51 protein-coding genes (2 of these 51 cut by a window edge) are annotated in these 57671 nt (G+C 61.0%); 24 read left to right on the top strand and 27 right to left on the bottom strand.

Features of this window, described 5'->3' with window-relative positions:
- The 5 genes in view from tsaE to trxA are tightly spaced (at most 37 nt apart) and all read left to right on the top strand, a layout consistent with a single transcriptional unit that may run on beyond the window.
- Positions 1-1154: the 3' portion of a tRNA (adenosine(37)-N6)-threonylcarbamoyltransferase complex ATPase subunit type 1 TsaE gene (tsaE, locus tag ACODR6_RS10600; RefSeq protein WP_489022501.1), read on the top strand. It extends 364 nt beyond the left edge of the window; only the last 1154 of its 1518 coding nucleotides appear in the window; its start codon lies off the left edge, out of view; its stop codon occupies positions 1152-1154.
- Positions 1155-1167: 13 nt separating this feature from the next.
- Positions 1168-1899, top strand: coding sequence for a nucleotidyltransferase family protein (locus ACODR6_RS10595; RefSeq protein WP_489022500.1), 732 nt, complete (start codon positions 1168-1170; stop codon positions 1897-1899).
- Positions 1900-1902: 3 nt separating this feature from the next.
- The gene (gene addB, locus ACODR6_RS10590) at positions 1903-5097 is read left to right on the top strand and encodes a double-strand break repair protein AddB (protein ID WP_489022499.1); all 3195 of its coding nucleotides are present in this window, start codon (positions 1903-1905) and stop codon (positions 5095-5097) included.
- Positions 5090-8638, top strand: coding sequence for a double-strand break repair helicase AddA (gene addA, locus ACODR6_RS10585; protein ID WP_489022498.1), 3549 nt, complete (start codon positions 5090-5092; stop codon positions 8636-8638). The genes addB and addA overlap by 8 nt, the downstream gene beginning before the upstream one ends.
- Before the next feature lie 37 nt (positions 8639-8675).
- Entirely contained in the window at positions 8676-9035 is a 360-nt protein-coding gene (gene trxA / locus ACODR6_RS10580) for a thioredoxin (RefSeq protein ID WP_162708728.1), read from the top strand.
- 47 nt (positions 9036-9082) lie between these two features.
- Here trxA and ACODR6_RS10575 read toward each other — a convergent pair whose 3' ends face one another.
- The 10 genes from ACODR6_RS10575 to ACODR6_RS10530 form a co-directional block, all read right to left on the bottom strand.
- Entirely contained in the window at positions 9083-10435 is a 1353-nt protein-coding gene (locus ACODR6_RS10575) for a bifunctional folylpolyglutamate synthase/dihydrofolate synthase (protein ID WP_489022497.1), read from the bottom strand.
- 32 nt (positions 10436-10467) lie between these two features.
- Complete coding sequence (gene accD, locus ACODR6_RS10570; RefSeq protein WP_489022496.1) at positions 10468-11370, bottom strand: acetyl-CoA carboxylase, carboxyltransferase subunit beta; 903 nt, start codon at positions 11368-11370, stop codon at positions 10468-10470.
- Between the two features lie 39 nt (positions 11371-11409).
- Positions 11410-12249, bottom strand: coding sequence for a tryptophan synthase subunit alpha (trpA, locus tag ACODR6_RS10565; protein ID WP_130282937.1), 840 nt, complete (start codon positions 12247-12249; stop codon positions 11410-11412).
- 3 nt (positions 12250-12252) lie between these two features.
- Positions 12253-13473: a tryptophan synthase subunit beta gene (gene trpB, locus ACODR6_RS10560; RefSeq protein ID WP_489022495.1), complete on the bottom strand. Its 1221-nt coding sequence runs from the start codon at positions 13471-13473 to the stop codon at positions 12253-12255.
- Between the two features lie 2 nt (positions 13474-13475).
- The gene (locus tag ACODR6_RS10555; protein WP_130282941.1) at positions 13476-14144 is read right to left on the bottom strand and encodes a phosphoribosylanthranilate isomerase; all 669 of its coding nucleotides are present in this window, start codon (positions 14142-14144) and stop codon (positions 13476-13478) included.
- Positions 14145-14219: 75 nt separating this feature from the next.
- Complete coding sequence (locus ACODR6_RS10550) at positions 14220-14984, bottom strand: YgjP family zinc-dependent metalloprotease (protein ID WP_112718018.1); 765 nt, start codon at positions 14982-14984, stop codon at positions 14220-14222.
- 88 nt (positions 14985-15072) lie between these two features.
- Positions 15073-15507, bottom strand: coding sequence for a DUF2852 domain-containing protein (locus ACODR6_RS10545; protein ID WP_130282945.1), 435 nt, complete (start codon positions 15505-15507; stop codon positions 15073-15075).
- Positions 15508-15651: 144 nt separating this feature from the next.
- On the bottom strand, positions 15652-16923 hold the full coding sequence (locus ACODR6_RS10540; protein WP_489022494.1) for a polyhydroxyalkanoate depolymerase: 1272 nt from the start codon (positions 16921-16923) through the stop codon (positions 15652-15654).
- A 203-nt stretch (positions 16924-17126) separates the two neighbouring features.
- Positions 17127-17969 (bottom strand): fumarylacetoacetate hydrolase family protein, encoded by an 843-nt coding sequence (locus tag ACODR6_RS10535; protein ID WP_489022493.1) that lies wholly within the window; start codon positions 17967-17969, stop codon positions 17127-17129.
- A gap of 97 nt (positions 17970-18066) precedes the next feature.
- A complete protein-coding gene (locus ACODR6_RS10530; RefSeq protein ID WP_489022492.1) occupies positions 18067-19020 on the bottom strand; it encodes a glutathione S-transferase family protein in 954 nt (317 codons plus the stop codon).
- Positions 19021-19188: 168 nt separating this feature from the next.
- Here ACODR6_RS10530 and ACODR6_RS10525 point away from each other — a divergent pair, with 168 nt between their 5' ends.
- Positions 19189-19782 carry a nitroreductase family protein gene (locus ACODR6_RS10525; RefSeq protein ID WP_489022491.1) on the top strand — a complete coding sequence of 198 codons (594 nt, stop codon included), beginning with the start codon at positions 19189-19191 and terminating at the stop codon, positions 19780-19782.
- 69 nt (positions 19783-19851) lie between these two features.
- Here the strand turns inward: ACODR6_RS10525 and gyrB are convergent, their stop codons facing one another.
- The 5 genes from gyrB to ACODR6_RS10500 form a co-directional block, all read right to left on the bottom strand.
- Positions 19852-22284, bottom strand: a complete 2433-nt coding sequence (gene gyrB, locus ACODR6_RS10520) for a DNA topoisomerase (ATP-hydrolyzing) subunit B (protein WP_489022490.1) — start codon at positions 22282-22284, stop codon at positions 19852-19854.
- 134 nt (positions 22285-22418) lie between these two features.
- Complete coding sequence (locus ACODR6_RS10515; RefSeq protein ID WP_413710590.1) at positions 22419-22799, bottom strand: helix-turn-helix domain-containing protein; 381 nt, start codon at positions 22797-22799, stop codon at positions 22419-22421.
- The gene (locus ACODR6_RS10510) at positions 22796-23356 is read right to left on the bottom strand and encodes a Smr/MutS family protein (RefSeq protein WP_112718032.1); all 561 of its coding nucleotides are present in this window, start codon (positions 23354-23356) and stop codon (positions 22796-22798) included. Before ACODR6_RS10510 ends, ACODR6_RS10515 begins: the two co-directional genes overlap by 4 nt.
- The gene (gene mltA, locus ACODR6_RS10505; protein ID WP_489022489.1) at positions 23356-24471 is read right to left on the bottom strand and encodes a murein transglycosylase A; all 1116 of its coding nucleotides are present in this window, start codon (positions 24469-24471) and stop codon (positions 23356-23358) included. Before mltA ends, ACODR6_RS10510 begins: the two co-directional genes overlap by 1 nt.
- A complete protein-coding gene (locus ACODR6_RS10500; protein WP_112718035.1) occupies positions 24464-25168 on the bottom strand; it encodes a Tim44/TimA family putative adaptor protein in 705 nt (234 codons plus the stop codon). Before ACODR6_RS10500 ends, mltA begins: the two co-directional genes overlap by 8 nt.
- Positions 25169-25271: 103 nt before the next feature.
- On the opposite strand from ACODR6_RS10500, the gene ACODR6_RS10495 reads away from it, so the two are divergent.
- Positions 25272-25784: an FxsA family protein gene (locus ACODR6_RS10495; protein WP_112718037.1), complete on the top strand. Its 513-nt coding sequence runs from the start codon at positions 25272-25274 to the stop codon at positions 25782-25784.
- Between the two features lie 84 nt (positions 25785-25868).
- Entirely contained in the window at positions 25869-26345 is a 477-nt protein-coding gene (gene secB / locus ACODR6_RS10490; protein ID WP_112718039.1) for a protein-export chaperone SecB, read from the top strand.
- Between the two features lie 49 nt (positions 26346-26394).
- Here the strand turns inward: secB and dnaQ are convergent, their stop codons facing one another.
- From dnaQ to ACODR6_RS10465, 5 genes are read right to left on the bottom strand one after another with little or no spacing between them, the layout of a single operon-like run.
- A complete protein-coding gene (gene dnaQ / locus ACODR6_RS10485) occupies positions 26395-27108 on the bottom strand; it encodes a DNA polymerase III subunit epsilon (protein ID WP_489022488.1) in 714 nt (237 codons plus the stop codon).
- A complete protein-coding gene (coaE, locus tag ACODR6_RS10480) occupies positions 27101-27712 on the bottom strand; it encodes a dephospho-CoA kinase (protein ID WP_489022487.1) in 612 nt (203 codons plus the stop codon). The genes dnaQ and coaE overlap by 8 nt, the downstream gene beginning before the upstream one ends.
- The gene (locus ACODR6_RS10475; RefSeq protein ID WP_489022486.1) at positions 27712-28569 is read right to left on the bottom strand and encodes a shikimate dehydrogenase; all 858 of its coding nucleotides are present in this window, start codon (positions 28567-28569) and stop codon (positions 27712-27714) included. The genes coaE and ACODR6_RS10475 overlap by 1 nt, the downstream gene beginning before the upstream one ends.
- On the bottom strand, positions 28562-29161 hold the full coding sequence (locus tag ACODR6_RS10470) for a Maf-like protein (protein WP_489022485.1): 600 nt from the start codon (positions 29159-29161) through the stop codon (positions 28562-28564). The genes ACODR6_RS10475 and ACODR6_RS10470 overlap by 8 nt, the downstream gene beginning before the upstream one ends.
- Positions 29162-29194: 33 nt before the next feature.
- Positions 29195-30016: a pyruvate, water dikinase regulatory protein gene (locus tag ACODR6_RS10465; protein ID WP_489022484.1), complete on the bottom strand. Its 822-nt coding sequence runs from the start codon at positions 30014-30016 to the stop codon at positions 29195-29197.
- A 401-nt stretch (positions 30017-30417) separates the two neighbouring features.
- On the opposite strand from ACODR6_RS10465, the gene hemE reads away from it, so the two are divergent.
- The 8 genes from hemE to ACODR6_RS10425 all read left to right on the top strand — a co-directional run bounded on the left by hemE (position 30418) and on the right by ACODR6_RS10425 (position 39134).
- Entirely contained in the window at positions 30418-31452 is a 1035-nt protein-coding gene (gene hemE / locus ACODR6_RS10460) for a uroporphyrinogen decarboxylase (protein WP_489022483.1), read from the top strand.
- A gap of 2 nt (positions 31453-31454) precedes the next feature.
- The gene (gene hemJ / locus ACODR6_RS10455; RefSeq protein WP_112718053.1) at positions 31455-31991 is read left to right on the top strand and encodes a protoporphyrinogen oxidase HemJ; all 537 of its coding nucleotides are present in this window, start codon (positions 31455-31457) and stop codon (positions 31989-31991) included.
- A 197-nt stretch (positions 31992-32188) separates the two neighbouring features.
- Complete coding sequence (gene rho / locus ACODR6_RS10450) at positions 32189-33454, top strand: transcription termination factor Rho (protein ID WP_112718055.1); 1266 nt, start codon at positions 32189-32191, stop codon at positions 33452-33454.
- A gap of 81 nt (positions 33455-33535) precedes the next feature.
- Positions 33536-34840 (top strand): tRNA uridine-5-carboxymethylaminomethyl(34) synthesis GTPase MnmE, encoded by a 1305-nt coding sequence (gene mnmE, locus ACODR6_RS10445; protein ID WP_489022482.1) that lies wholly within the window; start codon positions 33536-33538, stop codon positions 34838-34840.
- 74 nt (positions 34841-34914) lie between these two features.
- Positions 34915-36774, top strand: coding sequence for a tRNA uridine-5-carboxymethylaminomethyl(34) synthesis enzyme MnmG (mnmG, locus tag ACODR6_RS10440; RefSeq protein WP_489022481.1), 1860 nt, complete (start codon positions 34915-34917; stop codon positions 36772-36774).
- A gap of 22 nt (positions 36775-36796) precedes the next feature.
- Positions 36797-37414, top strand: coding sequence for a 16S rRNA (guanine(527)-N(7))-methyltransferase RsmG (gene rsmG / locus ACODR6_RS10435; RefSeq protein ID WP_130282974.1), 618 nt, complete (start codon positions 36797-36799; stop codon positions 37412-37414).
- A 19-nt stretch (positions 37415-37433) separates the two neighbouring features.
- A complete protein-coding gene (locus ACODR6_RS10430) occupies positions 37434-38228 on the top strand; it encodes a ParA family protein (RefSeq protein WP_130282976.1) in 795 nt (264 codons plus the stop codon).
- Between the two features lie 21 nt (positions 38229-38249).
- Positions 38250-39134 (top strand): ParB/RepB/Spo0J family partition protein, encoded by an 885-nt coding sequence (locus ACODR6_RS10425; RefSeq protein ID WP_489022480.1) that lies wholly within the window; start codon positions 38250-38252, stop codon positions 39132-39134.
- On the opposite strand, the gene holA is transcribed toward ACODR6_RS10425, so the two are convergent.
- Genes holA through leuS form a run of 3 tightly spaced genes read right to left on the bottom strand, consistent with a single transcriptional unit; the run spans position 39135 to position 43324 of the window.
- Positions 39135-40172 (bottom strand): DNA polymerase III subunit delta, encoded by a 1038-nt coding sequence (gene holA / locus ACODR6_RS10420; protein WP_489022479.1) that lies wholly within the window; start codon positions 40170-40172, stop codon positions 39135-39137.
- 10 nt (positions 40173-40182) lie between these two features.
- Positions 40183-40704, bottom strand: a complete 522-nt coding sequence (gene lptE, locus ACODR6_RS10415; RefSeq protein ID WP_130282982.1) for an LPS assembly lipoprotein LptE — start codon at positions 40702-40704, stop codon at positions 40183-40185.
- Positions 40694-43324 carry a leucine--tRNA ligase gene (leuS, locus tag ACODR6_RS10410; protein WP_489022478.1) on the bottom strand — a complete coding sequence of 877 codons (2631 nt, stop codon included), beginning with the start codon at positions 43322-43324 and terminating at the stop codon, positions 40694-40696. The genes lptE and leuS overlap by 11 nt, the downstream gene beginning before the upstream one ends.
- A 200-nt stretch (positions 43325-43524) precedes the next feature.
- Here leuS and ACODR6_RS10405 point away from each other — a divergent pair, with 200 nt between their 5' ends.
- From ACODR6_RS10405 to ACODR6_RS10395, 3 genes are all read left to right on the top strand, one after another.
- Entirely contained in the window at positions 43525-44184 is a 660-nt protein-coding gene (locus ACODR6_RS10405; RefSeq protein ID WP_489022477.1) for a YggS family pyridoxal phosphate-dependent enzyme, read from the top strand.
- Between the two features lie 81 nt (positions 44185-44265).
- Positions 44266-46176, top strand: a complete 1911-nt coding sequence (locus ACODR6_RS10400) for a propionyl-CoA synthetase (RefSeq protein WP_489022476.1) — start codon at positions 44266-44268, stop codon at positions 46174-46176.
- A 177-nt stretch (positions 46177-46353) separates the two neighbouring features.
- The gene (locus tag ACODR6_RS10395; RefSeq protein WP_112718075.1) at positions 46354-47262 is read left to right on the top strand and encodes a flagellin N-terminal helical domain-containing protein; all 909 of its coding nucleotides are present in this window, start codon (positions 46354-46356) and stop codon (positions 47260-47262) included.
- A gap of 71 nt (positions 47263-47333) precedes the next feature.
- Here ACODR6_RS10395 and ACODR6_RS10390 read toward each other — a convergent pair whose 3' ends face one another.
- Positions 47334-48035 (bottom strand): DUF1013 domain-containing protein, encoded by a 702-nt coding sequence (locus ACODR6_RS10390; RefSeq protein ID WP_112718077.1) that lies wholly within the window; start codon positions 48033-48035, stop codon positions 47334-47336.
- A 232-nt stretch (positions 48036-48267) separates the two neighbouring features.
- Here ACODR6_RS10390 and acs point away from each other — a divergent pair, with 232 nt between their 5' ends.
- A complete protein-coding gene (gene acs, locus ACODR6_RS10385) occupies positions 48268-50223 on the top strand; it encodes an acetate--CoA ligase (RefSeq protein ID WP_489022475.1) in 1956 nt (651 codons plus the stop codon).
- Between the two features lie 33 nt (positions 50224-50256).
- Here acs and ACODR6_RS10380 read toward each other — a convergent pair whose 3' ends face one another.
- Together ACODR6_RS10380 and ACODR6_RS10375 are read right to left on the bottom strand one after the other, a co-directional pair.
- A complete protein-coding gene (locus ACODR6_RS10380) occupies positions 50257-50694 on the bottom strand; it encodes a thermonuclease family protein (RefSeq protein ID WP_489022474.1) in 438 nt (145 codons plus the stop codon).
- Between the two features lie 58 nt (positions 50695-50752).
- Complete coding sequence (locus ACODR6_RS10375) at positions 50753-50974, bottom strand: DUF1674 domain-containing protein (protein WP_489022473.1); 222 nt, start codon at positions 50972-50974, stop codon at positions 50753-50755.
- Between the two features lie 110 nt (positions 50975-51084).
- Between ACODR6_RS10375 and htpX the strand changes: the two genes are divergently transcribed.
- From htpX to purH, 4 genes are all read left to right on the top strand, one after another.
- Positions 51085-52047: a zinc metalloprotease HtpX gene (gene htpX / locus ACODR6_RS10370; RefSeq protein ID WP_112718085.1), complete on the top strand. Its 963-nt coding sequence runs from the start codon at positions 51085-51087 to the stop codon at positions 52045-52047.
- Positions 52038-53423, top strand: coding sequence for an RsmB/NOP family class I SAM-dependent RNA methyltransferase (locus ACODR6_RS10365; protein WP_489022472.1), 1386 nt, complete (start codon positions 52038-52040; stop codon positions 53421-53423). Before htpX ends, ACODR6_RS10365 begins: the two co-directional genes overlap by 10 nt.
- A gap of 112 nt (positions 53424-53535) precedes the next feature.
- A complete protein-coding gene (locus ACODR6_RS10360) occupies positions 53536-55209 on the top strand; it encodes a heparinase II/III family protein (protein WP_203429917.1) in 1674 nt (557 codons plus the stop codon).
- Between the two features lie 97 nt (positions 55210-55306).
- Positions 55307-56923 (top strand): bifunctional phosphoribosylaminoimidazolecarboxamide formyltransferase/IMP cyclohydrolase, encoded by a 1617-nt coding sequence (purH, locus tag ACODR6_RS10355; protein WP_489022471.1) that lies wholly within the window; start codon positions 55307-55309, stop codon positions 56921-56923.
- A gap of 36 nt (positions 56924-56959) precedes the next feature.
- Here the strand turns inward: purH and ACODR6_RS10350 are convergent, their stop codons facing one another.
- A protein-coding gene (locus ACODR6_RS10350; protein ID WP_112718093.1) for an MFS transporter crosses the window boundary here: on the bottom strand, positions 56960-57671 show its 3' portion. It continues 689 nt past the right edge of the window; 712 of the gene's 1401 nt are visible here — the last part of the coding sequence; the start codon falls outside the window, past its right edge; it ends in the stop codon at positions 56960-56962.

Raw genomic sequence — 57671 nt, 5'->3', positions numbered from 1 at the left:
CTGAGGATCGCATCGTCCTGGCGCTCGAGCACGAAGGCCAGGGACGCCGCGTGACGATCACAGCACCGGAAAAGAAAGCAGAGCGGATTGAGCGCGTGCTGGCGATCCGCACGTTTCTTGGTGGTCTCGGCTATGAGACGGCCAGCCGCCGGTTCCTGACCGGCGATGCATCGCTGCGCGCCTATGAAGCCGTTTATCCGGCCACCGGCGGCAGGAAGATCCTGATGGACTGGCCGCCGCTCCCCGAAGGGCCTCCAGTTCTGGACGGCAAACCCTATCCGAAAGTCGCGCATCTCGCCGAAAACGCCTATCCTTTCGTCGCCATTGCCGATGCGCTGCGCGAGCGCGGCTTTGCGACGCCTGAAGTCTACGGCGTCGATTATCCGCAGGGAATCCTGCTGATCGAGGATCTCGGCACCGAGGGCGTTCTCGATGCTGCCGGTCTGCCGATCGCCGAGCGCTACCGCGAAAGCGTTGCCTGCCTGGCGCGGCTGCATGGCATGCAGATCCCGCAGGAGATTCCAGCCGGCAAGGATCACATCCATCACATTCCGGATTTCGACCGGACGGCCATGAAGATGGAAGCGCGCCTGCTGCTCGACTGGCATCTGCCATGGAAGCGCGGCGGCGCGGCCGCGGCCGAAGCCGAGCGCGACGAATATCTCTCGATATGGGACGCACTGATCGATCAGCTGGCGGAAGCAGAAAAGAGCCTCCTGCTTCGCGACTTCCACTCGCCCAACATCATCTGGCGCGGCGAAAAGCAGGGCGCGCAAAAGATCGGTCTCATCGATTTCCAGGACGCGATGATCGGGCCGACATCCTACGATCTCGCCTCGATCGCCCAAGACGCCCGCGTCACCATCGAACCACCGCTGTTCCGCGAGCTGATGGACGGCTATCTAGACATCCGCCGCAGCCAGGGCGGCTTCGACGAGGCTTCCTTCCTGAAAAGCTGGGCGATCATGTCGGCGCAACGCAATTGCAAGCTTGCGGGATTGTGGGTGCGTCTGCTGCAGCGCGACGGAAAACCGGGCTATCTCAAGCACATGCCGCGCACGCTCGCCTATCTCCGCGTTGCCTTGGAGCACGAGGCGCTTGCCCCCTTGCGCGAATGGTGCGCAAGGGCTGGAATAGTCACCAGCGAATCATAAGTTCCGGACCAGAATGACGATCAAACAAGCCATGGTACTGGCGGCGGGTCTCGGCACCCGCATGCGCCCGATCACCGACACGATGCCCAAGCCGCTGGTGAAGATCGGCGGCAAGCCGATGATCGATTATTCGCTGGATGCGCTGAAGCAGGCCGGCGTAGAAGTTGCTGCAGTCAACGTCCATCATTTCGCCGATCAGATGGAAACACACCTCAAGACCTATCGCGGTCTCGATGTGCTGATATCGGACGAGCGCGAGGCGCTGCTGAACAATGGCGGCGGCATAGTCAAAGGCCTGACATTGCTGGGCCGCGACACAATCTTCGTGATGAATGCCGACCTTTTCTGGATCGGCGAGAAGCCGGGCGAACCAAGCAACCTGGATCGCTTAGCCGGATTCTTCGATCCTGAGCGTATGGATATGGCCATGCTCTGCGTGCGCATCGAAGACACGACGGGCCATAACGGCATCAACGATTTCTCTATTGGCCCGGATGGACGGCTGACGCGCTATCGCGACGATCAATCCAATCCCGTGGTCTATGCCGGCGCCTTCGCCATGAAGCCCGAGTTTCTGGACGATGCTCCGCGCGATCCGTTCAACATCAACATCTATTTCGACAAGGCGATCAGCCGCGGGCGCCTCTATGGCATGATGATGGACGGCCATTGGCTGACCGTCGGCACGCCCGAAGCCGTCGGCGAGGCGGAGGAAACGATCCGGCGATTCCGGACGTTTGCCTGAGCGATGAGCGAGCGCCACCAGCCGCGAATCCTGACGATCCCTGCCGGTGTGCCCTTTCTGAAGACACTCGCGGAGACGCTCTGCGATGGCCGGTTAACACCGCATTTCCGGCACGACCCGGCCGATCCGTTATCGCTGTCGAAGGTGACGATCTACCTGCCGACGCGGCGTGCCGCACGCGTCCTGCGATCAGAATTCGTCGATCTGCTCGGCGGCCGCTCGGCGATTCTCCCGGTCATCCGGCCGCTCGGGGAAACCGACGATGACAGCGGCTACTTCGACGAGGCGCTGCCCGCGACGCTCGATCTGGCGCAGCCGCTGTCCAACACGGCCCGCCTTCTGGAGCTCGCGCGGCTGATCCTTGCCTGGCGCAACAAGCTGCCGGAGATCGTTCGCCACATCCATTCGGATTCGCCGCTGGTGGCCCCGGCAAGCCCGGCCGATGCCATCTGGCTGGCGCGCAATCTGGCGGAGCTGATCGATTCGATCGAGACCGATGATCGCGACTGGAGCGAGCTTGCCAAGCTCGATGCCGCCGACCATGCGCTCTGGTGGCAGCTGACGGCGGAATTTCTGCAGATCGCCAGCGCCTTCTGGCCGGAGCGGCTGGCCGAGCTCGGACGCTCTTCGCCGGCGCGCCACCGCAATGCGATCCTGCGTGCCGAGGCCAACCGGCTCGCAACTTCGCATCCTGCCGGGCCGATCATTATCGCCGGTTCGACCGGTTCGGTGCCGGCGACGGCCGACCTGATCGCCGCCGTAACCGATCTGCCCGAAGGCGTTATCGTGCTGCCCGGCCTCGATCTTTCCATGCCGGACGAGCATTGGCGGATGGTCGCGCCGGAGCCGATCTCCGGACGGCCCGTCAATCCGGCGAGCCGCAGCCATTCGCAATATGGCCTTTCTCATCTCCTGAAGCGGCTGAAGCTGACACGCAATGATGTCACGCCGATCGTCGAAGCGGAGCCGGCGCTGCGCCAGCGTGCCGAAGTCCTATCCCGGGCGCTCGCACCTGCAGAAGCGACCAGCGGTTGGGGCGAATGGAAGAGCGAGCTGCCCGGCGATGCCATTGCATCCGGCTTTGCCGATGTGGCGCTGATCGAAGCGGCAAACGAGCGTGAGGAGGCAACCGCGATCGCCATTGCTCTGCGCCTTGCCCTCGAGGAGCCGGGGCGAAACGGCGAAAGCCAGGCGGCGCTGATCACGCCAGACCGCAACCTCGCCCGGCGCGTCATGTCCGAGCTGGCGCGTTTCGGCATCCTCGCCGACGACTCCGCCGGCACGCCGCTGGCGGCGATGCCGCAGGGTACGTTCCTGCAGCTCGTCCTTGAGGCGACCCTGCGGCCGGGTGATCCCGTCGCGCTCGTCGCCCTGCTGAAACACCCACTGAGCCATTTCGGCCTCGACAAGGCAGCGCTCACCAGTGCCGTGGAGGCGCTTGAGCTGCTGGCATTGCGTGGCGGCGTGGCGGATGTCGATATCGCGACGCTAAACGCCCTTCTGGAACGGCAGCTCTTCGAACAGCGCGACGACCGGCATGCGCCGCACTGGCGCAAGACGCTGCCCGCCGATGCCATCGACCAGGCGCGCGATCTCGCCACACGGATCACCGGCGCCACGGAGCCTTTGGTTTCAACCCTGGTCAGACGCAGTGCCGATGGGCGCGGGCTGACTGCCAAGTTCACACTTTCCGAATGGGCGGAACGCACCGGCCGCGCGCTGGAAGCGCTGGCCCGCGATGCGCGCGGCGATCTCTCCGGCCTCTGGAGCGGTGAAGCCGGTGATGCGCTGGCCGGGCTGCTTGCCGAGGTGATGGAAACAGAGGGTCAACTGGAAGCCGACGGTCCGCAATGGATCGATATCATGGCAGCGCTTTCAGCGGGCCAGGCAGCGAAACCCCGGGCGCTCGCCCATCCGCGCGTCTTCATATTCGGTACGCTCGAAGCCCGCCTCCAGAATGTCGATACGCTGATCCTCGGCGGCCTGAACGAGGGCTCCTGGCCGGGCCAGACGGCCAATAATCCCTTCATCTCGCGGATGATGAAGACGGAGATCGGCCTGGAGCCGCCGGAGCGGCGCATCGGCCAGCTCGCCCATGACTTCGAGATGGCGAACGGCACCCGGAAGCTGATCTATTCGCGTGCGCTGCGCCAAGGCTCGACGCCGACGGTCGCCTCCCGCTGGCTGCAGCGGTTGCTGGCGCTTGGCGGCACGGACTTCGAGGCAGGCCTGAGGGGGCGCGGCGAAAAATACGTGCATTGGGTCAATCTGCTCGACGAAGGCAAGCCGCAGGCACCGGCCCAGCGCCCCTCCCCGGTTCCGCCGGCCGAGCTGCAGCCGAAATCCTATTCCTTCAGCGAAGTCGGCCGTCTGCGCCGTGATCCCTATGCGATCTATGCCCGGCGCATACTGCGTCTCGATCCTGTCGATCCCTTCAATCGCGATCCGGGCGCGGCCGAGCGCGGGACGCTCTATCACGCGATCATCGACCGCTTCGTCCGTGAAGGGCATATTGCCGGGACGCTGGAGGGTGAATCGGCAATGGAGCGCATCCTGACCGAGCTTTTCGACATGGAGGAGCTGCCGGCCCATATCGATGCCGTCTGGCGCCCACGCTTCCGCGAGGTGGCCCGCGCCTTTCTAGATTGGGAAGCCGAGCGCCGCCCGGCGATCCGCCGGACCTTTACCGAAGTTCGCGGCAGCGTCGAGCTCGATACCGTCAATATCCGGCTGACCGGCGTGGCAGACCGCATCGACATAACCGGGCCGAAGGCCGCCGATATCATCGACTACAAGACGGGTTACAACCCCTCTCCTGCCCAGGCACGTACCCTGCTCGATCCGCAGCTGGCGCTTGAAGCGGCAGCCTTGAGCGCTGGCGCCTTCCGGGATGCCGGAAGTCTGGTGCCGCAGGATCTGCTCTACGTGCGGCTGCGGCCCGGCAACCGTTTCCGCGCCGATACCGTCAACAACGAGAATTCGGCACGCAGCGACAAAGCGAAATCGGCGCTCGACCTTGCAGAAGAGTCGATCGACCAGCTGATCAAGTTCGTTTCGCTGCTGCAGTCCGGCGAGCGCGGCTTCACCTCGCGGCTCATTCCCGCCCAGCAGTTCGATTTCGGTGGGGACTACGACCATCTGGCTCGCGTTTCCGAATGGTCGACAGCGGAAGACGAGGAGGCCGGTGGTGATGAATGACGTGACGGCCCTCCCCGAGAGCGACGATCCCGGCACCTGGATCAGCTGGACGACGATCCAGCAGGCGATCGCCTCCGATCCTCAACGCTCGGCCTGGGTGTCGGCCAATGCCGGATCCGGCAAGACGCATGTTCTGACGCAGCGCGTTATCCGCCTGCTGCTTGCGGGCGCCCGGCCCTCGGCCATCCTCTGCCTCACCTATACCAAGGCTGCGGCCTCCGAGATGTCGAACCGCGTCTTTGCCCGGCTGGCCGACTGGGCTGTCTTGCCGGATGAGGAACTCAGCAAGCGGATCGGCCAGATCGAAGGCGAGATGCCTGACAGGGTGAAGCTTGCCGAAGCTCGGCGGCTGTTTGCCAAGGCGCTGGAAACGCCGGGTGGATTGAAGATCCAGACGATCCACGCCTTCTGCGAAGCGCTGCTGCACCAGTTTCCACTGGAAGCCAATGTCGCCGGACATTTCTCGGTGCTCGACGACCGGGCAGCGGCAACGCTGCTCGCGGATGCCCGGCGCTCGCTTCTGACAGCAACGGCGCCGGAAGAGGATGCGACGCTCGCCGAAGCCTTCGCCTATGTTCTCAATCTTGGCGACGAAAGCGGGCTGGAAGCGCTGCTCGAAGAGATCGTTGCCAATCGCAATGCCATCCGCCGCTTCACGGCCGTTGCCGAAGCACAGGGCGGCATCGCCATGGCCCTGCGCAAAAGCCTCAGGCTTTCGCCTACGGAGACCGAGGCCGACATCGCTAGCCAATATTGGCCGCTTCCCGATCTCTCCGGCCTGACGCTCGACCTCTACATGTCGCTTGCGGCGCAGAAGGGCGGCGCCAAGGCACAGGAAGTCGCCTACGGGCTTCGCCAGGCGTCGAACGAACGCAATGCGGCCAAGCGCGCCGAGTTGCTGGAGAAGATCTTCCTCACGGTGAAAGGTGAACCGAAATCGGATTCGCAGTTCACCGTGAAGGCAATGCTCGCCGATGCGCCGGAACTGACGGCAGCGATCGCCGCGGCGCGCGACCATGTCGTTACCTGCCGCGACCGGCTGAAGATCATGCGGATGTTTACCGCGACGCATGCCGCGCTGGTTCTCGCCGAACGGCTGAACCGCGACTACGAAGACCTGAAGAAGCAGCGCAGCCATCTGGACTTCGAGGATCTGATCACCCGTACGGCCGATCTTCTGACGAAAAGCGGCGTCGGCCCCTGGATCCATTACAAGCTCGATCAGGGCATCGATCATATCCTCGTCGACGAGGCGCAGGATACCAGCCCGATCCAGTGGAGCGTCATCCAGTCTCTGGCGGAAGACTTCTTCTCCGGCGAGAGCGCCCGGCCGGTGGTGCGCACGCTGTTTGCTGTCGGCGACGAGAAGCAGTCGATCTATTCGTTTCAGGGCGCGCGGCCGGAGCGTTTCTCCGAAGAGAGCAAGCGAACGCAGCGCAAGGTACAGGCGAGCGGCCAGCAGTTCACGCCGGTGCGCCTGCCGCTCTCCTTCCGCTCGACATCGGATGTGCTGGCTGCAGTCGACCACGTCTTCCTGCCGCCGGAGAACGCCAGAGGGCTGAGCGCCGAGGGCGAGCCGGTCATTCACCGCTCGAGCCGCATTGGCCATCCCGGTGCTGTCGATCTCTGGGAGATGGTCGCGCCCGAGACGGTCATCAAGGACGAAGACTGGACGGCTCCCTTCGATGCGACGCCGGAAAGCGCGCCGCCGGCGATCCTTGCCCGGCGCATGGCCCATACGATCGAGAAGCTCGTGGGACGCGAAACGATCGTCGAGAAGGGCAAGGAGCGGCTGATCGAGGCCGGCGACATTCTCGTTCTGGTGCGCAAGCGCGACAGCTTCGTGAATGCGCTGACCCGAGCGCTGAAGCGCCGAAACAATATTCCGGTGGCCGGTGCCGACCGTCTGCGCCTGACGAGCCATATCGCCGTGCAGGATCTTCTAGCGCTTGGCCGTTTCCTGCTTCTGCCGCAGGATGATCTCTCGCTGGCGGCGGTGCTGAAAAGTCCGCTCTTCGATCTCTCTGAGGATCAGGTCTTTGCTCTGGCCGCCCTTCGCGGCGAGCATCAGAGCGTCTGGAGCCATCTGCAAAGCTTCGGTGCCGACGGTCACGACGCCTATGCGGAAGCGGAAAAGCGGCTGAAGCTGTTTCTCGACCAGTCGCGAGCGCTCTCGGTTCACGATTTCTACGCCCGGGTGCTTGGCGTGCATGGCGGACGCCGGCAGTTTCTTGCCCGGCTCGGCACCGAGGTCAGCGACATCCTGGACGAGTTCCTGACCTTTGCGCTCGATCACGAAAGCTCCGGCTTGCCCGGCCTGCAATCCTTCATCTCGACGCTGGAGCTCGAGGCGCCGGAGGTGAAGCGCGAGCAGGACAAGGGCCGCAACGAAGTCCGGATCATGACCGTGCATGCCTCGAAGGGTCTGGAAGCACCGATCGTCTTCCTGGTCGATAGCGGTGGCAAGGCCTTTACCCACACGCATATGCCGAAGCTGCGGCTGCTTGAGACGGCCAATAGCGAGCCGATGCCGGTCTGGGTGCCGGTCAGTGATCTTGCCAATTCGCGGACGCAGGCCGATGCCGCACGCATCCAGACGCTGGCGGAAGAGGAATATCGCCGGCTGCTTTACGTGGCGATGACGCGCGCGGCCGACCGGCTGGTCGTCTGCGGCTATCGCGGCGTGCGCGCCAACGCCGAGACTTGGCATGCGATGATCTCCGCTGCGATGAGCGACAGCCATCCGCATGTGACGGCGGTGGAGTTTGACGGGCCGGACGGTAGCTGGCCCGGCGTGACGTGGCGCGTACCGCAGGTCGAGCGCAGCTTCGAACGGGCCGAGCCGCGGGAGGATCTGCAGGACAAGCACGAGCTGCCCGCAGCGATGCTCCGGCCGCTGCCGCCGCAAAGACAGCTGCCGCGGCCGCTCAGCCCATCGGGCGCCGGAACGATCATCGATGAAGAGGCGGACGATCTGCTGGTCGCTTCGCCGCTTTTCAGCGAGCCGCCGCGATCCGACCGGTCGCTGGAGAAAGGCCGCCTGATCCACCGCATGCTGCAGATGCTCCCCGATATTCCGGCAGCGGAACGCGCCTCTGCGGCCGAACGCTATGTCATCAGGACAGCGCGGCACTGGCCTCAAGGCGAACGGGACCGGCTCGTCGATTCGGTTCTGAAACTATTGACGGAGCAGAGCCTGCAGCCGGTCTTTTCGGCGCATGCGCAGCCGGAAGTCTCGATCATGGGAACGCTGACGCTTGAGGACAAGCAGTATGCGGTTTCCGGGCGGATCGACAGATTGGCCGTGCTCGACGACCGCATTGTTATTCTGGATTACAAGACGAACCGGGTGCCGCCGGAGACGGAAGAGGCCGTTCCCTATGCGCACAAGGCGCAGCTTGCGATCTATCGCGAGATCCTGGCGCCGCTTTATCCCGGCAAGCCGGTCGAATGCGTGCTGGTCTATACCGAGAACGCAGCCGTTCACCGGCTGAGCGAGCGCACCCTAGAATTGGCGCTTGCGGGACTCAAGACAAAGTGAAATACCGGTCATTGAAATTGTGACGCCGCACCATCACATGTGGGTCAACAGCAAATTCCCCGCAAAGGAGCAGCCTATGGCTACCGTGAAAGTCGATATCAATAACTTCCAGTCGGAAGTTCTGGAATCCGCAGAGCCCGTCGTTGTCGATTTCTGGGCTGAGTGGTGCGGCCCGTGCAAGATGATCGCCCCGAGCCTCGAGGAAATCTCGACCGAGCTCGCCGGCAAGGTGAAGGTCGCCAAGCTCAACATCGACGAAAACCCGGAACTGGCTGCCCAGTTCGGCGTTCGCTCGATCCCGACGCTCGCAATCTTCAAGGCTGGCGAAGTCGCTGACATCAAGGTCGGCGCCGCTCCGAAGACGGCTCTGTCGAACTGGATTTCCAGCGCCGCTTAATGCGCGTTGATATCTCAAAGAAAAAGCCCGGTTTCGACCGGGCTTTTTCATTTCGGCGGTGTGCCGTTGTCCGAGAGCACGTCGCCTACGAGGTAGAGCGACCCGCCGACCAGAATGCGCGGCGGCGGCTTTGCCGGATCGAGGATTTCCTTGATCGCATCCAGCGCTTCGCCGACCGTCGACATCGGCTCGGCAACCAGACCGGCATCATAGGCCGCGTTAGCGAGAATGACCGGGTCGATCATCGCATCGCTACCGCGGATCGGGACGCAGAAGACCTTTTCGGCCAAACCCGCGAATGCCTTGAAATAACCGACCGGATCCTTGGTGTTGATCATGCCGGTGATCAGATAAAGCGGCCGCGGCTGCTTTTCCTCGAAATTCGCCATGGCCTCGGCAATGACTTCGCCGGCGCCGGGATTGTGCCCGCCATCAACCCAGATTTCAGCACCAGCGGGCGCATTCGCCATCAGCCGACCATCGGTGAGCCGCTGCAGACGACCGGCCCACTCGACGCTTCCCAGTGCCTTTTCCATCATCGCTTCCGTGACGACGAAGCCCGCAGCCTTGACGGCGCGGATGGCAGCGGCGGCATTGGCATATTGATGGCGGCCCGGGAGGCGCGGCAGCGGCAGGTCGGCGAGGCCGAACTCATCCTGATAGACCAGGCGGCCATATTCTTCATGAGCCATGAAGTCCTGGCCGTAGACGGCGGTCGGGCAATGCAGCCGCTCGGCAGTCGACATCAGCACTTCGAGGGCGGCATCATAGGGCTGCTGGCCAATCACGACGGGATGCTTCGGCTTCATGATGCCTGCCTTTTCGGCGGCGATCAGCTCGACGCGATCGCCGAGATAGGGCTGGTGATCGAGCGAGATCGGCATGATGACCGAGACAGCCGGATCGGAGATGACATTGGTCGCATCGAAGCGGCCGCCGAGGCCGACTTCGATGACCGCGGCATCGGCCGGATGCTCTGAAAAGAGCAGGAAGGTGACGGCGGTCAGGATTTCGAAAACGGTGATCTTCTGGCCGGCATTGGCTTCAGCGACGCGGCGGACGGCACCGGCAAATACGGCGTCTTCGACGAGCTCGCCGCGGCCGCCCTTGACGCCCATACGGTAGCGCTCGTGCCAGTTGACCAGATGCGGAGAGGTATGGACGTGGACGCTATAGCCCCCCGCTTCAAGCAGGGCACGGCAGAAGGCCGTCACCGATCCTTTGCCGTTGGTACCGGCAACGTGGATAATCCGCGGGAGCTTGTCCTGCGGGTTTCCGAGAATTTCGAGCAGGCGGGTGATCCGCTCCAGCGAAAGATCGAAGCCCTTGGGGTGCAATTCCAAGAGCTTGTCGATTTCCTGTGCTGCCTCGCTCACGACGGTCTGACCCCTAGGTATCATTCGGCCCTCCGCTGAGGCAGGTTCTGGATCGATCAGGCGCTCGCTGCCAGGGCGACCGCGCTGCCATTGGTTGCAACGGTGTTTGCCGGCTTCTTGGTCAGGATCTTCAGGACGCGCGCCAGTGTATCCGGGATATCGTGGCGCTTCACGACCATGTCGACCATGCCGTGTTCCAGCAGGTATTCCGAGGTCTGGAAGCCTTCCGGCAGCTTTTCGCGGATCGTCTGTTCGATGACGCGCTTGCCGGCGAAGCAGATTTCAGCGCCCGGCTCTGCCAGATGCATGTCGCCGAGCATGGCGTAAGACGCCGTGACGCCGCCCGTTGTCGGGTTGGTGAGAACGACGATATAGGGCTGGCCTGCTTCCTTCAGCATGTCGACGGCAACGGTCGTGCGCGGCAGCTGCATCAGCGAGAGAATGCCTTCCTGCATGCGGGCGCCGCCCGAAGCCGGGAACATGACGAGCGGGCACTTTTCGGCGATAGCGCGCTCGAATGCCTTGACGATCGCTTCACCGGCAGCAATGCCGAGCGAGCCGCCCATGAAGTTGAACTCATGAACGACGGCGACGAGCTTCAGACCGCAAACCTTGCCGACGCCGGCGACGATCGTGTCTTCCTGCTCTGTCTTCAGGCGGCTGTCGCGCAGACGGTCGGTGTATTTCTTGGAATCGCGGAACTTCAGCGGGTCCTGAGCCACCTTCGGCTGGACCAGCGCTTCATATTCGCCGTTGTCGAACAGGTCGGCAAGGCGTGCCTTTGCCGGCATCTTCATGTGATAGCCGGAAGCAGGGATGACCCACTTGTTGTCTTCCAGATCCTTGTGGAAGACCATCTCGCCCGTTTCCGGGCACTTGATCCAGAGATTTTCCGGAACTTCACGGCGGCCCAGCATGGAATTGATCCGCGGGCGGACGTAATTGGTGATCCAGTTCAAATCAAAAACTCCTGATTGACTACAGCCAATGTGGGGACACTATTCGGCAGCAACAAGGCGCGCCGAACGCGTTCCGGATGAAAGACCGCGGACGAGCGTGGCAACGGCCTGAACCGTATCAGCTGTCGCTTTTCCGTCCTTGGTCAAGCTTGTGGCCACCTGATTGACGATGGCGGTGCCGACGACGACGCCATCAGCCGAGCCGCCGATGACTTTTGCATGATCGGCCGTCTTGACGCCAAAGCCGACGCAGACAGGCAGATCGGTGTGCTGCTTGATGCGCTTTACGGCGCCCGAGACCAGCGACGGATCGGGCAGAGCCGAGCCGGTGATGCCGTTCATCGAGACATAATAGACGAAGCCCGAAGTGTTCTTCAGAACGGCCGGCAGGCGCTTCTCATCCGTCGTCGGCGTTGCCAGGCGGATGAAGTTGATGCCCTTGCGGATCGCCGGAATGCAGAGCTCGTCATCCATTTCCGGTGGCAGGTCGACGACGATCAGGCCGTCGATGCCGGCGGCGAGTGCATCATCGAGAAACTTCTCGACGCCGTAGATGTAGATCGGGTTGTAGTAACCCATCATGACGATCGGCGTCGCGTCATCGGACTTGCGGAAGTCGGCAGCGAGCTGCAGCGTCTTCTTGAGCGTCTGACCGCCCTTCAGCGCGCGCTGGCCTGCAAGCTGGATCGCCGGGCCATCGGCCATCGGATCCGAGAAGGGCATGCCGAGCTCGATGATATCGGAACCGGCTTCCGGCAGCGCCTTCATGATGCCGAGCGAGGTTTCGTAATCCGGATCGCCGCCCATGAAATAGGTGACCAGCGCCGGGCGGCCCTCGGCCTTCAGATCGGCAAAGCGTTTGTCCATACGTGCGGTCATGACTTAAGCACCCATTCCGAGAATCTTGCCGACAGTGAAGATGTCCTTGTCGCCGCGGCCGGAGAGGTTCATCAGGATGATCTCGTCCTTGCCCATCTTTGGCGCGCGCTTGATGACTTCAGCCAGCGCATGCGACGGCTCGAGCGCCGGAATGATGCCTTCGAGGCGCGTCAGCGTCTGGAAGGCTTCCAGCGCTTCGTGGTCCATGATCGGAACATATTCGACACGGCCGATATCGTTCAGGTAGGAATGCTCCGGGCCGATGCCGGGATAGTCGAGGCCGGCCGAAATCGAATGGCCTTCCTTGATCTGGCCGTCGCCGTCCTGCAGCAGATAGGTTCGGTTTCCATGCAGAACGCCGGGCGAACCGGCGGTGATCGAAGCACAATGCTCGTCGCCCTGCAGACCCTTGCCGCCGGCTTCGACGCCAACGATCTTGACGCCTTCGTCATCGAGAAACGGATGGAAGATGCCGATCGCATTCGAACCACCGCCGACGGCCGCGACGACGAGATCCGGCAGACGCCCTTCGGCCTCAAGCATCTGCTGCTTGGCTTCGGTGCCGATGACGGCCTGGAAATCGCGAACCATTTCCGGATAGGGATGCGGACCAGCAGCGGTGCCGATCAGGTAATAGGTGTCTTCGACATTGGTAACCCAGTCACGCAGCGCCTCGTTCATGGCGTCCTTCAGCGTGCCGTGGCCAGCCGTCACCGGCTTCACTTCGGCGCCGAGGAGCTTCATGCGGAACACGTTCGGCGCCTGACGCTCGACGTCGGTGGCACCCATGTAGACGACGCAGGGAAGGCCGAAGCGGGCGGCAACCGTTGCCGAGGCAACGCCGTGCTGGCCGGCACCGGTCTCGGCGATGATGCGGGTCTTGCCCATGCGTTTGGCCAGCAGGATCTGGCCGATGCAGTTGTTGATCTTGTGCGAGCCAGTGTGGTTCAGCTCTTCGCGCTTGAAGTAGATCTTTGCGCCGCCGAGTTCAGCTGTCAGGCGTTCGGCGAAGTAGAGCGGGCTCGGGCGGCCGATATAGTGCGTGCCGAGATGCTTGAGTTGCGCCTGGAATTCCGGGTCGTCCTTCGCCTTGTCCCACTCAGCCTGCAGGTCGAGGATCAGGGGCATCAGCGTCTCGGCGACGAAACGGCCGCCATAGATGCCGAAACGGCCGTCTTCATCGGGGCCGGAACGGAAAGAATTCGGTTTAGGCGTATCGTTCACTCTCAACTCCCTGAAACGGTTTCGGGCTCACACGCCTTCTCGACCGCATCGAAAAATCTGTCGATCATCACGACGTCCTTGGTACCCGGGGCACTCTCGACACCGGAGGAAACGTCGATACCCGGCGCCTTGGTGATCGCCATGGCTTCGGCAATGTTATCCTTGTTCAGCCCTCCGGAAAGCATGTAATCCACGCTGTCGTCAAGCCAGCTGAGCAGGCTCCAGTCGAAGGAAACGCCGTTACCGCCGGGCAATTCAGAGCCCTTCGGGGGCTTGGCATCGAACAGGAACCGGTCGGCAATACCGATATAGGCTTCGACGCGCTGCAGATCTTCGGAGGTACGGACCGAGAAGGCCTTCATGACCGGAAGACCGTAAACGGCCTTTATGGTCAAAACGCGTTCCGGGCTTTCGTCGCCGTGCAGCTGAATCATATCCGGGCGCAAAAGCGCAACGATTTCATCGAGATCGTCGTTGGTGGGGTTCACCGTGACGGCAACGATCTTGGCCTTGCCACGGGCTGCCTCGGCAAGCCTTCCGGCGACGTCCGGCTCGATATAGCGCGGGCTCTTTTCGAAGAAGATGAAGCCGATATGGGTCGCGCCGCGCGCCAACGCGCGGTCAATCGCCTCGGCAGTCTTGAGGCCGCAGATTTTGATGTCCGGTTTCATGGCAGCGGAGTGACACGAAAAGGCTGCTGAGTCGAGCCAATTTGCGACGAAGGCTTAATTTCCCGCGGTTTCCGCTCAGTCGAAATCGATGGCGTGAAGCAGGCTGCCGTGGCGCTTCAGCCAGCCCTTGGCCTCGTCCATATCCGGGCAGAGCTTTTCGCACAGCGCCCAGAACCGTGGCCCGTGGTTCATCTCCTTGAGATGGGCCACTTCATGGGCAGCGAGATAGTCGATGACGGAGGGCGGCGCCATGACGATGCGCCAGGAAAAACTCAGGTTGCCTTCAGAAGAGCAGGATCCCCATCGGCTGCGGGTATCCTTCATCGAGATGGACTTGATCGGCGCCTTGATCGAGCGGGCGTGGAAATGCGCCAGTCTCTCAAGATCGGCGCGAGCTTCCTTTTTCAGGAAGGTGGCGATCCGCCGGCCGAGATGCTCCGGCATGCCGCTGACCTTGAGGACATGGTAGCCATCGATGATCGCGGTTTCCGTCAGGCCGCGCAGGCTACCGGTATGCTGGATCCGGTGGCGAATGCCGCGGAAAAGGATCTCGCCGCCGTCGCGAAGGCCAGTCTCCGGCGAAAACTTTGCAAGTTTGGTTAGAAGCCAGCCCTGATGCCGGTCCAGGAAAGCGTTGACTTCGCGCTGCGCCAGGCCGCGGGGAACGGTCATCTTCAGCGCGCGGCCGCCGGGCTCGATGCGCAGCGTGATGCGCGTGGCGCGATCATGCTGCTTGATCGTCAGCGGCATCAGCCGGCCCGCCACGTCAAGCGTCCGCGTTTCGGGCGGCGCAGGCTTTCGGGCGGCAGGCCGCCGCGGCTTTGAAAGAAGCGGAAACATAGGGCTTTTCTATACGATTCGCGGCAAATCCGGGCAAAGAAAAACCGGCATCGGGGATGCCGGTTCGATCCTCATTTCCGGGCACTGGTTACGGCGTCTGGAACTCGGCGACCGGGCCGTTGTCGTCGCGCTTGGCGTTCTTGCGATCGCGCATGAAGCGGTCGAACTCTTCCTGATCCTTGGCGCGGCGAAGTTCGCGCATGTAGTTGTCGAACTCCTCGCGCATTTCGTCGAGCTTGCGGCGCTCTTCTTCGATGCGGTCGAGCTCAGCCTTCCTCCAATCGTCAAAAGCGACGTTGCCGGTGGTGAAATGCGGGCGGTAACGGTCACGCGAGCGGCGGCAGCCTGCAAAGAAGCTATCTGCCGTGCTGTTGGCATCGCGCTTGAAGCCGCGAAGGCGTTCGCCGAAGATGATATAGGCAAGCATGGCCAGGCCCAGGGGCCAGAAGACCACGAAGCCGAGCACCATCAAGGCAATGGTAGCCGGAGTCCAATCCGGGCGGAGCAATGCTGACTGGTTCATCGTGCGGTATCCTCGCTTTCTGCACCCGGCAGAATACCGAATGCTGAAAATCGATGTGGTTACCGCTACCCGCGCCTTCAAGGCGATTTCCGGCAAAATCGGACAAAGCCTTGAGCGGGCTTGATTAATTCAGCATCCGCTAACTCAGGCGGATTTGCCGCCCTTGATGACGCGCTTGACCGAAGGCTTCGACGAGCGGGAGTGCTCGTTGACGAAGCTGACGATGCGGGGCGCGATCTCGCGGCGGAAGCGGGAGCCGTTGAAGACACCGTAATGGCCGACATCGGGCTGCAGGTAGTGCATGCGCATGTTGTCGGGGATGTTGGTGCAGATCGTCTGGGCGGCCTTGGTCTGGCCGACGCCGGAGATGTCGTCATTCTCGCCTTCGACGGTGAGCAACGCGACATTGCGGATTGCCGAGGGATCGACGAGCTTGCCGCGATGGACAAGTTCGCCCTTCGGCAGCGCGTGCTTGATAAACACCTGATCGACCGTCTGCAGATAGAATTCTGCCGTCAGATCCATGACTGCCAGATATTCGTCGTAGAAATCACGATGCTTCTCCGGCTCACCGTCGTTCTTCACGAGGTGCATGAAGAATTCCTTGTGCGCAATCACATGGCGGTCGAGATTCATCGACATGAAGCCCGACAGCTGCAGGAAGCCCGGATAAACGGGACGCATGAAGCCCGGCTGCGGCCAGGGAACATTCATGATGACGTTATCGGCAAACCATTCCAACGGCTTGTCTTTTGCGAGCTTGTTGACGGCCGTCGGGTTGATGCGGGTATCGATCGGGCCGCCCATCAGAGTCATCGACGCGGGCGACAGCGGATCGTTCGCCTCTTCCATTACCGCAGCGGCCGCAAGGACCGGCACGGAGGGCTGACAGACGGCGATGACATGCGTGTCCGGGCCGAGGAAATGCAGCATCTCGATGACGTAGTCGACGTAATCGTCGAAATCGAAAGTGCCCTCGGTCATCGGCACCATGCGGGCGTCGATCCAATCGGTGATGTAGATATCGGCGCTCGGCAGCAACGCTTCGACCGTGCCGCGCAGCAGCGTTGCATAGTGGCCGGACATCGGTGCGACGATCAGGATGCGCGGATCGGGATGGGCGGCAGGAAGATTGCGGGAGAAATGCAGGAGATTGCAGAAGGCGCGCGACCAGACGATCTCTTCGCGAACCTTCACCTTCTTGCCGCCGATCACGGTCTCGGGCAGGCCGAACTCCGGCTTGCCGTAGCGGCGGGTGGTGCGCTCGAACATTTCGAGGCTGGCGGCAATCGTTCGGCCGAAGGGGGTCTGGGACCAGGGATTGAGCGGATTGGCATAGGCAAGCCGCATCACATCGGCGGCGGCCCGGAAGGGCGCCATTGCGGCATGGTTCAGTTCATAGAGCTGGTAAAACATCGGATGCGCCACCTTTCTTTACCGGAAAAGACGGCGCCATTGGGGGCAGGCACACACTTCTTTCCATCGTCTCTGCTGGCACTTCAACGCAGATTAACAGGCTTTTGTTGCATAGCAACATAGGTATCCGCACTGCAAAAGAAAATGCCGGGGCATCACATCCCCGGCATCATGATGCTCTTCAATCGTTAAGAGACCGCTGTTCAACGATCGGCGACGAATGTCTGCTTCTGGCTGCCGAGGCCCTCGATGCCGAGTTCGACGACATCGCCGGCTTTCAGATAGCGCGGCGGCTTCTGGCCCATGCCGACACCAGGAGGCGTGCCGGTCGAGATCACGTCGCCCGGATGCAGCGACATGAACTGGCTGAGGTAGGAAACCAGGAAAGCCACTCCATAGACCATGGTCTTCGAGGAGCCGTCCTGCATCTTCTGGCCATTGACGGTCAGCCACATGCCGAGGTTCTGCGGGTCGGGGATTTCATCCTTGGTGACCAGCCAGGGGCCGATCGGGCCGAAGGTGTCGCAGGACTTGCCCTTGGTCCACTGGCCGGAGCGCTCGGTCTGGAAAGCTCGCTCGGAGACGTCGTCGCAGACGCAGTAACCCGCAACATAATCAAGGGCTTCGGTTTCCGACACGTATTTTGCCGTCTTGCCGATGACAACAGCGAGCTCGACTTCCCAATCGGTCTTTTCAGAACCGCGTGGGATGATGACGTTGTCGTTCGGGCCGACGATCGCCGAGGTGGCTTTCATGAAGATGATCGGCTCCGGAGGAACCGTTGCGCCGGTTTCGGCAGCGTGGTCCGAATAGTTCAGGCCGATGCAGATGAACTTGCCGGTGCCGGCAACGCAGGCGCCGATGCGGCCCGGCGCGAGTTCGGGCAGGCTCTTGGGGTCGAGTGCCGCGATCTTCTTCAGGCCATCCGGCGAAATCGCAGCGCCGCCGATATCCGCAACATGCGCCGAGAGGTCGCGGATCTTGCCATCGGCATCGAGAATTGCAGGCTTTTCGCTGCCGGCTTCGCCAACACGCATCAGTTTCATGGGGGTGTCCTCCTCATCGAAAAGCAGTGGGAAGGCACCTATGACCCAGTTAACCCGCACTGTCATTACGGGTTTTCAGTGAAGCGGTACGGCGCGCTTAAAAAATCTCCGTGAGATCGGGACCAACAGGAACGATCCGCGTCGGATTGAGCTTCTCGATCGAGTAATAGCCGCGCTTGATATGGTCGATGTTCACAGTCGCCGCCACGCCCGGCCAATCCAGCATGCGGCGGCAGAACGCCTTCAAAGCGGGATAATCCGAAACACGGCGCAGATTGCATTTGAAGAGACCATGATAGGCGGCATCGAAGCGTACCAGGGTCACGAACAGGCGGATATCGGCTTCGGTCGGGTGATCGGCGAAGAGGAATGATCGTCCTTCGAGCTGTGGGGCAACCCAATCGAGGCAATTGAAGACGTCGGCGAAGGCTTCCTCATAGGCGATCTGCGTCGTCGCGAAGCCGGCGCGATAGACGCCGTTGTTGAGGTTCGGGTAGATCCGCTCATTGAACGCATCGATTTCCGCGCGTTTGGCAGCCGGGTAAAGATCGGCGTCATTCCTGGCGAGATTGCCGAAACCGCTATTGAGCATGCGCAGGATATCGGCGGATTCATTGTTGACGATCGTCTGCTTCTGCTTGTCCCAGAGAACGGGAACGGTCGCGCGGCCGGTGAAATCAGGTGCAACTTTCGTATAGATTTCATGCATGTAGGTCGCGCCGTTGACGGTGTCGGCGGTCGCGCCCGGATAGTCACCGAATTGCCAGCCCTGTCGCGACAGCGCCGGTTCGACGACGGAAACGGTGATGACATCCTCAAGCCCCTTGAGAGCCCGGCCCATCAGCGTGCGCGATGCCCAGGGGCAGATATAGGCGACGTAAAGATGGTAGCGCCCGGCCTCGGCCTTGAAGCCCGCCTCGCCGGTCGGCCCGGCCGAGCCATCCGGCGTGATCCAGTTGCGGAAACTCGAGGTCTGGCGGACAAAGCCGCCCTTCGCATCGGTCGCCTGCACCGGCTGCCAATCTTCGGTCCATTTTCCATTTACCAGCACGGCCATGCCTCCTGATCGTCACGTTGCCGCTTAGCTACCGCTTATTCGCACGCGTGGGAGGCCCAGAATTTTGAAACAGACTGTGCACGCTTCGCTCAGCGCGGCGCTTGCCAAAGGGTGGAGGCCGGAAATATGACGGTAGGCGACAATGGACAGGAGCCCCCACCCATGACCACAAGCAACAGCCGCGAATCCCAATTTCCGATCGATGCCATGTTTCTCGACCGCTGGTCGCCGCGCGCCTTCACCGGCGAAGTCATCAGCGAAGAGCAGCTTCTGACCATCCTCGACGCCGCCCATTGGGCGCCCTCCTCCGCCAACCAGCAGCCCTGGCGCTTCATCTACGCGCTGAAGGGCTCCGAGCATTTCGAGACGCTGCTTGGTTTGCTGGTCGAGGCCAATCGGGAATGGGCGAAGAATGCTTCAGCGTTGCTCTTCGTCGTTTCCCGCGGCTTCAGCGGCGAGTTCTCCGAAGGCAAGAAGAGCTACACGCATTCCTTCGATGCCGGTACGGCCTGGGGCTATTTCGCCCTGCAGGCGCGGCTTTCCGGCTTCTATGCGCATGGCATGGGCGGCATCAAACACGACGAGATCATGAAGACTTTCGAGATCCCGGAAGGCTACCGCGTCGAAGCCGGCATCGCATTCGGCCGTCTGGCGGACAAGAGCGTGCTTTCCGAACGCAACCAGGCGCGGGAATTTCCGAGCCAGCGCAAGCCGCTCTCGGAAGTCGCCTTCAACGGCAAGTTCATCGCCGACTAAATCATTGGCGTAGAAACAAAAAAGGCCGCGCAGCTGTCGTTGCGCGGCCTTTTGCTTGTTTGAATTCGATCAAATATCGAGGTTTGCGACGCTCAGCGCGTTGTCCTGGATGAACTCGCGGCGCGGCTCGACCTCATCGCCCATCAGGCGGGCGAAGAGACCATCGGCATCGGTCGCATCGGCGACCTTGACCTGCAGCAGCGAGCGGACGTTCGGATCGAGCGTCGTTTCCCAGAGCTGTTCGGCATTCATTTCGCCAAGGCCCTTGTAGCGCTGCATCGTCAAGCCCTTGCGGCCGCTGGCGAAAATCGCGTCCAGAAGAGCGCGCGGGCCGGCAATCTCGGTATCGCCATCGCGGCGCGAGAGCTTCGGCGGAACGTCGTAGATTTCCTTGAGGCGCGACGAGATCTGATCGATGTGGCGCGCGTCCTGCGAGCCGATCAGAGCCATGTCGAGGATAACGACTTCCTTAACGCCGCGGACCATGCGCTCGAGGCGAAGACCGCCTTCGCTCGTCAGGCCGCCTTCCCAGCCGCGTTCGGTTTCTTCGGCGATGATATCGAGACGCTTGGCAACGTCGGACGCCAGCTGCTCGGCGCGGGCGCGATCGCTGACGGCCTCGGCATTCAGCGCACCGGCAATCGCCGCCTGTTCGACGACGGCGCGGTTATAGCGGGAGTGCAGACCGTCGATCAGCGTGCGAAGGCGTAGCGCGTCCGAGATGACTTCGCGCATATCCTGGCCGACGCGAACTTCACCGCTGGCAAGCCTCAGGGCCGCATCTTCGAGGCCCTGGCCAATCAGGTATTCTTCGAGAGCGCCTTCGTTCTTGACGTACTGCACCGACTTGCCGCGTGCCACCTTATAGAGCGGCGGCTGAGCGATGTAGAGATGCCCGCGCTCGATCAGCTCCGGCATCTGGCGGAAGAAGAAGGTCAGCAGCAGCGTACGAATATGGGCGCCGTCGACGTCAGCGTCCGTCATGATGATGATCTTGTGGTAGCGCAGCTTTTCCGCGTTAAATTCGTCCTTGCCGATGCCGGTGCCGAGCGCGGTGATCAGCGTGCCGATTTCCGCAGAAGACAGCATCTTGTCGAAACGGGCACGCTCGACGTTCAGGATCTTGCCTCGCAGCGGCAGGATCGCCTGGTTTTCGCGCGAACGGCCCTGTTTTGCCGAACCGCCTGCCGAGTCACCTTCGACGAGGAAGACTTCGGACTTGGACGGATCGCGCTCGGAGCAATCGGCCAGCTTGCCGGGCAGCGAGGCGATATCGAGGGCGCCCTTGCGGCGGGTCAGTTCGCGTGCCTTGCGGGCAGCTTCACGGGCTGCAGCGGCTTCGACGACCTTGCCGACGAGAACCTTGGATTCAGCCGGATGCTCTTCGAGCCAGATGCTGAGCGCCTCGTTCGAGAGGTTTTCGACAACCGGTCGGACTTCCGACGAAACCAGCTTGTCCTTCGTCTGCGACGAGAACTTCGGATCCGGCACCTTTACCGAGAGAACGGCGGTCAGGCCTTCGCGGCAGTCTTCGCCGGTCAGCGCGACCTTTTCCTTCTTCAGAATGCCGGAGCTATCGGCATAGCCGGTGACCTGGCGGGTGAGCGCCGCGCGGAAGCCGGCAAGATGGGTGCCGCCATCGCGCTGCGGAATGTTGTTGGTGAAGCAGAGGACATTCTCGTGGTAGCTGTCGTTCCACCACATCGCCACTTCGACCGTGATGCCATCCTTCTCGTTGCGGAAGAAGATCGGCTTTTCGATCAGCGGCTTCTTGGCGCGGTCGAGATAGTGCACGAAGGCCTCGAGACCACCGTCATAGAGCAGCTCTTCCTGCTTGACGTCGGAATGGCGCTTGTCGGTGAGAATGATGCGCACACCCGAGTTGAGGAAGGCCAGCTCGCGCAGGCGATGTTCCAGCGTCGGATAATCGTATTCGGTCTTGGTGAAGGTCTCGGGGCTTGCGAGGAAGGTCACCTCGGTGCCCGTCTCGTCGCCCGCATCACCGGTCACGGCAAGCGGCGCGTCGGCCACGCCATGGGTGAAGCTCATCTCGTGGACCTTGCCCTTCTGGCGGATCTTGAGCTTCAGCTGAACCGAGAGCGCGTTGACAACAGAAACGCCGACGCCGTGCAGACCACCGGAAACCTTGTAGGAATTCTGGTCGAACTTACCGCCGGCATGGAGCTGGGTCATGATGACTTCGGCAGCCGAAACGCCTTCGTCATGCATGCCAGTCGGGATGCCGCGGCCGTTGTCGGTGACCGTGACCGATCCGTCGGGATTGAGCGTGACGGTGACGAGGTCGGCATGACCGGCCAGCGCTTCGTCGATCGCGTTGTCGACGACTTCGTAGACCATGTGATGCAGGCCGGAGCCGTCGTCGGTATCGCCGATATACATGCCGGGGCGCTTGCGGACGGCATCGAGGCCCTTCAGGACCTTGATGGAGTCTGCGCCATACTCGGCGGTAACGCCGTTTTCCGTCGCGGGTGTATCGGTCATACTGTCTTTGAATTTCCCTGTTGTAACAGCTGCAATGACCCTTGCGAATCACTGGTGTTTTTCATTCCGGAATATAGGGTTTTTGCACGCCATTCCCAATGCCGGAGCCCTGAAGTCAGGCATAAAGCAGGGGATTATGACGCTTTTCCGTCCGCTTTTTTGCCTTTTTCAAGCAGGGCTGTGAGCTCTGCCAAAACAGTCGCGTCAAGGCTGCGGATTTGACCTGCCAGGCGGTTGGCAAAAGCCGTGTATTCGGGCGGCAAACCCGCGGTATCGATGACCACGCGCGGATCTGAAGAGCGGGCAAGCAGGAAGAGCTCCTCGGCTTCATCCCAGATGATGTTGAAATATCCGGCGATCCGCTGCAGCAGATCGAATGTCGGCAGGCCACGCTTTCCATGTTCAAGCGCCGAGAGATAGGCCGGGGAAACATTCAGCGCCGCCGCCATCTGCTTTTGCGAGACACCCTTGCGCACCCGCAATTTGCGCACCGCTTCTCCGAACGGCGTGGTCATGAGCGCTCTCCGCGCCGGGCCAGGCGGATGTAAAGCGCACCCTCGCCGCCATGATGCTGCGCGGCGGTCTCATAGGATGAGATCAGATAGCGGAATTCCGGCTTGGAGAACCAGAACGGCACCGCCCTCTTCAGGGCGCCTTCGCTGCCGAGCGAACTGCCCTTGCCGGTGATGACGAGCACATGGCGCATGCCGCGTTCGTGCGCACGGATCAGGAAGTCGAGAAGGATGACATGCGCCTCGCTCTGGACGAGGCCGTGGAGGTCGATGCGCGCCTCGAGCGCAAGGCGCCCCTTGGCGATCTTGCGCTTGACCGGGCGCTCCAGCGGATGATGGACGCCGGACGTTTTCTTTGCGGCCGGTGCCTGCGGCGCCTGTTCGGCGATTGGCGCAGCTTTGCGCTGCTGCTCGGCCTTTTCAATCTCCGCTTCGGCGGCGGCGAGGAAGGCGTCGAGCTCCGTCAGTTCCTCAGCCTTGCCTGACATCGGCCGGGTGCTCTTGGCTACCCTCCCCCAGAGAATGCGTTCGTCAGTGCTGAGCTTGCGATCCTTGGCCATCAGAGAAATCTCTCCGCGGCTTCGTTGGGGATCAGGATGACGAAGTCGGCATCGTTGCGCACCGTTCCGGCCTGTTCGCCGGCTTCATCGCCCGAGCCGGTGAAGATGTCGCCGCGGGCCGGGCCGACGATTGCCGAGCCGGTGTCGAGCGCCAGCATCAGCCGTGCGAAGGGCTTTCCGTCATCGAGATGGGTGAGGCTTTCCGAGCGGATGAAGAAGGGAAAGCCAAACGTATGGATCAGCCGGTCGACGGCCAATGAGCGGCCGGCAAGCAGCGGCACCTTTGCAGCGGCGATCGGTCCGGCTTCGATCCCCTCGACCTCGGCTTCCCGGAAGAAAATGTAGGAGCGATTATGCCAGAGGACTTCATCCACCTGCTCCGGATGGGCATTGAGCCAGGCGCGGATCGACTGCATCGAGATCCGCCTGCGATCGATTTCGCCGCGCTCGATCAAGAGCTTGCCGACCGCGGAGAACGGATGGCCGGCCTTGGCGGCATAGGTGATGCGGCCGATAGTGCCATCGGGATAGCGCAGGCGCGCGGCACCCTGGACGTGGACGAAGAAGATATCAACCTTGGATTTCGCCCAGGCGATCTCGAGGCCGCGGCCATCGAGAAACCCTTCATCGATCATCTGCCGGTCGGGATAGGCGCTGATATTGCCATCCGCCAATCGGCCGAAGGCATAATAGGGATCCATATCAGCGGGACGATTGCTGTCGTCGAGATCGATCAGATCCTCCGGGCGGCGATAGAAGGGAAAGCGGTAGACTTCATCCGGCACCGCTGAGACCGCGATCTCGGGCTCATAGAAGGCGGTGACAAAGCCGGGCTTGCCGTCGCTCTTGCGGATCAGAAACGGCTGGCAGTTTTCTTCGAAGAAACGGCGCGCCGAGGCGCCGTCCGCGATATCAGCGGTTCGTGCCTTATCGAGAAGCGCGGAGAGATCCGCCGCCGTCAGCCTGAGCGATCCCGTGCGGTATGGTTTGACCGCGATATGTTTGCGGCAGGCGTCCATGACTTCAAAAAGGCTGGAAGGATCATCATCCTTCCAGCCCTTCAATTCATCGAAGCTGATGGGGTGCAGCGTAAAATCTGCCTGACCGTCACTCATGTTCCGATTCGGTTGCCACAAGTTTCCAGTTCGGATCGCGCGAACGCGTGTCGCGGGCGAAGGTCCAGAGGTCGTTTACCTCGGCAACGTTCTCGGCGTCGCCTTCGATCAGCTTGTCGTCCTTGTCGTAGGTCGCCGAAATTAGCTGGCTGATGATGCGGATCGTGATCTGCGCCTCGCTGCCCTTCACTTCCGCATGGGTTATTTCCGCCTTGTCGATGCCGACGAAGGTGGATTTCACCTTTTCGCCCTTGGCCTCGCGATCGGCGATCGCTGCATCGAAGCCGTCATAGACTTCGCGCGAAAGCAGGTTCTTCAGCGATTTCCGGTCCCCATCGGCATAGGCCATGACGATCATCTCATAGGCCATCTTGGCGCCGTTCAGGAATTCCTTCGGTGTGAAGGACGGATCCGCCTTGTTGAGCTCGCGAAGCGATTCGTTGAGCGCAGTTCCAGCCGGAGCGAAGGCATCGATCGCAGCAAAGCGATCTTCCTCCTCGCCATTGCTGTCGCGGCGCGGCAGCGTCACCACCTTGCCGGCATCTGCCGGTTCGGGGCCGGCCGCATCGCGCGGCGTATAGAGATCACGTGGCGGCTTCTCGTTTCCGGTGCGGCGGCCAAGGACGCTGCGCAGCTGGAAAAAGATCAGAACTGCCGCTACCAGGAAAAATAACGTGATGAAGTCGTTTGAACTCATATTGTCCCGCGATTGCCGTTAACATCCCAAATTTGTACTCCCATATAGTCCGCATAGACAGATGATTCAAATAGGAGCCCGTCAGGTTGCGGGTGGAGAGACGATGCGATTGACAATGCTTCCCGGTTTCATGCTGCTTTTGCCGCTGGCAGAGATAGCAGGCTTCGTGATCGTCGGCCGCGCGATCGGCGTTTTGGCGACGCTGGGACTGGTGGTTCTCGGCGTCGTCATCGGCATGGCGATCCTGCGCCGGCAGGGCTTGGGCATCCTGCAGAAGATGTCGGCAGAGGGACAATCCGGCGTGGTTCCCGGCCGCGAATTGTTGAAACCGGCAATGTTTGTGATTGCCGGCCTACTGTTCATGATCCCCGGTTTCATCTCGGATATCCTGGCGATCCTGATCTGCATTCCCGCCGTTCGCGATCTCGCATGGAAATATGTGAGCCGCAGGTTCGTGGTCGTCGGCGGCCGCAACGGCTTTACCGCATCCGCGGGTCCTGACTTCCGCAATCGCAATCCATCCGCTGGCGGCAAGGTCGTCGACCTCGACGAAGACGATTTCAAGCGCGAGCCGAACCAGAACTCGCCGTGGTCCGGCAAGCGGCTCGGCGACTGAAAGCGACCTTCGCCCAGGGTTGTAAGCGTTTCCTCGAAATGGTAGATGGCGGCACGATCAAAATGCCCTTTCGAGGAAAACCCAATGGCTGATGAAAACAACGGCGCCGGCGCAGTAAGCCCGAGCCTCACCATTCTCGCTCAGTACACGAAGGATCTTTCCTTCGAAAACCCGGGCGCGCCGCGTTCGCTGCAGGCCCGCGAGACCGCGCCGGCGATCAATATCAGCGTCAACGTCAATGCCAACCCGCTGTCCGACACCGACTTCGACGTCGTTCTCTCGCTGAACGCCGAAGCCAAGGATGGCGACAAGACGGTATTCCACACCGAGCTCGTCTATGGCGGCGTTTTCCGCATCGCCGGCTTCCCGCAGGAACACATGCTGCCGGTTCTCTTCATCGAGTGCCCGCGCATGCTCTTCCCGTTTGCCCGCCAGATCATCGCTGACGTGACGCGCAACGGCGGCTTCCCGCCGCTGATGATCGACCCGATCGATTTCGCGCAGATGTTTGCTCAGCGCGTTGCTGAAGAGCAGACCCGCGCCAAGGTTCAGACGAACTGATCACATTTTGCTGATTGAATGAAAATGCCCGGTCAAAAGCCGGGCATTTTTAGTTTGGCCGATCGTATTTCGACCAGATGCCCTTGGTGCCGAGCTTGGCAATCAGCGCATCATGCGCTTCGGCTTCCGCAGTGTTGAGGCGCGGCGCCAGCGGGCGCGGCCTTTCGAGAACGGTCAGGATTACGTCATCTGCTTCGTCTGCATCATTTGCCGAACCGGCCGATGCGGCGACGCCGAGACCGAGCGCCGTCTGACGCCCACCGATCATCTCGATATAGACCTCGGCCAGCAGTTCGGAGTCGAGAAGTGCGCCGTGCTTGGTGCGGTGCGAGTTGTCGATACCATAGCGGCGGCAGAGCGCGTCGAGCGAGTTCGGCCCCATCGGATGCTTGCGCCGTGCAAGCGACAATGTATCGACGACACGCTCCGGCAGGATCGGCGGCATGCTGAGGCGGGCGAGCTCGGCATTGATGAAGCCCATGTCGAAGGTCGCGTTATGGGCGATCCACTTGGCGTCACCGAAGAACTCGATGATCTCCTCGACAACGTCGGCAAAGGGTTTTTTGTCCTTCAGGAACTCGTCGGTGATGCCGTGGACGGCGAGTGCATCCGGGTGAACCTTCTGGTCGCCGGGATTGATATAGATATGGAGCGTCCGGCCGGTCGGGAAATGATTGTTGAGCTCGATGCCGCCGATTTCGATGATGCGGTCCAGACGGTTGTCGAGGCCGGTGGTTTCCGTATCGAAGATGATCTCACGCATTCCGGAAGTCTCCCTTGCCGATTCTGTCTTTGATATCGGCAATGATCTCGTTCACTCTCGCCTTTGCCGCTTCGATGCCGTGACCGGTATCGATGATGTAATCGGCGCGCGCGCGCTTTTCGGCGTCGGGCATTTGCCGCGAGAGAATCATATTGAATTTTTCGTCCGTCATGCCGGGACGCGCAAGCACCCTCGCCTTCTGAATCTGTGGATCGCAGCTGACGACGACGGTTAAATCGACGCGCGCGTTGCCACCGGTCTCGAAGAGTAGGGGGATATCGAGGAGCACCATGCTGACGCCGGCCGCCCGATGTTTTTCCAGGAACATCGTTTCCCGCTGGCGCACGAGCGGATGGACGATGGCCTCGAGCGCCTTGAAGCCATCTGGCCGCGCTGACAGAAGCCGAGCAAGTTCTGCCCGATCGACCGCGCCGTTCTTGGTGCTTCCCGGAAACTCCGCTTCGACAGCAGGCACGGCTTCGCCTGCATAGAGATCATGCACGACGGCATCCGCATCGTTGACCGGAATGCCGGCTTCGGCAAAGAGCTTTGCCGTCGTCGACTTTCCCATGCCGATGGAACCCGTCAGCCCGATCTTCAGCATCAATGCTTTTCCATGTCAGCGATAATCAGGGCGCGGAGCGCTTCATCGACAACCGGCGTCTTGCCGAACCACTTGGCAAAACCGGGCACAGCCTGATGCAAAAGCATGCCCAGACCATCCACCGTCGCAAAGCCCTGCTCTTCTGCCTGGATCAGCATCGGGGTGCGCAGCGGCACATAGACGATGTCGGTGACGACGGCGCTTGATGCCAGCGGCGAGAAATCCATCTGCGGTGCCGCCTCGCCGTCCATGCCAAGCGACGTCGTATTGATGAAGAGGCCGGCGCCCTTCATGACTTCGCCGAGTGCATCGGTCGGGTGCGCATGGACCGCCGGGCCGAAGCGATCAGCCAGTTCCTGCGCCCGGCTGATGGTGCGGTTGACGACATGGATGTTTTTCAGACCGCGGTCGCGGATCGCCTGGATGACCGCGCGGCTGGCGCCGCCGGCGCCGAAGATCACCGCCGTGTCCGTCTGATCCCAACCGGGATGACGCTCGTCGAGATTGGCTGTGAAGCCGCGGCCATCGGTATTGGTGGCGTGCAGCTTGCCCTCCTCCAGCCAGAGCGTGTTCGAAGCGCCAAGTTCTTCCGACAGCGCATCCGGCCGGTCCGCCAGCTGAAAGGCGAGTTCCTTGTGCGGGATTGTGACATTGCCGCCGATGAAACCGGAGCTGCCATCCTTGATGCCGGCGATGAAGGCGCCGAACTGTTCCGGCGCGACCTCATGGGCGCGGTAGCTACCAGCCAACCCGAGGCTTCTCAGCCAGTGGCCATGGATCAGCGGCGAGCGCGAGTGCTTGACCGGAAAGCCCGTGACGAACGCGTTCGGACCGAATGTTTCACGTGAATCATCCATTAATGGCACCCAATTCCCTCAATTTGGCGAGCAGCGGCAGCAGCGGAAGGCCAATGATCGTGAAGTAATCACCGTCGATCTTCTCGAAAAGCTGGATGCCCTCGCCCTCCAGCTGATAGGCGCCGACGCTTGACATGGCCTTGTTTCCGACCCGCTGAAGATGTTGATCGATAAAGTCCGCGCCCAACGATCGCATCGTCAGCGACGCATGGGCGACATGATCCCACAGCAACTCGCCATCGCGGCATAAGGCGATCGCGCTGTTCAGCCGATGTGTTTTGCCGCTGAGTTCCGTCAGGTGATTGGCGGCATCCGCCATATCCTTCGGCTTGTGAAACACTTTCTCGCCCAGCGACATGGTCTGATCCGAACCGATGACCAGGGCGCCGGGAAAGCGGCCGCTGACTTCATCCGCCTTGGCGCGGGCGAGAACGAGCGCCACTTCATCCGGCGAAGCACCGTTTTTCTCCAGCGGCGCTTCGATCGCCCGTTCGTCTATCTCGGCGGCATGCGCCTCGAAGGTCAGGCCAGCATTCTGCATCAGCATGCGGCGGAACGGGCTGGATGAAGCGAGGATCAGCGTCGGTGTCATCGGGTTCCCTGATAATTCACAGATCGGATGCGATTAGCGCAGCTTCGGGCGAAGGGCAACGATCGCCGCCGCCGTCTCTTCGATCGAGCGGCGCGTTACATCGATGATCGGCCAGTTGTGCTTGGCGCAAAGCGAGCGGGCATATTTCAGCTCCTCGGAAATGGCGGCCCTGTCGATATACTCGCCCCGATCGAAACCGGGTGTGGCACCGAGCACTCTATTCTCGCGGACCTGGGAGATGCGATCGGTCGTCGCGATCAAACAGACGATCAGCGGCTTGGTCGCCGAGAAGACGGCTTCCGGCAGTGGCACGCCATAGACGATCGGAATGTTTGCGGTCTTGATGCCACGATTGGCGAGATAGATGCTGGTGGGGGTTTTCGACGTGCGGCTGATGCCGACGACAACGACATCGGCGTCATTATAATCGTCCGGCATCTGCCCGTCGTCATGATCCATGGTGAAATTCAGCGCTTCGATACGCGCGAAATATCCGGCATTCATCACATGCTGCGCGCCGACACGGCGGCGCGACGGCGCGCCAAGATAGATCTGGAACGCGGCCATCACGGGCTCGAGCACATTGACCGAGGCGACACCCATTTCGGCGCAACGCTCGTCGATCAGCGTCGCGAGCTCGCGGTCGACAATCGTATAGAGGACGATGCCGGGCTCGTGGTCGATGGCATCGAGAACTGGCAGCAACTGCTTGCGATTTCGGATGAGCGGATAGACGTGCTCGATTGGCTGGGCTGATTTGAACTGCGCCGAAGCCGCGCGCCCGGCCGAGATGAGAGTCTCCCCTGTTGAGTCAGATATGAGATGCAGATGGAAGAAGTTCGTCCGGTTCTCCACGTTATTTTCCGCCACCTGTTGATAAGACTGGATGACCAAGAGCTAAGGGAGCGGCGGGGTTCGAGGCAAGGGAAAACGTGCCTGCTTATCCACATTCGGAATTTTCCGGACAGCGAAAAGGCCGGCTTGTGGAGGATGTGGATGATGAAGAGAAGCCAGACACTCGTCCACTGATTGTCCACAGAAGGGCGATAAAGCGGAAGCATTAAAGCGATTGGATTCGTTTCGAGATTCCGTTTGGTCCACAGGTTATAGCCCAAATGGCTGATTTCTTTCCGCGCCGTCCGAGCAAACGCGACAAATCGCATCGTTCGTGGATGGATTTTAATCCTTGATAGACACCGACTCTAAGAAATAGAAACCTTTTAAAATATCTTTGATTTTAGATAGGGAAGAAGCGCTTGAGCGAAACGCGCCGGAAAATCATGAGAGTTCTCGACGGTGAAACTCTCTCCCCTCCTCCGATCTGGCTTATGAGACAGGCAGGACGATATCTGCCGGAGTACAGACAAACGCGCCAGAAGGCCGGAAGTTTCCTCGACCTCTGTTATTCTCCTGACCATGCCGTGGAAGTGACGCTCCAGCCGATCCGCCGTTATGGCTTCGACGCAGCGATCCTGTTCTCGGATATCCTGGTCATTCCCGACGCGATGAAGCGCAACGTGCGTTTCACGGAAGGCCACGGTCCTGAGATGGATCCGATCGACGAGGCCGGGATTGCCAATCTCAATGACGAGGAGATTGTGTCCTATCTCAAGCCGGTGCTGGAGACGGTTTCGAGGCTGCGGGCTGAGTTACCCTCAGAAACGACGCTGCTCGGCTTCTGTGGCGCTCCCTGGACCGTTGCGACCTATATGATCGCTGGGAAGGGTACGCCTGATCAGGCACCCGCCCGCCTGTTCGCCTACAAGCATCCGAAAGCCTTCGAGCAGCTGTTGATGCTGCTTGCTGATGTTTCGGCCGATTACCTTGTGGCGCAGATCGATGCCGGCGCCGATGCAGTGCAGATTTTCGATTCCTGGGCCGGTGTTCTCGGCGAGAAGGAATTTGCGGCCTATGCCGTGAAGCCCGTCGCGCGCATGATCGCTTCGATCCGGGCACAGCGTCCGCAGGCCAAGATCATCGCTTTCGCCAAGGGTGCGGGCTATCTCCTGAAGGACTACCGACAGAAGACCGGGGCGGACGCGATCGGCCTCGATTGGTCGGTGCCGCTGGAATTTGCGCGTGAGCTGCAGAAGGATGGCGCGGTTCAGGGCAATCTCGATCCGATGCGCGTTGTCGCCGGTGGCCGGGCGCTGGAGGAAGGCATCGACGAAATCCTCGAGAAGCTCGGCAATGGGCCGCTGATCTTCAATCTCGGTCACGGCATCACGCCGCAGGCGGATCCCGAGAATGTGCGGCTGCTGGTCGAGCGGGTGCGCGGATCGCGAGGTTGAGCATGGAAAAGCAGACTGGAGCCCGGCCCGGAGCCTATGCACGTCGGCGCGCGCATTTCGCCCTCGCCTTCTTTGCCGTTCTGGCTGTCGGGCTCTTTGCCTGGAACCCGGAGAACCTCTATCTCTGGATCAAGGCGCTGCACATCATTGCGGTCATCTCCTGGATGGCCGGCCTGTTCTACATGCCGCGGCTTTTCATCTATCACACGGATGCAGAGCCCGGCTCAGAGCAGTCGGAAACCTTCAAGGTGATGGAGAGCAGGCTTCTGAAGATCATCATGAACCCGGCGATGATGCTGACCTGGATCTTCGGGCTTTATCTCGCCTGGTCCGTCTATGGCTTCCAGGGCGGCTGGCTGCATGCCAAGATCGGGCTTGTGGTGCTGCTAACGGCTGTTCACATGTTCTTCAGCCGGGCCGTTCGCGACTTTGCGGCGGATCGCAACCGCCGCTCGGCGCGCTACTGGCGGTTCATGAATGAAGCCCCGACGCTGCTGATGATCCTGATCGTCATTCTGGTTGTCGTGAAGCCTTTTTGAGGTCTGGCGGAAGCCGAGGTTAAATTTGCTTCATTTTAAGCAGCCCCCTTGCGGCGCCTTATCTTAGTCGCTATTTTCCGCGCATCTCATCTTCGTGGCATGTGTTTTGAGTTCAGTCGTCTGCGAGCCCTTTCGCAACACCGAATACGACCCGACATAGCCTTCCCCCTTTTGAAATACAGAGTAATGGTCACTTCATGGCTGAAATGAAGCTTCAGGAACTTAAGAGTAAATCCCCGACCGATCTTCTGGCGTTTGCCGAATCGCTCGAGGTCGAAAATGCAAGCACAATGCGCAAACAGGAATTGATGTTTGCAATCCTGAAGGTCCTCGCCAGCCAGGACGTCGAGATCATCGGCGAAGGCGTCGTCGAAGTGCTGCAGGACGGTTTTGGCTTCCTGCGCTCTGCCAACGCAAACTACCTGCCGGGTCCTGACGATATCTATATCTCCCCGTCGCAGATCCGCCGCTTCTCGCTGAAGACAGGCGATACCGTCGAAGGTCCGATCCGCGGACCGAAGGAAGGCGAGCGCTACTTCGCGCTGCTCAAAGTCAACACGATTAATTTCGACGATCCGGAGAAGATCCGTCACAAGGTTCACTTCGACAACCTGACGCCGCTTTATCCGAACGAGCGCTTCCGTATGGAGCTCGATATTCCGACCTCGAAGGATCTGTCTTCGCGCGTCATCGATCTCGTCGCCCCGCTCGGCAAGGGCCAGCGCGGTCTGATCGTTGCTCCGCCGCGTACCGGTAAGACGGTTCTCTTGCAGAACATCGCGCATTCGATCACTGCAAACCATCCGGAATGCTACCTGATTGTTCTCCTGATCGATGAGCGTCCGGAAGAAGTGACGGACATGCAGCGCTCGGTGCGCGGCGAAGTCATCTCGTCCACCTTCGATGAGCCGGCCGTTCGTCACGTCCAGGTCGCCGAAATGGTCATCGAGAAGGCTAAGCGCCTTGTCGAACATGGCCGCGATGTCGTCATCCTGCTCGACTCCATCACCCGCCTCGGCCGCGCCTACAACACGGTTGTTCCTTCCTCTGGTAAGGTTCTGACCGGTGGTGTCGACGCTAACGCCCTGCAGCGCCCAAAGCGCTTCTTCGGTGCCGCCCGTAACATCGAAGAAGGCGGCTCGCTGACGATTATCGCAACGGCGCTGATCGATACCGGCAGCCGTATGGACGAAGTCATTTTCGAAGAGTTCAAGGGTACCGGCAACTCGGAAATCGTTCTCGACCGCAAGGTTGCCGACAAGCGTATCTTCCCGGCGATGGATATCCTCAAGTCCGGCACGCGTAAGGAAGACCTGCTGGTGCCGCGCCAGGATCTCCAGAAGATCTTCGTGCTCCGCCGCATCCTGGCGCCGATGGGCACGACCGATGCAATCGAGTTCCTAATCGATAAGCTGAAGCAGACGAAGAACAACCCTGACTTCTTCGACTCGATGAACACCTAATCCGTTAGCCGGATTCATCCATACAAGCCGGTCGCATCTAGCGGCCGGCTTTGTTATTTTGGGAGCCGGAGAGAGCAAGCGATGACGCGACAAACGATCTATGCCCTGTCGAGTGGCGGCCTTCCCTCGGGCGTCGCTGTCGTTCGCATCAGCGGTCCGGCGACGGCTGCAGCGCTTCAGCATCTGATCGGCACCCTCCCCTCTCCGAGGCAGGCCAGCCTGCGAACGATTCGAAACCGGAACGGTGACCCGATCGATTCGGGTCTGATCCTATTTTTCCCGAGCCCCGCATCGTTCACCGGTGAAGACTGCGCCGAACTGCAGATTCATGGCGGCCGCGCCGTTGTTCAAAGCCTGCTTCAGTGCCTGAGCGAAATTCCCGGGCTGCGTCTTGCCGTAGAAGGTGAGTTCTCGCGCCGGGCATTCGAGAACGGCAAGCTTGATCTCGTTGAGATCGAAGGCTTGGCCGATCTGATTGCTGCCGAGACCGAGATGCAGCGGCGCCTGGCCGTGGAGCACAGCTCAGGACACCTTTCCAAGCTATACGATTCGTGGGCGGAACGATTGACGCGTTGCCGCGCGCTGATTGAGGCGGAACTGGACTTTGCTGACGAGGACGATGTTCCCGGCTCGGTTTCGGATCAGGTATGGGCAGAGGTCAACCGCCTAAAGTCCGAGATATCTGCGCATCTTGCAAATGCAGATGCCGGCGAGATCATCCGGGATGGTTTCAAGGTCGTCATCGCCGGCGCGCCGAATGCCGGCAAGTCGTCGCTGATGAATGCCCTCGCCCAGCGCGACGTGGCCATCGTTACCGACATAGCCGGCACCACCCGCGATGTGCTCCAGGTCGATCTCGATATCGGCGGCTTTCTGGTGAAGCTTTACGATACGGCTGGACTTCGCGAGACAGAGGAACGCGTCGAGCGTGAGGGTATCCGCCGCGCCGAAAACCTTGTTGCCCAGGCGGACTTGGTGCTGTATTTGCATGACCAATCGTCTGGCCTGGGTGCGGAGCATGCTGTTAGCGGCGATGCGCGTGTCAATATCGGGACAAAGGCGGATCTTGCTGTTGCGTCAGATGCGTTTGATGTGTCCATATCGGTGCAGACGGGCGAAGGTCTGGACGAGCTGAGGGTGCTGATCGGCGATCGCATCGCTCGCACGGTGCGGCCCGAGAGCTTGGCTTTGCCGAGCCGGCTGAGACATAAAGATTCGCTTGCGGAATGTTTGCGAGCCATCGGGATTGCCCTGTCCGCGGGCGAGCTTGACCTAAGGGCCGAAGAGCTGCGGGTCGCGGCGAATGCACTTGGCAGGATCACCGGCCGGGTCGATGTAGAGAATCTCCTTGACGTGATCTTCTCCGAGTTCTGCATCGGCAAATGATTCACGTGAAACACTGGATGGCCGCAAGTGCGTGAGTTTCACGTGAAACGCGGCGAGTATCGGATGCTGAGAGCATGAAGTACGATGTCATCATCATTGGCGGTGGCCATGCAGGCGCGGAAGCGGCAAGCGCTGCTGCCCGTCTCGGCGCCAAGACCGCGCTCGTAACCCATCGCCGGGATACGATCGGCGTGATGTCTTGCAATCCCGCGATCGGCGGGCTTGGTAAGGGACATCTGGTTCGCGAGGTTGATGCGCTCGATGGCCTTATGGGCCGTGTTGCAGACGCCGGCGGCATTCAGTTCCGCATGCTCAATCGCAAGAAGGGCCCGGCGGTCCGCGGCCCGCGGACGCAGGCGGACCGCAAACTCTATCGCGAGGCTATGCTGCGCGAGATCGAAGCAATCGAGAACCTCGATATCATTGAAGGCGATGCCTTTGATCTCAGGGTTGAGGATGGCGTTGTTACCGGCGTCATTATGAAAGATAGCCGGATTCTGGAATGCCGCGCTGTTGTCCTGACGACGGGCACATTTCTTCGCGGCCTTATCCATATCGGCGATAAGAAGATCCCAGCCGGACGCGTCGGTGAGGAACCTTCCGTCGGCCTGTCTGGTACGCTGCTGCGGCTCGGCATCAAGCTTGGCCGCCTGAAGACCGGCACGCCGGCTCGGCTTGATGGCCGCACGATTGACTGGGCGTCCGTCGGCCGGCAGGCCGCCGATGATGAGTTGATCCCCTTCTCGTTCATGACAGATCGCATTACCAATGCGCAGGTCGAATGCGGCGTGACGCGGACCACCTCTGCGACGCACAAGATCATCGCCGATAATCTCAACCGCTCCGCAATGTATTCCGGCCAGATCGAAGGCGTGGGGCCGCGCTATTGCCCGTCGATCGAGGATAAGATCGTCAAGTTCGGTGAGCGCGACGGCCACCAGATCTTCCTCGAGCCTGAAGGCCTGGATGATCATACGATCTATCCGAACGGCATTTCCACCTCCCTCCCCGCCGAGGTGCAGGAAGAGTTCATCCGGACAATCCCCGGTCTTGAAGCGGTGTCGATCCTGCAGCCGGGCTATGCGATAGAGTACGATCACGTCGATCCGCGCGAGCTCACACCATCGCTGGAGCTCAAGCGTTTATCGGGGCTGTTTCTTGCCGGTCAGATCAATGGAACGACCGGTTATGAGGAAGCCGCGGCGCAGGGCCTCGTCGCCGGCCTCAATGCAGCGCGCCTTGCAGGTGGTTCCGATCCTTTCGTCCTGAGTCGGACGAACTCCTACATTGGCGTGATGATCGACGATCTGACATCGCGTGGCGTCGCCGAGCCTTATCGGATGTTCACCTCCCGAGCGGAGTACCGGCTATCGCTTCGTGCCGACAATGCCGATGTGCGACTTACGCCGATCGGGTTGGAGATTGGCTGCGTGAGCAGCGGACGCGCGCAGCGGTTCGCTGCTTACAATGAGCAACTCGATGCGGCGCGCGCGATGCTTCAATCGCTGGACACCACGCCGAACGAAGCGCGACGTGCCGGCCTCATGATTAATCTCGATGGGCAGCGCCGAACGGCCTATGAGCTTCTTTCGTACCCGGACTTCAGGCTGGCGGATATCGCGAAGATTTGGCCAGACATTGCCACGCTTGATGCCAGGATCGGTGAGGCGATGGATATCGAGGCATCGTATGCAGTGTATATGAAGCGGCAAGCTGTTGATATTGCTGATATAAAACGCGATGAAGACCGTCTGATCCCTGCGGATTTCGACTACTCGCAGCTTTCGGGTCTTTCGAATGAGTTGAAACAGAAGCTGCAGCGCGCGGAGCCATACAGCATTGCGCAAGCGGCGAAGATTGACGGTATGACGCCAGCGGCCATATCGTTATTGCTCGTCCATCTGCGGCGCGCTGATATGGCACGCGCTATCTAATACACGCGAAAAGAGTCCTTGAATGAAGCTGAACGGTCAAAGTGTTTCACGTGAAACACAGGCGCGACTCGAGCATTTTCTGCAACTTTTCCAGAAGTGGGCCAAGACCATAAATCTGGTGGCGCCCTCCACACTCAGCGATGCATGGGACCGCCACATCGTCGATAGCGCCCAAATCTACCAGCTGAGCCCCGGCGCGAAGACCTGGGTGGATTTGGGTAGCGGTGGCGGCTTTCCGGGTGTCATTACCGCTATCCTGATGGCTGAGCAGGCCAATGGTTGGGTGCATCTTGTCGAGAGCAACAACAAGAAGGCCTCGTTTCTGCGGCTTGCGCTGCGCGAGACCAATGCGCGCGGCTCTGTCCACGCAGTCAGAATCGAGGATGTCTACAAGGTAGTGCCTGACAGTGACGCCATCTCGGGCCGTGCGCTAGCCGATCTAGACAAACTGTTGGAATTCTCAAAGCCATGGATGGATCGGAATGAAAAATGCCAGGCTTTCTTCCATAAAGGCCGGGATTACCGATCCGAGATTAAGAAAGCGCATGGCCGCTGGCAGTTCGATCTGGTAGAACATACCAGTGTCGTCGAGAGAGATTCCGTTATTCTCGAAATCTCCAAACTCCGGCACTTGGTTTAACGATTTTGGATCATCGATGATGGCTGGCGAGCGAAACCGGATTATCACCATAGCAAATCAGAAGGGCGGCGTCGGCAAAACGACGACGGCCATCAATCTGGCGACTGCGCTTGCCGCGATCGGTGAGCGTGTTCTGATCGTCGATCTTGATCCGCAGGGCAACGCCAGCACAGGACTTGGTATCGATCGCAAGGATCGCCGGGTCTCATCTTACGACCTGCTGGTCGGCGAAGCGAGCGTTCGGGAAACCGCACAGCAGACTGCCGTGCCCAATCTTTTCATCGTGCCATCGACCATGGATTTGCTCGGGATCGAGATGGAGATCGCGCAACAGTCCGACCGCGTCTTCAAGCTGAAGAAGGCTCTCGCGAGCGAGGAAGCCTTTGAGTTCTCGTACATCATCTTGGACTGCCCGCCGTCGTTCAACCTGCTGACGATGAACGCGATGGCCGCTGCTCACTCGGTTCTTGTGCCGCTGCAGTGCGAATTCTTCGCGCTTGAAGGTCTCAGCCAGTTGCTCGAAACCGTCGATCAGGTTCGCCGGACGGTTAATCCGAGGTTGGACATCCAGGGTATCGTGCTGACAATGTTTGATGCCCGAAACAATCTGGCGCAGCAGGTGGTCAACGACGTCAGGACGCATCTCGGCGAGAAGGTCTACCATACGTTGATTCCGAGGAATGTTCGCGTTTCTGAAGCGCCCTCCTACGGCAAGCCCGCCATTCTCTACGATCTGAAGTGCGCCGGCAGTCAGGCCTATCTGCAGCTGGCGTCGGAAGTGATCCAGCGCGAACGCCAGCGCCTCGCAGCTTGAATTGTAAAGTGAGTTGAGACCATGAACGACGATGTTTCGAAGAGGCGCCTTGGGCGCGGACTTGCTGCGCTGATCGGCGAGATGGATCAGCCGGTTCCAGTAGAGGGCGAGAAGCCGAGCGTGAGCGCCGATCGCCAGGTACCGATCGAGTTCGTGAGCCGCAATCCGCGCAACCCGCGCCGCTTCTTCGATGACACCGAGCTGCATGACCTCGCGAGTTCGATCCGCCAGCATGGCATCGTTCAGCCGATCGTCGTTCGCACGATCGGCGAAGGCCGCTTTGAGATCATCGCCGGTGAAAGGCGCTGGCGTGCCGCTCAGCTTGCTGGCCTGATCGAGATCCCGGTTCTGGTTCGCGATGTCGACGACAAGACGGCGCTGGAGATCGCCATTGTCGAGAACGTCCAGCGTTCCGATCTCAATCCGCTTGAAGAGGCGCTGGGCTACGAGCAGCTGATCGCCGAGTATGGCTATACGCAGAACGATCTCGGCGAAATCATTGGTAAGAGCCGCAGCCATGTTGCGAATTCGCTTCGGCTGTTGAAGCTTCCCGATCAGGTTCGCGATCTCCTTGCTGCTGGCAGCCTTTCGGCAGGCCATGCGCGCGCCCTGGTGTCGACTTCGGATCCGGCGATGCTGGCGAAGACGATTGTCGCCAAGGGCATGTCGGTGCGCGATGCCGAGCGCCTGGCGCAGAACGATATCAAGGCGCAGTCGGAGCCCAAAAGTTCCGGCCCACGACTGGATCAGAAAGATTCGGATACGCTGGCGCTGGAACGCACGCTGTCCGACGCGCTTGGCCTCGACGTGACGATCAATCACAAGGCCAGTGGCGGGCAGATCAAGATCGCCTATAAGTCATTGGAACAATTGGAAGAAATCTGCCGGCTTCTGGAACGCCGCTGATCAGCCCTTGCGGCCGGATTGCAGCGTTGTCGATAGCAGGGTCTGGAGGGCGATGCTGTCTTCCAGGCTCTGACGCTTGCGCGTCTGCAGGATGGCTGCGTGAAGACGGTTTGTTTCGCGGGCGATTGCTTCCGCTGACCACGTTCTCAATGCCTGCTCGATGATCGGCTTGCGCCTGAAATGCAGGTGGCGGCCGAGGGTCTGCATCACTTGCCCGGCCTGCAGCCGCTTCTCATCCATTTCCGTCCGCATCGTATCCAGAAGCTGGAACTGTTTCAGACATGCCTGGATGACGAGGAAGATTGCCGTCTTCGAGGCGGTGATCTTCTGCATGGCATGCAGAAATGTCGTCGTGTTGCCGCTCAGGATCGCGTCAACGGCATCATCGACCGAGATGGCGCTCGCGTCGCCGATGATCTCATCGACGTGGTGCTCTTCTATCGTATCCATTCCACGGCAATAAAGGGCGAGCTTGCGCACCTCGTTGCGTGAGGCGATACGGTCACCGCCGATCAATTCCACCAGTGCCTGGCGTGCTGCGGGGGTGATGCGCAATCCTTCCGCAGCCAGTTCGTTGTCAATCAGCGCGTTCAGGGCGCGCGCGTCGTCAGCATAGCATGGGATAACCGCGACCGTACGGGCGCCTTCCACCACCTTGCGCAGAAGCGAACCCTTCTTGAGGTCACCGGCTTCGACGATAACCGATGTTCCCTCGGGGGGCTTGGCGGCGAGCAACTGAAGCGCATCTACGAGATACTTCTCATTAGCGGCGCCTCTGATCCAGATCAGTTTTTCGCCGCCAAACAGGCCGATCGAGCCTGCCTCGTCCATCAACCGTCCGGGATCTTTCTGGAGGTCGCCGATATCGAGCTTGATCAGCGAAAAGGGATCGTCGAGCGCGACGCCGCTCTTGGCGGCGATCTGTGAGGCGCGCTCGGAAACCAGCCCCCGGTCGGGACCATAGATCACAAAGAGGCTGTAGGCCGCGGCGGAGCGCTGAAGGAAGCCTTCGAACTCATGCGACTTGATTTCCGCCACAGCCCTGCCCTCAGCGGCCGAGGGCCGCGGCGATATCGAGGCCTACGAATTCTGCAGCTTCGCGTGCGGCGCGGTTTTCCGCGTCGCGAACAGCACGCTGCTTAGCGAATTCCTGGCCGGGATAATCCAGCAGGGCAGTTGCATAGCGATTGCCCGCCTTGATGACCTGGCTATCCTTGGTCGAGCGCAGCGTATAGTCGACGCTGACCGTGACGCGGCCGGCGCGGGCAGTGTCCGATGACTGCACGAGCAGCGTGTCGGTAACGCTCGAGCGGACGTGGATTTCGGCTTCATATTCCGGGTTTTCCGCCTCGCCGGCTCCGCGGCCGGCGATGAAGATCAGCCGGTTGCGGACTTCCTGCTCGACGCGCGAGGTCGCCTCGGAGAAGCCGACCGACGAGAGCTTCGCGGTGACCCCGGAGGATTCCGAGTAGAGCGGACGGACCTGGCAGGAGCTCAGCAGTGCCGCGGAAGCGATGATGATGCCGAGAGCGGCGCGGCGGCCGAGCTTCGAAGCGAAATCAGACGACAATGTTCACAATCCTTTGCGGAACCACGATAATCTTCTTCGGCGCCTGGCCGTTCAGGGCGGCGGTGACCGCCTCCAGAGCAAGCACTGCTTCGGTCACGGCATTCTGATCCGCGTCGCGAGAAATTGTCAATTCAGCACGCTTCTTGCCGTTGATCTGGACCGGCAGAACGACATCATTCTCGGTTGTCAGCGCCTCGTCATAGGCCGGCCATGCAGCTTGCGCCAGCAGGCCGGTATTGCCGAGTGCTGCCCAGCATTCTTCAGCCAGGTGCGGGGTCATCGGGGCCACTAGCTGGACGAGGATCTGCGATGCTTCGCGAACGGCAGAACGGTAGGCCGCGTCGCCTTCGCCGGCCGCAACCTTTGTCAGCGGCGACGCGAGCGCATTGACGAGCTCATAGATGCGCGCCACGGCCTTATTGAACCAGAGCTTGTCATAATCGTTCTGGACGGCCTTTAGCGTCTTGTGAGCGGCCTGGGAGATTGCCAACGCCTCGCCATCCTTAGCCGGATTCGCAGGCACCGCTGCCAGCGCTTCCGATGCTTCGGAAATCAGGCGGTACAGACGCTGGGCGAAGCGGTGGGCGCCTTCGACGCCTGCTTCGGACCAGATGACGTCGCGCTCCGGCGGAGAATCCGACAGCACGAAGAAGCGGGCCGTGTCGGCGCCGTAGGACGCGATGATATCGTCGGGATCGACGACGTTCTTCTTCGACTTCGACATCTTTTCGATTGAGCCGATCGATACTTCATCGCCACCCTCCAGCAGGAAGGCACGGCGCTTGCCGTCGACTTCCTCGATCCGGATATCCGCAGGCGCCACCCAATCGCCGTGCGAACCCGTGCCGCGGCGGTAGGTTTCGTGCACCACCATGCCTTGGGTGAAGAGGCCCTTGAAGGGTTCCTTCACGTCGACATGACCGGTCTCGCGCATGGCGCGGGTGAAGAAGCGCGAGTAGAGCAGGTGCAGGATCGCGTGCTCGATGCCGCCGATATACTGATCGACGGGGAGCCAGCGATTGGCGGCCTTCGGATCGGTCGGCTGCTTTTCCCATGGCGCGGTGAAGCGGGTGAAATACCAGCTCGAATCGACGAAGGTGTCCATCGTGTCCGTCTCGCGGCGCGCGTCCTTGCCGCAGTGCGGGCAGGCAACGTGACGCCAGGTCGGGTGACGGTCGAGCGGATTGCCCGGCTGGTCGAAGGTGACGTCTGACGGCAGCTGAACCGGCAGGTCCTTCTTCGGAACCGGCACGACGCCACAATCATCGCAGTGGATGACCGGGATGGGGCAGCCCCAGTAACGCTGGCGCGAAATGCCCCAGTCGCGCAGGCGGAAGTTCACCTTGCGCTCGCCCTGGGCCGCGCCGCCGATCTCGGTCGAAGACAGCTTGTCGGCAACGATCTCGAATGCCTCGGTCGTCGTCTTGCCGTCGAGGAAACGCGAGTTGATCATCACGCCATCGCCGTCATAGGCGGTGTCGCCGACAGCGAAGCTTGCTGCGTCGCCATCCTTCGGCATGACGACGGGCACGACAGGAAGATCGTACTTGCGGGCGAAATCGAGGTCGCGCTGGTCGCCGGACGGGCAGCCGAAGATGGCGCCCGTGCCGTAGTCCATCAGCACGAAATTCGCGACGTAGACAGGCAGCTCCCAGGACGGATCCAGCGGATGCTTGACGCGAATGCCGGTGTCGATGCCCTTCTTTTCGGCGGTTTCGAGCGCGGCCAGCGAGGTGCCGGCGCGGCGGCATTCTTCGCAGAAGGCGTCGATCGCGGCGTTCCTGGCGGCGGCTTCCTTGGCCAGCGGATGGTCAGCGGCGATCGCCAGGAAGGATGCGCCGAACAGCGTGTCGGGACGCGTCGTGTAGACGGTCACCTCGGTCTCGCCGGCAGGCGCAGTCTCAGCGACGATTTCCCAACGGATCGTCAGGCCTTCCGACCGGCCGATCCAGTTCTTCTGCATCAGGCGGACCTTTTCCGGCCACTGATCGAGCGTATCCAGTGCATCCAGCAGATCCTGGCTGAAATCGGTGATCTTGAAGAACCACTGCGTCAGTTCGCGCTGCTCGACCAGAGCGCCCGAACGCCAGCCGCGGCCGTCGATGACCTGTTCATTGGCCAGAACGGTATTGTCGACCGGGTCCCAGTTGACCTTCGACTGCTTGCGGTAGACCAGGCCCTTCTCCAGGAAATCCAGGAACAGGTGCTGCTGGTGCTGGTAATATTCGACGTCACAGGTCGCGAACTCGCGGCTCCAGTCGAGCGACAGGCCCATGGCCTTCAGCTGCGACTTCATCGAGCCGATATTCTGATAGGTCCAGGACGCCGGGTGAACGCCACGTTCCATCGCCGCGTTTTCCGCCGGCATGCCGAATGCGTCCCAGCCCATCGGGTGGAGAACGTTGTAGCCGCGGGCGCGCTTGTAGCGGGCGACGACGTCGCCCATCGCATAGTTGCGGACATGGCCCATGTGAATGCGGCCCGACGGATACGGGAACATTTCAAGGACGTAGTATTTCTCGCGCGGATCGGCATTGTCGGTCTCGAAGACCTTTGCCTCGTTCCATTTCTGCTGCCAGCGGGGCTCGGCGTCGCGCGGATTATAACGTTCGGTAGCCATGGTATTCGAATTTCCGGAAAATCAGGGGAAGTTGGTGGTGACCTTCACCACGAAACCACCGTAGCGTCAAGTTTTGCGGGTGCTGCAAATGCCCGATCGGGCGCAGGAAAGGCCGTTTTCGGGCCGGTGGGTCTTGGCAAGCACGCATGCCGCGTTTAGTGCTCTGCCGTCATCACCTAGCATCATGTCGGGGGTAAGCGATGGAACTTCAAGAGCGGCTGAACGAGGTGCGTTCACGCATTGCCGAAGCAGAGGCCGGGATCAAGCGTCCGGCGGGCTCGGTGCAGCTTGTTGCGGTGTCGAAGACCTTCGATGCCGATGCCATCCGCCCGGCGATTGCCGCCGGTCAGCGGGTCTTCGGCGAGAACCGCGTGCAGGAAAGCCAGGGCAAATGGCCCGAGCTGAAAAGCGAGACGGCGGGCCTCGAGCTGCATTTGATTGGGCCCCTGCAGTCGAACAAGGCGGAAGATGCCGTTGCGCTTTTCGATGTCATCGAGACTGTCGACCGGGAGAAGATTGCCCGGGCGCTTGCCGATGAGATGAAGCGGCAGGGCAAAACGGTTCGTCTCTATGTTCAGGTCAATACAGGATTGGAGCCGCAGAAGGCGGGTATTGCGCCAGACGATACCGCCGCTTTCGTCGATCTCTGCCGCAACGAGCTTGGGCTGGCGATCGAAGGGCTGATGTGCATTCCGCCGGCGGAGGAAAATCCGGGGCCGCATTTCGCCCTGCTTGCCAAGCTTGCAAAGGCTTGCGGGCTGACAAAGCTGTCGATGGGCATGTCGGGAGATTATGAAACGGCGATTGCTTTCGGCGCCACAAGCGTGCGCGTCGGCTCGGCAATTTTCGGCGCTCGCTAAGCTCGTCTTTCGTCGGGCTTCCTGTCCGCACCTCCCTCCCCTAGATTGGCTCTATAGCTTGCATGTCCTGGGGAGGAGCAGATGCAGAGCCACTATCACAGCGTCTATGACAGCTGGAAAGCCGATCCCGAGGGTTTCTGGAAGAAAGCAGCAGAGGCGATCGACTGGTTCAGGGAGCCGGAGCAGATATTTTCTGCCGGTGACGGCGTCTATGGCCGCTGGTTCGATGGCGGCGAGACCAATACCTGCTTCAATTGCCTCGATCGCCATGTTGCCGCCGGACGGGGTGGCGAGAGTGCTATCATCTTCGACAGCGCCATGAATGGCGCCAAGCGGCGCTTCACCTATGGAGAGGTGCTCGATGAGGTGAAGGCGATTGCGGCGGCGCTGAGCGCACTCGGCATCGGCAAAGGCGACCGCGTGATCCTCTATATGCCGATGGTGCCAGAGGCGATCTTCTCGATGCTGGCCTGCGCCCGGCTTGGGGCCGTGCATTCCGTCGTCTTCGGCGGCTTTGCCGCCAGCGAGCTCGCATCGCGTATCGATGATTCGGGTGCCAAGCTGGTCATCACGGCGAGCTGCGGTCTGGAGCCCGGCCGTGTCGTTGCCTATAAGCCGCTTGTCGATCAGGCCATTGCGACTGCAAAGATCAAAGCTGCCCATTGCCTCGTCCTGCAGCGGCAGGAGCTTGCAGCCGATCTGACAGAGGGGCGCGACCTTGATTTCGCCGGGACGGTGGATCGCTATCGCGGTGCGGATATCGGCTGTACGCCGGTGCTTGCGACCGATCCACTTTACATCCTCTACACATCGGGAACGACCGGCCAGCCGAAAGGCGTCGTGCGCGACAATGGCGGCCATATGGTCGCGTTGCATTGGTCGATGGCGAATATCTATGGGCTGAAGCCCGGCGAGGTCTTCTGGACGGCATCCGATATCGGCTGGGTGGTCGGCCATTCCTATATCGTCTATGCGCCGCTGCTGGCTGGGGTAACGACGTTGATCTATGAGGGCAAGCCGGTGGGCACGCCGGATGCCGGGGCATTCTGGCGGGTCGTGTCGGACTACGATGTGCGGGTGCTTTTTACGGCGCCGACGGCATTCCGGGCCATCCGCCGAGAGGACCCCGATGGCGAGCTTGCGGCACGCTATAAGAAAGCGAAGTTCCGGGCTCTGTTTCTTGCCGGTGAGCGCGCCGATCCGGAAACACTGAAATGGGCGGAGCAGACGCTTGGCGTGCCCGTCATCGATCACTGGTGGCAGACAGAGACCGGCTGGCCGATCGCTGCCAATCCGATCGGGCTCGGCGAGTTGCCGGTCAAGCACGGATCGCCCTCGATGCCGATGCCCGGCTACGATATCCAGGTGCTCGACGATGCCGGTCATCCGGTTGCCGCGGGCACGCTCGGCAATATCGTTGTCAAGCTACCGCTGCCGCCCGGATGCCTGCCGACGCTGTGGAATGCCGATGCCCGGTTTCGTTCGGCCTATCTCGATGAGTTTCCGGGCTACTATAAGACGGCCGACGCCGGCTATATCGATGAGGATGGTTATCTCTTCATCATGTCACGCACCGACGACATCATCAATTGTGCCGGGCATCGTCTTTCGACGGGTGCGATGGAAGAAATCTGCGCTAGGCACCCCGATGTTGCCGAATGCGCCGTGGTCGGAATCGCTGATTCGCTGAAGGGTCAGGTGCCCTGTGGACTGCTCGTGCTGAAGAAGGGCGTGCGGCGCGAATCACCGGAGATCGAATCAGAAGTCGTTAAAATGATTCGTGAAGAAATTGGTCCGGTTGCCGCCTTCAAAACTGCCATCACCGTCGAAAGGTTACCAAAAACGCGCTCCGGCAAGATTCTGAGGGGCACGATTCAGAAAATTGCGGATGGTCTTCCCTGGAAAATGCCTGCGACAATTGATGACCCGGTAACACTTGAAGAAGTCGCAGAAGCCTTGCGCCACAGGGGTTTTGGCTCCCGAACCATATAGGATATTTGCTATTTGGTAAGAATCGTTGACGAGATGTGACCATCGTTGACGACTTGTTAACCATGTTCTCATTAGCTTTCCCTCAACGGACACCTGAGCTCAGGTGAAGCATGAAGCACCGCCACCGCCGGCCTCTGCCGGTATGCTCCTTCATCCTCACGAGAAGTGGAAAAAGCGATGTCAAGCATCCTGACTAACACGGCTGCGATGTCAGCTCTTCAGACCCTGCGCAGCGTCAACCAGAGCCTGCAGACGACGCAGGCACACGTTTCTTCCGGCCTCCGCGTTGCCAAGGCCGCCGACAATGCCGCCTACTGGTCGATTGCGACGACGATGAAATCCGACAACAAGGCGCTGTCGGCCGTCTCCGACGCGCTGGGTCTCGGCGCCGCCAAGGTCGATACCGCCTATTCGGCAATGGACAACGCCATCGACGTCGTTACCGAAATCAAGGCGAAGATCGTTGCCGCGACTGAAAAGGGCGTCGACAAGTCGAAGATCCAGGAAGAAATCACCCAGCTCCAGGCGCAGCTGAAGAGCATTTCGGAGTCGGCCTCCTTCTCCGGTGAAAACTGGGTTGCGGGCAACGGCACGAAGAGCGTCGTCTCGACCTTCGTTCGCGATGGCTCGAATGGCATCTCGGTCAAGATGACCGACTACATTCTCGACAGCGGTTCGACGGGCAACGTCCTGTTCGGCACGACGACCGGCGGTGTTATCGACACCTCGACGGGCATTCTCGGCACGTCCAACGGCTCGGTCGGTTCGGTCTACTCGATGAACATCAGCAACCTGTCGTCCGACGATATCGCCTCGGCGCTGAACAATGTCGAGAACGCACTGAAGGCGATGACGAGCGCCGGTTCGCAGCTCGGCTCGATTTCGACGCGCATTCAGCTGCAGGAGAATTTCGTCTCTACACTCAGCGACTCGATCGACTCCGGTGTCGGGCGATTGGTGGACGCGGATATGGAAGAGGAATCGTCGAAACTGACGGCACTGCAGACGCAGCAGCAGCTTGCGATCCAGTCGCTGTCGATCGCCAACTCCGCTTCGCAGAACATCCTGTCGCTGTTCCGCAGCTAAGCGGCAGCAAGCGGCCAATAAAAAACCCGCCGGAGCGATCCGGCGGGTTTTTCGTTTGGAGAGAAAGACGATCAGAACTGATCGTCTTCGTCCTCATCCTTGGAAGACGACTTCAGCGATTTCAGCTTTGCGAAGACCGCATCGGCGTCGATTTCGCGCTCTTCTTCACGCTCGTAGCTCGGCGTCAGGCGCTCGGTCTCCTGAGCGGATTCGAGCGTTGCGCCCAGTTCGGCTGCGGTCGGCAGCGGACGGCCCTTGGCTGCCTTTTCGACTTCCATGTCGAGGTCGATCTGGCTGCAGAGGCCGAGCGTTACCGGGTCCATCGGCGTCAGGTTTGCGGAGTTCCAGTGGGTGCGCTCGCGGATCTGCTCGATCGTCGACTTGGTGGTGCCGACGAGACGCGAGATCTGGGCGTCCTTCAGTTCCGGATGGTTGCGAACCAGCCAGAGAATGGCGTTCGGGCGATCCTGGCGCTTGGAAACCGGCGTGTAGCGCGGGCCGCGGCGCTTCGATTCCGGAACGCGAACCTTCGGCTCAGAAAGCTTCAGCTTGTGGTTCGGGTTGCCCTCGGCGCGCGCTATTTCGTCGCGGGACAGCTGGCCGGTTGCGATCGGATCCAGGCCCTTGATGCCCTGCGCAGCTTCACCATCGGCGATCGCTTTGACTTCCAGAGGATGCAGCTTGCAGAACTGTGCGATCTGGTCGAAAGACAGCGCCGTGTTGTCGACGAGCCAGATGGCAGTCGCTTTCGGCATGAGCAGTTGTTGAGCCATGGATATAGTCCTTCTGTCGTCCGCGCCGGTGTCGCGGTCCGTGGATTGTCACCACAATGTCCGGGAAATATTGGCGCTATATAACCGGAGTGACACAGAATTGCAATTGATCCGGAATGAAATGACCTTTGTCTAATTGCCGGGCCGTTTTGACCTGCTATGAATGCCCTGAATTGAGTCCCGGGCGCTGCTTCGTGCGGCGAAACCGGTGCCCGCGTGAGGAGGAGTTTCCATGTCGGAGAAGATCTATCCGGTTACCAAACCGGTGAAGAGCCATGCCCTGATCGACAAGGCGAAATACGAGAAGTGGTACGAGGAGAGCGTCGAGAATCCGGACAAGTTCTGGGGCAAGCACGGCAAGCGCATCGACTGGTTCAAGCCCTACACCAAGGTCAAGAACACTTCCTTCACCGGCAAGGTTTCGATCAAGTGGTTCGAAGACGGCCAGACCAACGTCTCCTATAACTGCATCGACCGTCACCTGAAGACGCATGGCAACCAGACCGCCATCATCTTCGAAGGCGACAATCCCTATGTCGACAAGAAGATCACCTATAACGAGCTCTACGAGCATGTCTGCCGGATGGCGAATGTGCTGAAGAAGAACGGCGTCAAGAAGGGCGACCGGGTCACCATCTACATGCCGATGATCCCCGAAGCGGCTTATGCGATGCTCGCCTGTTCGCGCATCGGCGCCGTACATTCGGTCGTCTTCGGCGGCTTCTCGCCGGAAGCACTGGCCGGCCGTATCGTCGACTGTGAATCGACCTTCGTCATCACCTGCGACGAAGGCGTGCGCGGCGGCAAGCCGGTACCGCTCAAGGAAAATACCGACACTGCGATCCATATCGCCGCCAAGCAGCATGTCATCGTCGAGAAAGTTCTCGTCGTGCGCCGCACCGGCGGCAAGACCGGCTGGGCGCCGGGCCGCGATCTCTGGTACCACCAGGAAGTCGCTACCGTGAAGGCCGAATGCCCGCCGGTGAAGATGAAGGCGGAAGATCCGCTGTTCATCCTCTACACCTCGGGCTCGACCGGCAAGCCGAAGGGCGTGCTGCACACCACCGGCGGCTATCTCGTCTATGCGTCGATGACGCATGAATATGTCTTCGATTATCACCCCGGCGATATCTACTGGTGCACGGCCGATGTCGGCTGGGTCACCGGTCACTCCTATATCGTCTACGGACCGCTTTCGAACTGCGCGACGACGCTGATGTTCGAGGGCGTGCCGAACTTCCCGGATCAGGGCCGTTTCTGGGAAATCATCGACAAGCACAAGGTCAACATCTTCTACACCGCACCCACGGCGATCCGCTCGCTGATGGGCGCCGGCGATCATTTCGTCACCCGCTCGTCGCGCTCCTCGCTGCGGCTGCTCGGAACCGTCGGCGAGCCGATCAATCCGGAAGCCTGGGAATGGTATTATAACGTCGTCGGCGACAAGCGCTGCCCGGTCATCGATACCTGGTGGCAGACGGAAACCGGCGGTCACATGATCACGCCGCTGCCGGGTGCGACCGATCTGAAGCCCGGTTCGGCCACCGTGCCGTTCTTCGGCGTCAAGCCGCAGCTGGTCGACAATGAGGGCAAGGTGCTCGAAGGTGCGGCCGACGGCAATCTCTGCATCACCGACAGCTGGCCGGGCCAGATGCGCACCGTCTATGGCGACCACGAGCGCTTCATCCAGACCTACTTCTCGACCTACAAGGGCAAGTATTTCACCGGCGACGGCTGCCGCCGCGACGAGGATGGCTATTACTGGATCACCGGCCGCGTCGACGACGTACTGAACGTTTCCGGCCATCGTCTCGGCACGGCCGAAGTGGAATCGGCTCTCGTCTCGCACAATCTCGTCTCGGAGGCCGCCGTCGTCGGCTATCCGCATGCGATCAAGGGTCAGGGCATTTATTGCTACGTGACGCTGATGGCCGGCAACGAGGGTTCGGACGAACTGCGCCAGCAGCTGATCAAGCATGTCCGCACCGAAATCGGCCCGATCGCGTCGCCCGACAAGATCCAGTTCGCGCCGGGTCTGCCGAAGACCCGCTCCGGCAAGATCATGCGCCGCATCCTGCGCAAGATTGCCGAGGACGATTTCGGATCGCTCGGCGATACCTCGACGCTCGCCGATCCCGCCGTCGTCGACGATCTCATCGCCAATCGCCAGAACAAGGCGAGCGGCTGATCTCAAAAGCCGCTCCCATCCGGAGCGGCTTTTTCAATTGCTGCTGGCGCAGGCTATACGGGGCTTGCGCCCGCCATCATATCCGGCGGCAAGGCCAGCACTCAGCATCTCCTGAGCCGGATTCCTGCCGTCTTGCATGGCGACATCGGCGACGATGCGGCCGAAATATTTGTCGCCGCTGATATTGGTCAGCCTGATGTGCGGCGAACTGGCCGCCATTTCATCCAGCACGGAACGTGCCTGTTCGGCTGCTTGCCTGATAGCGGGGCATTTCGATTTCATTTCCGGTGCGTCGATGCCGCGGATGCGGACATAGACTTCAATGCGCTGCTGCGGCCAGGGGGCCGCTTCCACCAGAAGCGTGTCACCGTCGATGACGCGAATGATCTCCGCAGCGACCGGACCGGCAATCTGCTCGGCGCTCTCCGCTGTAAGCGGAAAGGCAGACATGGCGACAAGAATCGAAATCATCGTCCTCATATAGAGGAATAAATTCCGATAATTTGCCACTGTCAATAGGAATATTTACTTAAAAATCGATGGCGCGGCCGTTGATCTCGTAGTCGCCGAAGCGGGCGGGTTCGGCGCCGCCGCGGCCGCCGATTTCCGGGGGCAGGTTCATGGGTGTCGCGCTGCGCCGGCGCTCTTCAGCTTCGGCGAGCGCACGTTTGGCGGCAGGCGAAAGGGGCTTGCGCGCTGCGGCGCTTTCCGCGGCTGGGCCTTCGGTGTTGTCGTTGTCAGCTGATTGCATGGGGCTATCCTGCCGGAAATATTGAAAGTGGCGGGCGAATAACCAAATCATAGTGCCTGGAAGGGCCGATTGAAACCCTTGAGCCGCCACATAGGAGATGGAGACCCTCGATGAACCTCGTTCGTACTGCCATGTTGCTTGCCTTCATGACGGCCCTGTTCATGTTCGTCGGATTCCTGATCGGTGGCCGCGGCGGCATGATGATCGCCTTCCTGATCGCCGCCGGCATGAACTTCTTCTCCTACTGGAATTCGGGAAACATGGTGCTGTCGGCCTATCGCGCCCAGGAGGTCGATGAGCGCAATGCGCCTGAATTCTACGGCATTGTTCGCGATCTGGCACGAAATGCCGGTCTGCCGATGCCCAGGGTCTACCTCTATGACAATCCGCAGCCGAATGCCTTTGCGACCGGCCGCAATCCCGAGAACGCCGCCGTTGCCGCCTCGACCGGCCTCCTCCAGGTTCTGTCGCCGCAGGAAGTGGCCGGCGTCATGGCGCATGAGCTCGCCCATGTTCAAAACCGCGACACGCTGACCATGACGATCACTGCGACACTCGCCGGTGCGATCTCGATGCTCGGCAATTTCGCCTTCTTCTTTGGCGGCAATCGCGGCAACAACAACAATCCGCTCGGCTTCATCGGCGTTCTCGTCGCGATGATCGTGGCGCCCTTGGCTGCCATGCTGGTGCAGATGGCGATCAGCCGCACGCGCGAATATTCGGCCGATCGGCGCGGTGCCGAGATTTGCGGCAATCCGCTTTGGCTCGCCTCGGCGCTTGGCAAGATCGCCCGCGGCGCGGCGCAGGTGCCGAATTATGACGCGGAGCGCAATCCGGCGACGGCGCATATGTTCATCATCAATCCGCTCTCCGGCGAGCGCATGGACAACCTGTTTTCGACCCATCCGAACACTGAAAACCGCATCGCCGCGCTGCAGGAAATGGCCCGCGGCGGCATGAATGTCTCGACTGCACCGGTTCGGACTGCTAATCCGTCGCGGAAATCGCGCTCTGTTCCGGATACCGGCCTTGGCCGCGGTGATTCCCAACCGCCTAAAGGTCCGTGGTCTTGAATTCGAACGGCAAGAAGCCAGCCAATAAGAACAGCAACAAACCGGGTGAACGCCCGCCGACAAAGCCCGGTCTGCAGGCGCGCTCTGCTGCCGCCAAGATTCTTGCTGCGGTCGTCGACAAGAAGCTGCCGCTCGATGGCGCTCTCGATCACGAGCACGGCAATCCGGCCTATAAGGCGCTCGGCGAAAGCGACCGCGCGCTTGTCCGCGCGATCCTGAATTCGGCGCTCCGGCATCTGCCGCGTATCGATGCAGCGATTGCCTCGCTTCTCGATTCCCCGCTGCCGGATGGCGCCCGCGCTCTGCATCACGTTCTCGTCGTCGGTGCGGCGCAGATCCTTTATCTCGACGTGCCCGATCATTCGGCCGTCGACCTCGCCGTCGAGCAGGCGAACAACGATCCCCGCAACCGCCGCTTTGCCAAGCTCGTCAACGCCATCCTGCGCCGTCTCGGCCGCGAGAAGGAAGCGATCCTGGCCTCCGTTGCCGATGTTCCGGCCATGCCGGACTGGTTCCTGGCGCGTCTAAGCAAGGCTTACGGCAGGCAAGCGGCGCTCGCCATTTCGGATTCCCAGCTGGAACCCGCGGCAATCGACCTGACCGTGAAAGCCGATGCCGCCGCCTGGGCAGAGCGTCTGAACGGCGCCGTGCTGCCGACGGGCGGTGTGCGGCTGGCCGCCTTCGATGGCAGCATTCCCTCGCTTGAAGGCTTCGAGGACGGCGCCTGGTGGGTACAGGATGCTGCAGCCAGCATCCCTGCGAAACTGTTCGGCGATCTCACCGGCAAGCGCGTTGCCGATCTCTGCGCTGCGCCGGGCGGCAAGACGGCCCAGCTGATCCTTGCCGGCGGCAAAGTCACGGCCATCGACCAGTCCGAAAACCGCCTGAAGCGGTTGCGTTCCAATCTCGCAAGGCTCGGGCTGGAAGCGGAAACGCTGGTCACGGATCTCACCAAGTTCCAGCCTGAAGAAGGTTTCGATGCGATCCTGCTCGACGCTCCCTGCTCCTCGACCGGCACGACCCGGCGCCACCCCGATGTGCTCTGGACCAAGGGACCGGAGGAGATCGAAAAGCTGGCCGGTGTCCAGGAGCGGCTGCTGCGTCACGCGCTGACGTTTCTGAAGCCTGATGGCGTCATCGTCTTCTCGAACTGCTCGCTCGATCCCGCCGAAGGCGAGGATGTGATTGCGCGTGTTCTGGCCGATGTGCCCGGTATTGCCCGGGTACCGATCGAGGCGGCATCCTGGCCGGGCCTTGAGCAGGCCATCAGCCCGCTTGGCGATTTCCGCACGACCCCCGTCATGCTGCCGATGACTGATGGGATCGCTTCGGGGCTGGATGGTTTCTATGCCGCGGTGTTGCGACGTGTTGCCTGATTGCAAGGCAGCTTCTTATATTTCATCTTTGTCACGAATTAATGCAGCCCACCCGGTGAAAGCGGCTCTCGTTCACCTATTCTTAATCACGAGGGTCAATAGAAAATAAATTATGCAATCCGGCGGGCGTTTTTGGACTTTGTATGTTCGGGAGGCTTGGCGGCGCGTGTCGCGCCGTGCTGCTCTGCTGCGCCTGCGCGCCTTCCGTCATACCATTCAGGCGCCGGAGCGCCTGATCGTTGCGCCGACCGATCTGCGCGCCATCGATTCCCATGTCGCCGACGAGATCATGAATGGGCGCTTTCCGCTGGCGGGGCGGATGCTCGAGACCAACGGCAAGTCGCCCTTCGCTTTCACTTTGCCCTCGCGCGCCTTCGCCAATCGCCTGCATGGCTTCGGCTGGCTGCGGCATATGCGGGCCTACAAGAGCGATCGTGCGTCGCTGATCGCCCGGTCGATCGTCGATAGCTGGCTGTCCCTGCATTCTGGCCGCATCGAAGGCGTGGCCTGGGAAATCGATGTCACGGCGCAGCGGGTGATCGCCTGGCTGTCGCATTCGCCTGTCGTGCTACACAATGCCGACCGCGGTTTCTATCGCCGCTTCATGCGCTCGCTTGCCTTTCAGGTGCGGTATCTGCGGCGCATGGCGCCTTATGCGCCTGCGGGCGAAGTGCTCTTCCGTCTGCGGATTGCGCTCGCCATGGCGTCGATCTCCATGCCGATGCGCGCTGGTGCGCTGCGCAAGGCCGCCTTGGCGCTCGACAATGAATTCGATCTGCAGATCCTTCCCGATGGGGGACACATCTCGCGCAATCCGCGCGCCGGGCTTGAACTCCTGCTCGATCTGCTGCCGCTTCGCCAAACCTATGTGAATCTCGGCCACGACCTACCGCAGAAGCTGATCTCCGGCATCGATCGCATGTATCCGGCGCTGCGGTTCTTCCGGCATCAGGATGGTGATCTTGCGCTCTTCAACGGCGCCACTTCGACGCTCGCCAACGAACTGATGTCGGTGCTGCGCTATGACGAGACCGCGGGCCAGCCATTCAAGGCGATGCCGCATTCGCGCTATCAGCGGCTGGCGGCAGGAAAGACCGTCGTCATTGCTGATACCGGCACGCCCCCGGTGGGTTTGTTGTCACGCACCGCGCATGCCGGTTGCCTGTCTTTCGAGATGTCGTCCGGGCGCCATCGCTTCATCGTCAACTCCGGTTCACCGAAATTTGCCGGCAAGCGCTATGTGCAGATGGCACGCACCACGGCGACTCATTCGACGGTGACACTGAACGATACGTCCTCCAGCCACTTCTCGCCCTCGGAATTCCTCGGTCACGTGATGACCGATATGGTGGATACCGTGACGGTAGAGCGTGCCGAGACGGAAGACGGACGTGACGGGCTGAAGATGGTTCACGACGGCTATCTGCGCGACTTCGGCGTGCTGCACGAGCGCGAGTTGTCGATGAACTCTGCGGGCGCTATCATCGCCGGCCGCGACCGGCTGATCCTGCCGGGCGAGAAAGTCAGCGACGAGCCGCTGAAGGCGGCGGTGCGCTTTCACATCCACCCGTCGATCAATCTGAAACAGAACGACCGGGAATCCATCCTGCTGACCGCGCCCGATGGCGAGAGCTGGCTGTTTTCCTCTCCCGGCAACGAAGTGCTGATTTCGGAAGACATCTTCTTTGCCGATGCCTCCGGCATCTGCGGTTCCGATCAGATCGAAATCGACTTCGATTTCGCTGAAAAGCCGGAAATTCGCTGGTTTCTGTCCCGCAAGAGCTAGTCGGCATTTACGCGGCGGCAGCGCTCGTGCTAACGCGGCGCCATAATCCTATACGTCCCTCGCCGGATGTCTCCCGAAGCCCGAACGGAGAAGGTTCATGGCCGTCATTTCCAAGAAGATCCCCGCCCCCGACAAGGTCAAAGCAAAGACCGCGCTGCTGTCCGTCTCCGACAAGACCGGTATCGTCGAGCTTGCCAAGGCGCTGTCGGAAAAGGGCGTTCGCCTGCTCTCGACCGGAGGCACGCACAAGGCGATTGCCGCTGCCGGTCTCGATGTCACCGACGTTTCCGAAGTCACCGGCTTTCCTGAGATCATGGATGGCCGCGTCAAGACGCTGCATCCGACGGTTCACGGCGGCCTGCTCGCTATCCGCGACGATGCCGAGCATCAGGACGCGATGAAAAAGCACGGCATCGAAGGCATCGATATCGCCGTCATCAACCTCTATCCGTTCGAGGAGGTTCGGGCTGCCGGCGGCGATTATCCGACGACCGTCGAGAATATCGACATCGGTGGCCCGGCGATGATCCGCGCTTCGGCGAAGAACCATGCCTACGTCACCATCCTCACGGATCCGGCTGATTATGCCGAGTTGCTGCAGCAGCTTTCCAATGATGCCGGCCAGACGAGCTACAGCTTCCGCCAGCGCATGGCCGCCAAGGCCTATGCCCGCACGGCGGCTTACGACGCGATGATCTCGAACTGGTTTGCCGAAGCGCTGGCAATCGATACGCCGCGCCACCGGGTGATCGGCGGCGTTCTCAAGGAAGAGATGCGCTACGGCGAAAACCCGCACCAGAAGGCTGCCTTCTACGTGACCGGCGAGCAGCGCCCGGGCGTTTCGACTGCCGCTCTCCTGCAGGGCAAGCAGCTCTCCTACAACAATATCAACGATACCGATGCGGCCTACGAACTCGTTTCCGAGTTCCTGCCGGAGAAGTCTCCTGCCTGCGCCATCATCAAGCATGCCAATCCCTGCGGCGTGGCAACAGGCCCGACGCTGCTCGAAGCCTACAAGCGGGCGCTCGCCTGCGATTCCGTTTCGGCTTTCGGCGGCATTATCGCGCTGAACCAGACGCTGGATGCGGAAACGGCCGAAGAGATCATCAAGCTTTTCACCGAAGTGATCATCGCACCTGATGTGACCGAGGAAGCCAAGGCGATCGTCGCCAAGAAGCCGAACCTGCGCCTGCTGTCGGCCGGTGGTCTTCCCGATCCGCGCGTTGCCGGTATCACTGCCAAGACGGTTTCCGGCGGCCTGCTGGTTCAGACCCGCGATAACGGCATGGTCGAGGACCTCGAGCTGAAGGTCGTCACCAAGCGTGCGCCGACGGCCCAGGAACTCGAAGACATGAAGTTCGCCTTCAAGGTCGGCAAGCATGTGAAGTCGAACGCCGTCGTTTACGCCAAGGACGGCCAGACCGCCGGGATCGGCGCCGGCCAGATGAGCCGCGTCGACTCTGCCCGTATCGCCGCGCTGAAGGCCGAGGAAGCGGCAAAGGCGCTTGGCCTGCCTGTTCCGATGACCAAGGGTGCGGCCGTCGCCTCCGAGGCCTTCCTGCCCTTCGCCGACGGTCTGCTGTCGATGATTGCAGCAGGCGCTACCGCGGTGATCCAGCCGGGCGGCTCGATGCGTGACCAGGAGGTCATTGACGCGGCCAACGAGCACAATATCGCGATGGTCTTTACCGGAATGCGGCACTTCCGCCATTGATCAAGAAAGCCCCGGCCCCGAGCCGGGGTTTTTCGTTCAGGCCTTCTTCCTGTCAGCCGGATAGGGTGTGAAGAACAGCAACGCCAGGCCGCCGATCAGGAAGATCACCAGCGTTGCCATGCCGAGCCGGGCGGAGCCGCTGGAATAGGTAACGATCGAGAACATCAGCGTTGCCATGAAGCTGGTGGCGCGGCCGGAGAGCGCATAGATGCCGAAATAGCGTCCGGCCTCCTCCAGGCTGACGCTGCGTGCCAGATACGAGCGCGATGAAGCCTGCACCGGGCCGAAGGCAAGGCCAATCAGCAATCCGTAGAGAATGTAAGCCTTTTCGGCGGCGGTGCCGAAGAAGCCCCCGGAATCGGCAACGGGCAGCTCGATCAGGCCGAAGAGCGTATAGCCCGGTCCCGTCGAGATGATCCCGACAGTGGCGATGAGCAGCATGATCAGGCTGATGACGATCGTCACCTTCGAGCCGATGCGGTGATCGATGCGGCCGGCAATGATGCAGCCGAAGATCGCGACGACATTGAGGATGATGCCGTAAAGGCCGATCTCGATGGTCGCCCAGCCGAACATGCCGGCGGCGAAGGTGCCGCCGAGGATCAGCAGGCCGTTGACGCCGTCCTGATAGATCATGCGGGCGAGCAGGAATTTCAGGATGCCTTTGCGGTGTTTCAGTTCGCCGATCGTGTTGCGAACCTCAGCTAGCCCCACCTTTACCGCGCGGCCGAACGGTATGCCTTTCGGC

This window comes from Rhizobium sp. FG96 (genome assembly GCF_057808655.1).
Note: the sequence above shows the minus strand (reverse complement) of the source record. Positions and strands in the feature narration are given on the sequence as shown.

Bases quoted from the DNA above. Each gene is read 5' to 3' on its own strand.
- ACODR6_RS10595 (WP_489022500.1), top strand. From the start codon at position 1,168: ATGACGATCAAACAAGCCATGGTACTGGCGGCGGGTCTCGGCACCCGC.
- addB (WP_489022499.1), top strand. From the start codon at position 1,903: ATGAGCGAGCGCCACCAGCCGCGAATCCTGACGATCCCTGCCGGTGTG.
- addA (WP_489022498.1), top strand. From the start codon at position 5,090: ATGAATGACGTGACGGCCCTCCCCGAGAGCGACGATCCCGGCACCTGG.
- trxA (WP_162708728.1), top strand. From the start codon at position 8,676: ATGTGGGTCAACAGCAAATTCCCCGCAAAGGAGCAGCCTATGGCTACC.
- ACODR6_RS10575 (WP_489022497.1), bottom strand. From the start codon at position 10,435: ATGATACCTAGGGGTCAGACCGTCGTGAGCGAGGCAGCACAGGAAATC.
- trpA (WP_130282937.1), bottom strand. From the start codon at position 12,249: ATGACCGCACGTATGGACAAACGCTTTGCCGATCTGAAGGCCGAGGGC.
- ACODR6_RS10555 (WP_130282941.1), bottom strand. From the start codon at position 14,144: ATGAAACCGGACATCAAAATCTGCGGCCTCAAGACTGCCGAGGCGATT.
- ACODR6_RS10550 (WP_112718018.1), bottom strand. From the start codon at position 14,984: ATGTTTCCGCTTCTTTCAAAGCCGCGGCGGCCTGCCGCCCGAAAGCCT.
- ACODR6_RS10545 (WP_130282945.1), bottom strand. From the start codon at position 15,507: ATGAACCAGTCAGCATTGCTCCGCCCGGATTGGACTCCGGCTACCATT.
- ACODR6_RS10540 (WP_489022494.1), bottom strand. From the start codon at position 16,923: ATGTTTTACCAGCTCTATGAACTGAACCATGCCGCAATGGCGCCCTTC.
- ACODR6_RS10535 (WP_489022493.1), bottom strand. From the start codon at position 17,969: ATGAAACTGATGCGTGTTGGCGAAGCCGGCAGCGAAAAGCCTGCAATT.
- ACODR6_RS10525 (WP_489022491.1), top strand. From the start codon at position 19,189: ATGACCACAAGCAACAGCCGCGAATCCCAATTTCCGATCGATGCCATG.
- gyrB (WP_489022490.1), bottom strand. From the start codon at position 22,284: ATGACCGATACACCCGCGACGGAAAACGGCGTTACCGCCGAGTATGGC.
- ACODR6_RS10515 (WP_413710590.1), bottom strand. From the start codon at position 22,799: ATGACCACGCCGTTCGGAGAAGCGGTGCGCAAATTGCGGGTGCGCAAG.
- ACODR6_RS10510 (WP_112718032.1), bottom strand. From the start codon at position 23,356: ATGGCCAAGGATCGCAAGCTCAGCACTGACGAACGCATTCTCTGGGGG.
- mltA (WP_489022489.1), bottom strand. From the start codon at position 24,471: ATGAGTGACGGTCAGGCAGATTTTACGCTGCACCCCATCAGCTTCGAT.
- ACODR6_RS10500 (WP_112718035.1), bottom strand. From the start codon at position 25,168: ATGAGTTCAAACGACTTCATCACGTTATTTTTCCTGGTAGCGGCAGTT.
- ACODR6_RS10495 (WP_112718037.1), top strand. From the start codon at position 25,272: ATGCGATTGACAATGCTTCCCGGTTTCATGCTGCTTTTGCCGCTGGCA.
- secB (WP_112718039.1), top strand. From the start codon at position 25,869: ATGGCTGATGAAAACAACGGCGCCGGCGCAGTAAGCCCGAGCCTCACC.
- dnaQ (WP_489022488.1), bottom strand. From the start codon at position 27,108: ATGCGTGAGATCATCTTCGATACGGAAACCACCGGCCTCGACAACCGT.
- coaE (WP_489022487.1), bottom strand. From the start codon at position 27,712: ATGCTGAAGATCGGGCTGACGGGTTCCATCGGCATGGGAAAGTCGACG.
- ACODR6_RS10475 (WP_489022486.1), bottom strand. From the start codon at position 28,569: ATGGATGATTCACGTGAAACATTCGGTCCGAACGCGTTCGTCACGGGC.
- ACODR6_RS10470 (WP_489022485.1), bottom strand. From the start codon at position 29,161: ATGACACCGACGCTGATCCTCGCTTCATCCAGCCCGTTCCGCCGCATG.
- hemJ (WP_112718053.1), top strand. From the start codon at position 31,455: ATGGAAAAGCAGACTGGAGCCCGGCCCGGAGCCTATGCACGTCGGCGC.
- rho (WP_112718055.1), top strand. From the start codon at position 32,189: ATGGCTGAAATGAAGCTTCAGGAACTTAAGAGTAAATCCCCGACCGAT.
- mnmE (WP_489022482.1), top strand. From the start codon at position 33,536: ATGACGCGACAAACGATCTATGCCCTGTCGAGTGGCGGCCTTCCCTCG.
- mnmG (WP_489022481.1), top strand. From the start codon at position 34,915: ATGAAGTACGATGTCATCATCATTGGCGGTGGCCATGCAGGCGCGGAA.
- rsmG (WP_130282974.1), top strand. From the start codon at position 36,797: ATGAAGCTGAACGGTCAAAGTGTTTCACGTGAAACACAGGCGCGACTC.
- ACODR6_RS10430 (WP_130282976.1), top strand. From the start codon at position 37,434: ATGGCTGGCGAGCGAAACCGGATTATCACCATAGCAAATCAGAAGGGC.
- ACODR6_RS10425 (WP_489022480.1), top strand. From the start codon at position 38,250: ATGAACGACGATGTTTCGAAGAGGCGCCTTGGGCGCGGACTTGCTGCG.
- leuS (WP_489022478.1), bottom strand. From the start codon at position 43,324: ATGGCTACCGAACGTTATAATCCGCGCGACGCCGAGCCCCGCTGGCAG.
- ACODR6_RS10405 (WP_489022477.1), top strand. From the start codon at position 43,525: ATGGAACTTCAAGAGCGGCTGAACGAGGTGCGTTCACGCATTGCCGAA.
- ACODR6_RS10400 (WP_489022476.1), top strand. From the start codon at position 44,266: ATGCAGAGCCACTATCACAGCGTCTATGACAGCTGGAAAGCCGATCCC.
- ACODR6_RS10395 (WP_112718075.1), top strand. From the start codon at position 46,354: ATGTCAAGCATCCTGACTAACACGGCTGCGATGTCAGCTCTTCAGACC.
- ACODR6_RS10390 (WP_112718077.1), bottom strand. From the start codon at position 48,035: ATGGCTCAACAACTGCTCATGCCGAAAGCGACTGCCATCTGGCTCGTC.
- acs (WP_489022475.1), top strand. From the start codon at position 48,268: ATGTCGGAGAAGATCTATCCGGTTACCAAACCGGTGAAGAGCCATGCC.
- ACODR6_RS10380 (WP_489022474.1), bottom strand. From the start codon at position 50,694: ATGATTTCGATTCTTGTCGCCATGTCTGCCTTTCCGCTTACAGCGGAG.
- ACODR6_RS10375 (WP_489022473.1), bottom strand. From the start codon at position 50,974: ATGCAATCAGCTGACAACGACAACACCGAAGGCCCAGCCGCGGAAAGC.
- htpX (WP_112718085.1), top strand. From the start codon at position 51,085: ATGAACCTCGTTCGTACTGCCATGTTGCTTGCCTTCATGACGGCCCTG.
- ACODR6_RS10360 (WP_203429917.1), top strand. From the start codon at position 53,536: ATGCAATCCGGCGGGCGTTTTTGGACTTTGTATGTTCGGGAGGCTTGG.
- purH (WP_489022471.1), top strand. From the start codon at position 55,307: ATGGCCGTCATTTCCAAGAAGATCCCCGCCCCCGACAAGGTCAAAGCA.